Here is a 57,671-nt window from a genome sequence, read left to right on the forward strand (position 1 = left end):
TGCGCATCGACACCCCGTACTATACCAAGGGGACTCTTTTTGTATCAAACCTCAAATACCCTCAAATTTTTTCAATACAGGAATGCTCCTTTTGTAGATTCATTTCGGATAAGAGAAGGCATTTTCTTTTTTGACATCATATGTGTTATAATGACAAAAATATTAATGTAAACGCTAACAAAATGGCCTTATAACACACCGTCGACTGCGTGCCCAATCTCTTATCCGATTGAACAATTAAATCGTAGCATGTTTAAATTAGAAAAAAATCCTATAAAAAATAGCAATTTTTTATTTTTTTAACGTGAAAAATTTTAAAATATTCAAATCGACCGTCCGTTAGTATTGAAAAAAGCTAAAGAGGTGGATGTTCATGGAGATTAAACGGGAGGACACAAAGTTGACTGATATATTTGAATTGCCAAAAGACGAAGCGTTGAAAACGTTTTATGAGCGTATGATTACAATTCCAATTACAGCAATTGAATCTTTAAAACAGGAGCTCACCACAATGGTGGGAGAAGAGCGTTCTAAAGGTATTTTTATTCGTTATGGCTGGCATAATGGCGTGAGTGATGGCCAAACAGCTAAAACGTTTCAATGGGAAAGTGAACGCGATTTGATTAATGCAGGTCCTGAATTGCATATGCTGCATGGCTACCTCGATTACGTGAGGATTGATGATATTGATTATGATGAAGCAGGTGACTTGGCATCAATTGATGTCTCCTGGTTCAATTCATTTGAAGTGGAGAAGTTTTTAAAGAGTGAAAATTACAGTGAAGAGCCAATTTGTCATACACTGTGCGGCTATGCAAGCGGGTATTTGTCAACCGTTCTGGAACGGCCGATTCTTGTAAAAGAAACCAAGTGCAGGGCGATGGGGTATGATCATTGTGAAGTTGTGTGCATCCCAATGGAAAAGTGGGGTGACGAGCTGGAAAATGAATATCACTACTATCAATCCACCAGTATGATTCAGGAATTGGATGAAGTAACCGCCAAATTAAAGGTCGAACGGGACCATTTGAATAAAACATATGAAATACACCGGAGATTAATAAAAGAACTTCTTTCAAAGCAAGGACTTCAACGAATTGTAAATGTGCTTTATCAATCGACGGGGCGTCCGATATTTATTGAAAATGAAGATCACAAGCTTATGGCCAAGTCTGATGAGGTGACGGTTGATTTTGACCTGGAAGACCTTAACACCGACACGACCAACTTTATAAAACTATCAGAAGATACCGGGCTTCTTCGTACACCGATTTATCTTGAACAACAAATCAAAGGTTACTGTACTTTTCTTTTTGAAAATGGCAGCACTCCCAATAATTTGGAGTATATGATTATTGATCAAGCTTCCATAACGTCATCGATTATATTGTTAAATGAAAACATTAAAATTAACACCGAACAAAACATCAGACGTGGTTTTTTAAGTGACATACTGGATGGAAGGATGGATCAGGAAGAATTATATAAAACCGCCTACTACCTTAATTTTAATCCGAATGATTCATATTGGATGCTGACGATTGAGCGTGAAAACGAGAATCCGGATATGAGCCGGAAAATTGAAGTGAATGAAGCATTGATCAACCATATTAACAGTCTTTTAAGAGAAAGATATATTAATGCGATCGTGTCGCAAAAATCAGGAAAAATTATTGTATTAATTGACCACGCGTCGTTCAAAGAAGTTTACGTCAACCAATTACGTTTTATTAAACAACTTATCAAAGACTGTTCACGCCGTTTTTCCAAACAAGCATTTTATGCGGGGGTCAGTTCATGTGTTCAAACGATTGATCAAGTGCCCGCTTTGTATGATGAGACGCTTGCGGCGTTAAAAGCGAGAAATCCGAATGAAAAAGTTCATTATTTCGAAGACTTGGGGATTGAAAGTCTTTTGTTCCAAATACCTGATGAAACATTAATTAATCGTTTTGTGGACAAACAGGTGGGAGAGTTACTCGAAGTTGACAAAAATGATGATTTAATTCAGACGTTTTATGCGTATGTGGAGAATGGGGTCAATATTAACAATACGGCTAAAGCGATTTCGATGTCGATAAGCGGTCTGAGATACCGTTTATCAAAGATCAGTGAAACACTGGATATTGACCTGGATGATACTAAAAGCGTTTTTTCGGTCTATATGGCTTTAAACGTGTTAAAAGCAAAAGGCCGCATTAGCATTTAGCTTATTGATTGCCACACAACAACCTTGGTAAAGCAGTTACGATAACTGTTTCCCAAGGTTGTTTTTTTGTCGATTGAATGATCCGGACACCATGTTATACAAGGTTATTGAAACGCCTTTTCTCACACGTTTTCTGCTGGGGTCAGCAAAATGATTTCACATATAAAATTTGAAAAAAATAAAATTTTGATATTTTTAATAGCTATATTAATTAATTTCAGGCTAATATACTAACAATTAATCAAGCAATTGCTGATTATAATGATAACGTTTTCAACTATGAGGAGGAATCACATTGGCAATTAATTTAGAAGTCGAGCAGGAAACTGTGAATAGAGAACAGTTGCTTGAAAGAGCACGTGAAGTGGGAAGACTGGCAGAAGAACACGCATTGCAGGCAGATGTTGATGCAAAATTACCGGATGTTGTCATTGAAAAAATCAAGGAAGCCGGTTTTCATAAACTTCACCGGCCAAAAGCGTACGGCGGCCAGCATCTGGATTTCTTTACGTTTGGCGATATTGTTCGCACGGTTGCGAATTACAGCGTCCCGGCTGCATGGATTACGTATTTCGCAATTATTCATGAAACATGGCCGGCATTTTTACCTAAACAAGGCCGTGAAGAATTATACAATAGCGGTTCGCTGATGGCCGATGTCTTTGCCCCGGTTGGTAAAGTGACCAATGATTCTGACGGCGAAGGTTATCGGCTTAGCGGACAATGGAATTTCTGCAGTGGTGTACTATGGTGTGACTGGATTGCACTGGGTGCGATTCACCAATTACGCGATGGATCGGAACCGGAACTCAGCTTATTTATCGTCCATAAAAAAGATGCTGAGATTATTGATAATTGGGATCCTATCGGGCTGCGCGGCACAGGCAGTAATGCTGTCAAACTTGATGATGTGTATATACCACCGCACTATGTCTTTCCGGTGAAGCGAGTTGTTGGAGGAGCCACTGCACCGGATGGCAACTATGAAGAAGACTATCAGTTGTTTAATGTACCATATTTGGTTTACTTCTTATCCGGATTTCCTCAGATTGCCATCGGCGGTCTGGAGCGTCTGGTGAATGATTTTGAAGAAAAAACAAAAGGACGCGTCCGCATTTACAACAAAAATGCAAAAGAAAAAGACGGCAGCAGTGCCCAGCGCACGCTCGGCGAATTTAAAATGCAATTAACGTCCTTAAAATCGATCGCAAAAGAATATATGGAGAAATTAAGTAATTACGAGAAAAACGGCACGCGAGTTCTTGATGAAGAAGAGCGTGAGCAGCTGTTCGCGATGCGCGGGCATATTTCGAAAACCGCGGCAGAACTGGGAACTCGAATCTTGACGACACTCGGCGGCAATGCCATCTACCGTGAAGGCCATTCGGAGCGTTTTGTCCGTGACTTGATTGCTGTTTCAGCGCACCCTTCACATTTATATGAAGATGCGATGGTTGGTTACGGTAAAGCAAGTCTTGGGTTGGATGGACACCCAATGTGGTAAATAAAGTGTTTGACTGATTAAAATAATTGGGGGAGGAACCTTATAATGGAAAAAGAACCGATTTTTGATATTGCCCATTTGGCACACATTGAAATTTACAGCCCTAAATTAGAAGAAACAGTGACATTTTTTAAAGACATTTTGGGGATGGATGAAGCAGAACGCCAAGGAAAATCCGTTTATATGCGGGCGTACGAAGATCATTACCATAACACATTGGTTATTACGGAAAATCATGAAGCGGGCCTGGGTCATTTTTCTCTACGAACCACCTCGCCACAGGCACTTGAGCGCCGTGTAGCCGAAATTGAAAAAATGGGTTACGGCATCGGCTGGATTGAGGGTGACATTGGGCATGGTCCTGCTTATCAGTTCAATTCACCGGACGGTCATAAAATGGAAATTTTCTGGGAAGTTGACTATTTTCAGGCACCTGAGGAGCAGAAAACGGCATTGTTAAACCGTCCGCAAAGACGTCCGAATCGTGGTGTCCCGGTCCGCCGTTTAGATCATATTAATCTGCTGGCAAAAGAAACCAATGAAAATGTTGAATTTTTGGAAGAAGCATTGGGCTTTAAGGTTCGCGAGCGGATTTTGGATGACGACGATAAAGATATTGCTGCGTGGCTAAGTGTGACGAACCTGGCGCATGACATTGCGATTATGGGCGATGCATTAGGCGAAGAAGCGCGTCTTCATCACATTTGCTACTGGTATGGCTACCCGCAGCATTTAACAGACGTTGCAGAATTACTTGTGGAAGCTGGTCACGAGATTGAAGTGGCCCCAATCAAACATGGCATCTCCCAGGCGCAGTGTATGTATGTTTACGAACCGGGCGGTAATCGTGTCGAATTATTCGGTGATTCAGGCTATCTCATTTTTGATCCGGATTGGAAAACGGTCGAATGGAAAGGTGAAGATGCGGCCCAGGCTATTCTGTGGCATGGCGGCTCGAATCTACCTGCCGACTTTTTCGAATATGGCACACCGGTAAGGGTTAAGGAGCCAGTTAAAAATTCATAGCTGTAAATGATGGTGGCGCTTACTGTAAAAGTAAGAGGCTGGGACATAAGGGTAAAAGTAAATAAAAAACCGACAAAAATTAGGAAGGGTAGCGGGATATACCGCTCCGGAAATATGCTGCGCTTTCCGCGGGCGGCTGATGAGCCCTCTCGTGTCAAGGCATTTCGAGGTCTCATCCAGGCCTCTGTTCCCGCAGGAGTCTCCGCATATTTCCTCCGCTAACCCTTGTTAAAGTCAGCTTTTTATATTGAAGTTATAAGTAATTTTCCAGCCTCCGTTTTCAGCTGCCTTAATCAAGATTTGCAATGTATTTATTGAGCAATTAAGAGACGTAATCGCCCTGGATAAGAAGGGACTGGAGGGATATGGTTGGAAATCAGTTCGAAGCATATGAAAGTAAACGGGATTAATACACATTATCACGAGGAAGGATCAGGAAATGAAAAAATAGTATTGATACACGGGTCAGGCCCCGGGGTTTCGGCATTTGCAAACTGGCGGTTGGTTATCCCGCGATTAAGTGAGTCGCTTCATGTTTATGCTCCCGATATTGTTGGGTTCGGCAGTACAGATAAAGTTGCCAAAGAGGATTATACCCTCGACCTTTGGGTGAATCATTTGATTGGCTTTATCGAAGAAGTAGCCGATGAACCGGTTTATTTAGTGGGGAATTCGTTCGGAGGCGCTTTGTCAATGCACGTGGCACATCGAAGACCTGACTTGGTAAAGAAATTAATTTTAATGGGGACCGTTGGTATCGAGCATAAGATTTCATACGGCTTGGATCGTGTTTGGGGATATGAACCAAGTCTTGAAACCATGCGTGAATTGATCGGTTTATTCTCATACAGTGATGCGGCTAAGAATAATGAAGAACTGGTGCGTTTGCGGTATGAAGCCAGTATCGAGCCCGAAACACGTGATGCGTTTAAAGAAATGTTTTTTGATAAGCGGCAGGAAAGGCTGGATGAGCTGGCGCTACCGGAATCGGAAATTAAAAACATTAAGATTGAGACATTATTATTTCATGGTTTAGAGGATCAAGTGATTCCATTTGAAGAGACGAGCTATCAACTAATCCAGTTATTGCCGCATGCTGAGCTGCACTTATTTAATGAGTGCGGTCACTGGACACAAATTGAAAAAACAGACGAGTTTATTAACCACATTTTTGCTTATATTAACACCTGAATTTTTTATTTATCATGATGATTTCAGTGATGACGAGGTTGATTTGATAGTTTAAATAACATTTCGGTCCATAAGAGCGTGAGAACATAAATAACTTGCGCTCTTTATTTGTGAAAAAAATCGTTGGAAATTTCGTTTTACTGTTTTGCCAGTGCGTTGAGAAGTCGAAAGGAGAGGTGAAAATATGTCACAGAAAAAAATTAAATGTGCCATTATTGGCTCGGGCAACATTGGAACGGATTTAATGTACAAATTATTGCGGAGCGATAAGCTTGATGTAACGGCATTAATCGGTATTGATCCGGAATCCAAAGGGCTGCAAAGAGCAAAGGAAAACGGGGTAAAAGCGATCGATAACGGAATCGATGGTTTAAAAGAGCAACCGGAACTCGCGGATATCGTCTATGAAGCGACTTCCGCAAAAGCGCATCTGACCAATGCTCCTATTTTAAAAGATATGGGGAAAAAGGTGATTGACTTAACACCAGCTGCAGTCGGGCCATTTCTGGTGCCTTCTGTTAATTTGAAAGAGGACGAAATTCCGTATCTTGAAAATGTAAACATGGTTACTTGCGGTGGCCAGGCAACGATTCCGATGGTCAAAGCGATTTCTGATGTGGCAGCTGTTGATTATGCTGAGATTGTCGCTTCCATTTCCAGTAAGAGTGCAGGACCAGGGACAAGGCAAAATATTGATGAATTTACTGTAACGACGGCTGAAGCCCTATGCGAAGTTGGCGGGGCAAAGGACTCAAAAGCGATTATTACGCTTAACCCGGCAGATCCCCCGATTCTTATGCGGAATACCATTCATGTAAAAACAGCAGAAAATGTGGAGGATAAAGAAGAAGACATTATAAAATCACTCGATGCCATGCTTCACGCTGTTCAAGGCTACGTAAAAGGCTATCGGTATAAAGCAGTTCCCGTTGTAAAAGGGGATGTTGTGACGGTATCAGTTGAAGTGGAAGGGGTCGGTGACTTTTTACCGAAATATGCAGGTAATCTGGATATTATTACGGCCGCTGCCACAAAGACCGGTGAAGTCATAGCGGAAAGTCTGTTGAAAGGGGAGACGGTTTGATGAGCAATGAATATGTAACCATAAATGATGTAACATTGCGGGACGGCATGCATGCAATTCGCCATCAATATACGAAGGAGCAAATTGCTGAAGTGACCAGATTAATTGATGCCTCCGGTGCCGATATTATTGAAGCCACGCATGGGGACGGTCTGGGCGGCAGTTCCATTCAATTTGGTTTCTCAAAGGAAACTGAAAAAGATATCATTACAACTGCCGTGGACAATGCCAAAAACGCAAAAGTCAGTGTTCTTCTGTTACCTGGAATCGGCACGATCGATCATTTGAAACGGGCAAATGAGTGGGGAGCGCAAGTCGTTCGCGTGGCAACGCATTGCACGGAAGCTGATGTGTCTGAGCAGCACATTAAAACAGCAAATGAGCTTGGTATGGAAACCGTCGGATTTTTAATGATGGCACACCGGACATCGCCTGAAAATTTGCTGAACGAAGCCAAAAAGATGGCGTCATATGGTGCAACGACCATCTACGTGGTTGATTCTGCCGGTGCGCTCACGATGGATGATACACGGCGCAGAATTTCTTTATTTAAGGAAAACCTGGACACGGAAATTGGTTTTCATGGTCACAATAATCTATCATTGGGGGTGGCCAATTCAATTGCTGCATATGAAGAAGGTGCCACCCGAATTGATGCAAGTCTTGCAGGAATGGGAGCAGGAGCCGGAAACACGGCAACAGAGCAATTAGTCGCTGTGCTAAACAAGTTGGAAATTGCCAATGGTGTGGATTTATACAAATCCATGGATGCGGCGGAAAATGTTATAAAGCCAATAATGGAGCGTCCTGTACAAATCGATAGTTTAAGCTTAACATTAGGGTATACAGGCGTTTATTCAAGTTTCCTGCTATTTGCCGAACGAGCGGGGAAAGAGTATGGCGTAGATCCACGGGATATCTTAGTGGAAATTGCAAATATGGGAGCAGTCGGTGGTCAGGAAGATTGGATTATCGGCGTTGCACAGGATTTGGCTAAAAAGCAAAAGGTTTATGCCTAATACAACATTAAGAAGGCTCGGTACAGTCCCCGAGCCTTCTTTTTAATGGTAAGTATTCGGGTTATTCTTGTTCCGTTTGTGTTAATTGAAATAACCTTTCCAAAAGGTCTTTTCGAAGTTCACCTTCTGGTGGGGCCAATCCAAACAAATCGCAAAACCACAGACCATCAATTGTAAGTCTCACAATAGTTGCTAAAACCGGATCCAAGCCATCTTCTTCAATCTTGCCTTGCCAATTTTGGTAATGATCTTGTATAGGTTGCAGCAGCTCCGGATTTGTCGAAATCGCAGCCAAAAGACCTGAAGTCAGCTGCTGTGGGTTATTAAGCGACACTTCAGCATAGCTTCTCAAAAAGTGGCCGTTTTGAGTATCTTGAGAATTGAGATTTTCCATTTCTTTTGCATAATTTTCCAGTACGCCCTTTATTCCCCCTTCAATTAGCGCGTTCTTATTTGGGTAGTGATAAAGTAGCCCTCCTTTACTCATTCCTGCTTCTTTTGCTATATTTTCTAAAGTTAAATGCGATACGCCTCTCGAGTTAATAATACGTTGTGCTGCTTCAAACAGCTCCATTTTTTTATCCACGCTCAATACCTCCTGTTACCAATAACATTAACCGTCCAGACGGAATTCTGTCAATAAAAGTCATAAATATTTGTTAAAAGTATTTAAATGACTCTATTAAATTATATCGTCGGACGATAACATTTTGGAATGGATAACCGGTATTAGTCATGAGTTTGGTGGACAAAGTTTATACCAGGAGTATCTTTTTAAGGTGAAAAAGCAAACCTTGAAAATTTCACCATGTTTACTGATTCAGTGCTTTGCACCTATACCGCCATCAATGCGATACTGGCTACCGCTGATAAAGCTGCTTTCATCGGAAGCAAGGAAAAGGACAAGATTTGATATCTCGTGTGTTTCACCATAGCGTCCCAAAGGTATTTCATTCGTGAGGTCTTCCTTTGCTTTAGAGTCATCTTCAGGATTTACGCCTGATTCTATAGAACGCATCATGCGTGTATTCACTGAAGTGGGATGAATAGAGTTTACACGAACATTATTACTAGCAACTTCTAAGGCGGCTGTTTTAGTGAATCCAACAACTGCATGTTTTGATGCTGCATAAGGGGCAATACCAGGATCTCCGGACAACCCTGCATCAGAGGATGTGTTGATAATACTGCCACTTTTTTGCCGGCTCATGACAGGAAGTACATGTTTCAGTCCCAGGAAAACCCCATGTACATTCACTTTTAACACTTTATCTACAACTTCTATTTCCTGATCGACAATAGGAGCAACCTTTCCTTCAATACCAGCGTTGTTAAAGAAGATGTTAATGTGTCCAAATTTTTCCACCGTTTCATTAACATAGTTTTTCACATCATCCTCACTCGTAACATCAGCTTTAATCGCGATCACTTCTCCAAGGTGTTGGAGGTTAGATTTTGCCGTATTAAGTAATTCTTCATTCATATCTACAAGTACAACTTTAGCCCCTTCTTTTAAAAATGTCTCGCTTGTTTTTTGGCCAATACCCCCTGCTCCACCTGTGACAATGGCGACCTTGCCTTCTAATCTTCCCATGTTTGTTTCTCCTTCCATTACTTGAATTTATTTACTGATGTAGGGATAAAAGTATGTAATCAGTTATTCCCCCTTCATTTTGTCAATCTTATCCTGGTTATTATCAATCCATGTCTGTGCAACTTCTTCGGGGTTTTCTCCATTGTCAATTTTAGTGATCATTTCTTCGAGGTCATCAATTGGCATACTCCAATTACTTATAAATTCATAGGCCTCAGGCGCTTCTTTTTCCAATTCCTTATTGGCAACAACATGAACAGCTGAGCTACCTAAAACTTCTGGGATTTTTTCATTTGTTAATAATTTAATATCAAATTTATTAAACATGCTGTGGGGGCGCCATCCAAACAGAACAACTGGTTCTTCATTTTTGATTTTCTCTTCAGTCGCCGCCAGCATTGCCGCCTCTGAGGAATTGATCATCTCCAAGTCCAAATTATATGCATCAACAGCTTTGGGAATATCCTTAACAGCTGGATCACTTTCTTCTATCGCCAACACTTCGTTATTTACCGAATCTTCCTTCCCTTTCAAATCTCCAACATCATTGATGTCTTCCATATATTCAGGAACCGCCATTCCCCAATCCGCATCTCCATAACTTGTGGATACAATCTTTACTGAATCGGAATATTTCTCTAGATACTGTTCGTGTTGAGGTTCCCAGTAATCCATAAAGATGTTCACATCATTTTCTGATAACCCCGTAAACACAACTCCAAGATTGGCCTCTTTTTCATTTACTGTATAACCCATATCTTCCAAAATTATTTTAGCTATTTCTGTTGGGGGAACAGTGCTTGTCCACGGTGTTTTGCCAAAAGTTAACGTTGGTTTTTCCGCTTGGCTATCACCCGACTCGTTCGACGCCTCGCTGTCATCGCTTGCACCTTCTGACTCATTGCTTGACGTGCAACCGTACATAACGACTGCTAATAGAATCGCAGCCAGAAGAAAAAGCATTTTCTTCATTTTATCTCCTCCTATAAATTGGATATTCCTATGATGACTGATCGGTGCTGACTTTAATAAAAGATACCGTACCATAAAGATAAATAATCCACAAATGACAATTTTCGAGTAATTTCGCGGAATATTGACATAAACAAAGATATGGCGTTATAAAGTATGATTTTTATAAAGTGAATGGAGGATTTGAACTGTACAAACATTTTATACAGTTACAAATTTACGATATTTTAGATTATGTGGTTATGTTGGATGAGTGCTGCAAAGGTTGCGGGAACTGGAATTTAATGTAATAGGAGGGGTGAACTAAGCAACAAGTGTAAGCTTGAAAATAATTTTATAAGGAGTGTATGTTTTGAAGGATTTGAATGTAGAACATAAAGTACTATGGCCTGTTTTGCTGATTTTACTGGCAGGGTTAGTTCCTGTTGGGCTAAACCCTTCAGCTGCGGCAGACGTTGTAGGCACCATCCTGAGTTTTATTACTGGTAATTTTGGATGGATTTTCGTGTTGTTCCCGTTTATGATACTTATTTTTTTCTCCTGGTTGGTTTTTGGGAGATTTGGTCAGATCAAATTGGGAGATCCTGACAGCAAGCCTGAATTCTCAAACTTTAGTTGGTTTGCAATGATTTTCACAACGGGGATTGGTGCAGAAATCATGTATCAGTCGGTGATTGAACCAATTACTTATACAACCGGGCCTCCCTTTGGTTTGGAACCAGGAACAATAGGTGCAGCGGAGTGGGCTATACCTTATGGTTTTTTTCATTGGGGTATACTCGCGTGGGCAATCTATGCGCTTCCCAGTATCCCTATGGCATATGCACTCTATGTAAAAAAAGTACCCTATTTCAGGCTTAGTGCCGCCTGTAAACCAATACTGGGTAAACATTCAGAAGGTTTGCCGGGTAAAATTGTCGATGTTGCCATGATGATCGGGTTGATTGGGGTAGTGGGAACAAGTATCGGATTGGTTGCTCCCATGATAGCTGAACTATTGAGTGAAATGTTTAATATTCCCGTTACATTAGGGTTAATGGTCATTGTTATCGCGCTATGGGTGGCGATATTTGGTGGAAGTGTCTACCTGGGGCTTGAGAAAGGGATTAAAAGGTTATCAAACTTCAATATCGTTATTGTAGCTGCAATAACAGCTTTTGTATTCCTTGTTGGTCCAACCATATTTATGTTGAATAATAGTATACAAGGTTTAGGCAGGATGTTTAACGATTTCTTTGAGATGGGCCTGAATCTTGGAACGATCAGTGGTGGAAGTTTTCCGCAAGATTGGACCGTGTTTTATTGGGCATGGTGGATTGGTTATGCGTCTTTAATAGGTTTGTTTACGGCCAGGATTTCGAAAGGACGTACGATCAAGCAAGTCATCATTACTCAATGTTTAATAGGACCGGTGGGGTGCTGGGTGTTTTTTGGCGTTTTCGGAAATTATGCACTAAACATCCAAATGTCCAATTTAATTCCAGTTGATTCAATGATGGCAGAAAGTGGTCAAACGGGCGTTATAATGGCGGTTATTAACACATTGCCGCTCAGTGCGATTATCATTCCACTATTAGTCATCGCCTATCTCATATTCTCTGCAACGACATTTGATACCGCTTCATTGATTTTATCATCTGTCGCGAGTAAAAAACTTGATAAAACGGGACAGCCGCCGCGTCTCTACAGGTTATTCTGGGCGTTAATTCTTGGAGGAGTCGGTATCGTTATATTGGTAATAGGCGGGCTTCAGGCAGTTCAACTGTCGTCAGTTATTGTAGGGGTGCCGATGATTTTGGTTTTTGTGTTAATGACTATTTCGTTTATTAAGTCTGTCAAAGAAGACTTTGGAGAAGAAAAATCAACATTGGTAAGATATTCCGAAATTCCTGCATCGGAAACTCAAGGTAATCAGATGTCTGCAGACAATGAAGATGTTCTTTTAAAAAAGGATGAGACATAGCAAACCGGAAATGTGTCATTGATTAAGAAAGATTGTTAAAAGAATCTATTTGTCAACCCAAATTGAATAGTGTTGCGACTGGTTGCGTGAGTACTTCAAAACCACCAGTTTCAATAGGGCGAAGAACAATTTTGAAAAAAATCATTTTTTTTAGTATTGACAACAAACCGTCTGGACGGTTAAGCTATCTACTAGAAAGAATCACAGGGGTGCAAAATTTTACTCATGGTTTTCGTGCCCTTGAAATCAAGATTAAATCGAAGAAATCATCGAAGGAGGAGCAGTGCCATGAAAAAGACTAAACCACTTGTGCTCGGCATTGATGCTGGCGGCACAATGACTGACACGATTCTCGTGGATCAAGAAGGCAATTTTGCTGTCGGCAAGGCACCGACCACACCTAATTACGAATCGGAAGGGTTTATTGAATCAGCGCGCGACGCGACAAATATCTGGGATCTGGACATCAACCAAACCTTTGAAGAACTGGCGGTAGTTCTTTATTCGGGTACAGGCATGCTGAATACGTTGTTATCAAGGACCGGCAAACGCATCGGTCTGATTGTGACACGAGGCATGGAAGACGCCATCCTCATGGGGAGAGGACTTCAATCATGGGCAGGTTATTCTTATGAGGACCGTTTGCATGCCGTTACACATGCTTTTCCTGAGCCTCTCGTTCCCCTCAGCCGGGTGCGTGGCGTGACTGAGCGGATTGACCAGTTTGGGCAAGTCGTTATCCCAGCGTATGAACACGAGGCAATCAGCAGTGTAGAAGAGCTTTTAGAGCAAGACATTGAGGCGCTGTGTATCTGTACCATGTATTCACACGTTAACCCTGAGCATGAAATAAAAATTGGCGAAGCGGCGAAGAAAGTACTGGCTGAACATAACGTCGACATCCCGATTTACTTCAGTCATCAAGTTCGTCCGATTATCCGCGAACAGTCCCGGTTAAACAGCACGCTTATTGAAGCCTATGCAACAGCCAGAGGCCGCGAACAGCTATTGGGTGTTGAAGCGGCTGCTAAAGAACATGGTTTCCCGCACAGCATGCAAACAATGCTTTCATACGGTGGACTTGCGGATGTACGCTATCCACGTCTGCACGAAACGATGATCTCAGGCCCGGTCGGAGGGCTTTTGGGAGCTAAGCATGTCGGTGAGTTGGTTGGGGCAGATTCAGTAATTGTCAGTGATATGGGTGGTACAAGCTTTGATATTGGAGCAATCACCCGCGGCAAAGTGCCGATTGAAGATGAACCGACATTAGCCCGGTTTAAGCTGAATTTGCCGACGTTGGCTATGGATACCATCGGCGCCGGCGGCGGTACGATTGTTAAAGTGGACCCCTCCACAGGCAAGGTGAGTCTGGGCCCGGAAAGCGCTGGTTCTGTTCCAGGTCCGGTAGCTATGGATATGGGCGGCACAGAGCCGACAATTGCTGACTGTGATGCCATAATGGGTCGCTTGAATCCTGATAACTTCCTCGGTGGCAAGGTCAAACTTAATATCGAGAAGGCAACACAGGTGCTGAAAGAAAAAGTTGCCGATCCTTTGGGCGTTGATGTTTATGAAGCAGCCGAAGGAATGGTGAATATGCTGGAGATGGAAGCTAAGTCTTCCATTGAATCCATTATCTCAACGCGTGGGGTCGATCCAGGGGAGTACCATTTGATGGCTTACGGCGGCTCCGGACCGCTTCACATGGCTGAGTACAGCCGCGGGCTTGGTTTTAAAGGTATTTTGACATTTCCGTTTGCGGCAGCATTTTCAGCCTTTGGTTGTACAACGGCGGATTATTTGCACAGACACAGTCAATCCGTCCATATTATGACCGGCCCTGATTCCTCGGATAAGGACCGGGTAGAAGCACGACGTCAGATTAATGAAATCTGGAGTGAACTTGATAAGAAAGCACGCTCGGAGTTTGTCTCTGAGGGTCATGATGCGGATGCAGTCGTATGTGAGCCATTTGCTATGATGCGCTTCACCGGCCAACTTGAAGATGTTGAAGTGGCAGCGCCAATGGCCAGATTAGAGTCAAATGAAGACTTGGATAAGCTTACACAAGCATTTGAAGAATTGTACGAAACGATTAATCGCAGTGTCTCCGGTTATGGTACAGCCGGTTATACAATTATGGAACTCGGCTTAAACGCCCGTGTGGAAAAAGTGAAGCCGGAGTTGAGCCGCCGTCCTTTGGGGTCCAAGACTCCTGATCCTGAAGCGAGCAAAGGAAAGCGTTCCATGTATTACAATCGTGAATGGCAGGAGGCGCAACTTTGGGAAATGGATATGCTGAAACCTGGAAACGTTCTTGAAGGCCCTGCCATTGTCGAGCACCCTGCTACGACCTTGGTGATCCCCGAGGGGGACCGGGTCCGTGTAGATGAATGGACGATTCTTCACTACGAACACGGCGAAGACACGAAAAATTCAGCTGGAAACGTATTGTAGACGAGGTTGAATCTAAAAAAAGGAGGATCCTTATGAGCAACGTATCTGAAAATATAGCAATAGGAATTAAGGAACAGCTGCTTGAGAATGATCGTAAATTCAAAGAAACAGGCTGTTATGCAGGCATAACGGAATTGAAATCCCGAGAGCAGGATCCACTGCGCTATGAAAGCCTGCACACAAAGCTTCGATCAATGACGATAGCATCACGGGAGATGGCCAGAAGCATTTCGGCTTCTCCTGGTGTGCGCGAGGTAGGAGAAATGGTTGTAGCGTTATACACTCCGGAAGGCGATGCAATTAGCCTTTCCACTGGGATTATGGTTCACGTACATACGATGAGCCGATTTATCAAATGGATGATTCAAAATGGATACGAGGACTCACCTGGTATTTGCCCAGGCGATGTTTTCGCTAATAACGATGCTTTTATCGGCACAGTCCAAGTGCCGGACGTTATGGTTGTTATACCAATTTTTCATAATGATGAGCTGGTCGGCTGGGCCGGCACAGTTGCTCACGAATTGGAGGTCGGCGGTATCACCCCAGGCGGTGACGTCTACTTGGCACAAGAACGTTTTACCGAAGGCTTGTTTGTTTGCGCAGAAAAAGTGGGTGAGAAAGACGAACTGCGCCGGGATTATCTAATCCGGTTGGAGCGGAACCTCCGCATGCCTATCTATTGGATGTTCGACGATAAAGCAAAATTGGCAGCTAACCTGGAATTGCGCGAACAAGTGAAACAGCTTATTGATGAAGTCGGTTTAGACTACTACAAACGGGCTACACGCGAATTCATTGAAGAAGGGCGCCGTGCGCAGCTTTCCAAAGTTCAACAGCTTATGGTGCCAGGTCGCTACAGAGGGCACACGTTTTATGGCCACCTCACTGAGGGTAAACCCGGGATCCTGCCTTTAGGCGATGAAAACTTACTGTATTCGATCCCGCTTGAACTGGATGTGGGCAGCGATGGACAAATGCATTTGGATTTTGAAGGAACCGGTTCCTGGGGTTACCACTCGATGAACTGTACACCAGCTGGTATGGACGGCGGATTATTTGTTACCTTGACTCAGTCAATGAACTTTGAAGGTAAAGTGAATGACGGAGCCTGGCTTGCTACAGATATGAATTTACCATCGGGAACTTGGACGAACCCGGACCGGCACACTGTGGCAACGGCCACGTCCTGGGCACTGCTGTTACCGGCCTTTGGCATTTTTCAGCGATTGCTCAGCCGGGGTTTTGTCAGCCGGGGATTCAAAGAAGAAGCGTTTGTCGGCCAGGTAAACAGTCCAATGGTGGAAATGGGCGGCCAAAGCCAGTACGGCAGCCAGTTTGGGATGGCTATGTTTGAGTGTTCCGCAGCCGGCAGTGGCGCTCTTGGTATAAAAGACGGGATCGATAACGGTTATGTCGGCTGGAATCCTGAATCTGACATGGGCAACATGGAGGTTTGGGAGCAGGGCATACCAATGCTCTACTTGGGGCGAAGTATCGCGACTGATTCGGGCGGTGCAGGCCGCAACCGTGGCGGGACAGCTTTCACGTCACTTTGGCTTGTCCACAATACAGACGAAGTGACGATTGCGACGTCCGAACATTCAAGTCGTGTGTTTGATAACGCCGGCATGTGCGGAGGCTATCCGGCGCCAACAGCCCATAGACACTTTACTGTGCGGGACAGCAATATCCAGGAAAGGATTAAAGAGCAGAAGCCTTTACCACACTCGTTGGGTAAAGACCCGTATACGACCGACTTGGAGCGGTTGGTTGAAGGCGAGAAAAAAGAGATTGAAGGACCGCATATAGACAAACCACTGCAATCCGGAGATCTGTTTGCGCACTCATATAATGGGGGCGGCGGTTATGGCGACCCCATCGAACGTGACCCGCTGGATGTTGTCCGGGATGTGGAGAATGGCTATGTGACGCCGGAAATCGCTCAAAGAACCCATGCTGTCGTGCTTGAATATGACGAGGAACGTAACGCATGGCGTGTCAACTCAGAAGCAACTGAAGCTCGACGCACTGAAACCCGAAATGCCCGGTTAAAGAAGGCCATGCCTGTTAAAAATTGGATTGCCTCTGAACGTGAGCGCGTGTTGGAAAAAGACTTTGTTACCGAAGTGTATAAAATGTATCAGGATACAATGGGCATTTCCAGCCAGTTTGCCAAAGAGTTCCGTGAATTCTGGCAGCTGCCGGAAAACTTTACAATGTAAGGAGTGATCATGATGGCAAGTTATGATAAGGAAGTAATTCGTGATTTAATTGACGGTAAACTGCCTTGGCAGACAACGAAATCAATTATGAGTCAGTATAAAGACGATGATCGGTTTTTCAAATATATTGATATCCTTCAAGATCAGGTAAAATTTAACGACCAGATACTGCTGCCGATTGGAGAGCATTTGTATATCGTTGCCAGGAATAGTGAGCCTCAAGGCGAGCGGGTTGTTAAATGTGGCTGTGGTCATGAGTTTGGTCATTACACCAACAACTGGAAGTTAAATGCTGTTATTAATGTTCGAAATGAAGAAGAAGAGATTGCTGAAATCTATCCTGGACGTCATAGCTATGATCCGGACTGGATGGAAATCCGCGAGTTTATTTGTCCAGGTTGTGCCACCCTGTTGGAAGTGGAAGCGGCTGCACCGGGTTACCCGATCGTATTTGATTTCTTGCCGTATTTAGAGACTTTTTACCGTGATTGGCTCGGTCGGGAGTTACCGCCTGAGATTGGGAGAAGTTAATTAAAACGTAATTGGGCCGTGTCAGCGGCCCTTTTTCTTTTCAGCTATGTTTTTTTCGCGTCCTTCATTAACAACCTTACTATAGATTGCTTTGATACTGTATGATTTCATTCCATACGTTAATAATACGGCTTAGGATTAAATTTTAATGAGTAAACCTGGCTGAACATGCATTTATTGAAGTAATTAGACAGGTGATAAGTTAATGGAAGGGGCGATATCAAATGAATGAGCAGGAATTGAGAGAGACCGTTGAACAGATTGTTGATACGCACGCTGTCGGTACGATGGCGACGGTTAAACAAAACAAACCGCACTCACGCTATATGACGTTTATTCGAAAAGAATTAACACTCTATACGGCAACAAGCAGCGAAACACATAAAGCAGAAGAAATAGAAGAAAATCCAAGCACCCATATTTTGTTAGGTTATGAAGGAGAAGGGTTTGGTGATGAATATGTGGAATATGAAGGAAAAGCTGAAATTAACAGCAGCCCTGAACTTAAACAAGAACTATGGACGTCGTATATGGAGAACTGGTTTAATGGACCGGATGATCCCAACTTTATTGTGCTGAAAGTGTCGCCGGTCACAATACGGGTTATGAACAAAAAAGGTGCTGCGCCAAAAACGTTAGAATTATAGCCAGTTGTTATGTACCAAACAGTTAAAAATGAATGTGATTTACCGAATAAAACCGGCTCATTGAGGCCGGCTTTATTTTTACATATTTTCAATGCTTTCTCCTCAATACATAGATGGTATTTCCTGATACAATCATATTATATATATGAAAAGCTTAATCCCAACTGTTCAGGAGGGCGCATATGACTCAGAAAATCGGTATTATTATTCTGCATGGTGCCGGCTCGCCCGATGAAAATTTTGCCGATGGTTTTATTCAAAAGTTGTCAGAAGGTTTCGGTAAGCAGCTGAAAAACTATAACCCGAAAAAGGAACTCGTCTTTCAATCGGTCTTCTGGTCATCGGTATTTGAAGATAAGGCGAAAGCGTTATGGGAAAGAATGGAGACAGGAGCGGATTTGGATTACAATTTCTTGCGGCGATTTGCTGTTAATTTCCTGGCCGATGCTGTTGCATATCAACCGACACCGGACTCTGACCACAACTATGACAACGTCCATGCGCTTTTAGCACAGTGCTTGAACCGACTCCAAACAAAAGCAGGCGCACGGGCACCTTTATGTGTTATTAGCCATAGTCTTGGTTCGGTCGTAGCGAGTAATTATTTTCTTGATTTACAGGTGAAACAGCGCAATATTGGTATAAACACAAAACGGCACACAAGCAATACGCCTTTGGAAAAGGGTGAAACACTTTCTTTATTTTACACGTTGGGAAGTCCGCTTGCTTTATGGTCGTTAAGGTATACTGATTTTGGCGTGCCGGTAAGTGTTCCGTCACCATCATTGCATCGTTATCACACCAACGTAACCGGCGAATGGCTAAACTTTTACGATAAAGATGATATTCTTGCCTATCCGCTTAAAAACCTCAACAAAAACTATCAAAATGCTGTGACCGAGGATGTACAAGTGAACGTTGGCGGTCTCCTGACGAAATGGAATCCTTTATCACATTCCAAGTATGACAACGATAATGCAGTGATTGCTCGAATTGTGGAAGGGCTGGTTCGTACATGGAGGGCCGTTAATCATTAGTCAATTGTAACGCAGGCAGATTTAAAAAGGCGAAAACATTACGATTAAATTCAAAGGAAGAGACGAACGATAATAGGAAGGGTCCGGGACAGGCCGCTCTGGAAATATGCGTCGCCTTTTTCTGCAGTGGTTTTCGCATATTCCCTTCGCCAGCCAAACTTGTCGTTCGTTTTTTTGTATATTAAAATCAAATGTTATGTCCCGGACTTTTCATTAATTTTTTACAATATCAGCGTTTTTCAAGCTCGAAAGCCATGTTTCAAACGTATAAGACATTTCCCAGAATGCCAGTTCATATTCTTTTGCGATTACAAACTGCTCTTTCATCTTTTCCTTTTCGTTTTCGCTTGCTTCGTCAGCTAATTTATTAAGCAGATCGATCATTTCTTGAGTGGCGTTTTGAAACCAATCACTCGCATACATTTGAATCCAATTGGCATATAATTTTTCCGCGGGTTTTGCATCTTGATAAGTGATACCAATGTCGGCGTACAGCCAATAGCATGGCAGCATTGCTGCTACAATTTGTCCCAGGCTGCCGGACAACGAAGCCCTGTACAAATGAGACGTATAGCCATACGCAGTAGGTGCCGGTTTAAAGTTGTTTATTTCTTCATCGGTAATATTTAAAATTTGAGCATGCTCTTTATGCACTGTGAGCTCTGCTTCGGCCGTGTTTTTCGCTTTGTCTGCAAGCGTTGCGGAGACGCTGAAATCATCTGCATGAGCCGCTGCGAACGCATGCACTTTGCCGTAATGCTTTAAATAGTAGATATCCTGCATAATATAGTTTTTAAATGTTTCAAGCGGTAAATCGCCTCGGGCAATCTCTTTAACAAACGGATGGTTTAAACTCAACTCCCAGCTTTGTTTTGTTGCTTCTTTCAACTCGTCTGTGAAACGCATGAAAATCTCTCCTTATTGTTAAGCTTACAGTTCCCAATTTATATCAATCGTTTAACCGATGTACCGGTGATAAAGTGACTTCGCCTGGGCGGTATCATTGGTCCCATGAACAAGCACACGACCGTCCTGAAAAAGAACCAGGCGATTGGAGTCAATGGCAACCGATAACAGAAAAGGGTTTTGTTCGACTGTACCTACTTGAGCTAACTGGTCAGCCACTTTGGGCAAATCCGGTTTTTCAGTCGTTTCAGGACGGATTTGAACGGTATCCCGGCCGCACAAAACAGCGGTCTTCGTTTGATTCTCGTAATTCAGAAAAGGATATGACGGTGATTTGCCGCAAGAAGAACAGTTGTCGCTTTTTAACGGGTCAACTTTAATTGATGATTGATTGTTCGTCCAAATATCGAATGAGACGAGTGTGTTTCTCAGTGCGTCCCGGTTTTCTGTCAATATCTTTAATGCTTCCGCGGTCTGGTGTGCTGTTACCAGTTGAACGATGGGGCTTATAACCCCGGCTGTATCACACGTTAACCCGCCAATCGGTACTTGTTCCATCAAGCAATGCAGACAAGGTGTTTCATTCGGTATAATCGTGTAGCTGATGCCATAACTGCTGACAATAGCACCGTATATCCAGGGAATGTTGAATTTCTGAGCCGTATCATTCATTATCATGCGAATGTCAAAATTGTCTGTGGCGTCGAGCATAAGGTCAACGCCATCCACCAGCTGCTCCATTTTCTCCGGCGTAACATCAGTCACCTCAGCTTCAAGTACGACGTCCCGATTGATGGCCTGCAGTTTTCTCTTTGCAACAATCGCTTTAGGCATCCGGTTGATCGCATCTTCCTCGGTATAGAGCTGTTGGCGCTGGAGATTGCTCCATTCAACATAATCACGATCTGCAATGGTTATTTTGCCTGTTCCGGCACGTGTGAGCATTTCAGCAATGCTCGTTCCCAGTGCTCCGGCACCGATGATTAAAACGTGTTTACGGCGCAAGTGGCGCTGGCCTTCACTGCCAATTGGCGAAAATAATATTTGTCTGGAATAACGTTCTTCCATCAGATACTTATCCCTTCTTGCGGGCTGCTCGCTGTCGCGTATGATTTTTTTGGAATACGGCCCGCTTCATAACCAAGTCTGCCTGCTTCAACAGCACGTTTCATAGCTTCAGCCATTTTGACAGGGTCATTTGCGCCAGATACAGCGGTGTTTAATAGAATCCCGTCCGCGCCTAGTTCCATCGCATAAGCAGCATCTTTCGGTGAACCGATTCCCGCATCGACAATAACGGGGACGTTTGATTGTTCAATAATAAAGCTTAAATTAATCGGGTTGATAATGCCTTGTCCTGACCCGATCGGTGATGCACCAGGCATAATGGCATGCGCGCCCATTTCTTCCAATTTTCTTGCCAGTACGACATCATCTGATGTGTATGGAAGCACGATGAAACCTTCTTTCAGCAGCTCTTCTGTTGCATTCAGTGTTTCAACAGGGTCGGGCAGCAGTGTTTTTTTATCCCCGATCACTTCGACTTTGATCATGTCACATAGGCCGGATGCGCTTGCGAGTTTAGCCGTTCGTACAGCTTCTTTTGCCGTGTATGCACCTGCTGTGTTTGGTAATAAGTCATAGTTATGGATATCAATTTTTTCCAATAGATTGGGCTGGGATGATTCGAAAATATCCATTCGGCGTACAGAAAAAGTTAAAATATCCGTTTCCGATACATCGACCGCTTTTTTTTGTATGTCAACATTCGGGTATTTCCCGGTCCCTAACAGTAATCGGGACTGGAAAGTCTTTTCGCCAATTGTCAGCATATCAGCCACCTCCTACAAAATGTACAAATTCCAGTTTATCACCATCCGCCACTTCTCTTGTGGAATGGGACGTCTTATCGATGATGTCACCGTTATGCTCGACGATGACAACCGGCGGATCATCAAAAAAATGAAGAATGACATCAGAAACCGTGGTTACATGCGCTGGTAAATCAATCGTTGATCCATTGATATAAAGACTCATAAATGTACCTCCTTGTGTGTTCGGCGCTGAAAGCCAAAAGCTTTATCAACAGGCTTGCCTTCGATATAATCAGCCATCAGCAAACCGGTAAGCGGCGCTAATAAAATCCCGTTTCGAAAATGCCCGGAAGCCAGCCACAATCCTTGTATCTCAGGGTGCTCATCCATATATGGCAGGCTGTCCGCGGTTTGTGGGCGATGACCGCTCCATGCTGTTTCCCATTTGGCATGTTTGAGTTCAGGGACAAGCTGAAGGGCGCTTGTCATCAATGAATGGAGCCCCTCGAGTGGTACGGATTGATCCATATTATGGGGCCTTTGCGTTGCGCCAACAATAACTCTTCCACCTGCTTTCGGTACGAGGTAGCATGATTCTGAAAAAATACTCGACGTTATCAGATGTTCATTCCCACGGATGGAAAAGCATTCGCCTTTTACCGGGTAAAGATCCAGTGGAACACTGGTTTTCTCCCAAAGCCAATTGCTCCACGCACCACCCGCTGTTATCACGGTATCGGCAAGAAATGTCCCGTTGGTTGTATTGACGCCGGTAATGTGATTATTTTCAGTCAAAAACTCCTGTACTTCGGTATATTCAAGAATATCTGCCCCTAAACTGACTGCTGACTGGGCAAGTGCTTTTGTGAAGAGCGGTGCATTGACTTGCCCGTCGTTTGCCATATAAAGACCGCCTGTTATGGCATTGTTAATGGCTGGTTCTTTTTCTTTCACTTGTTCGCCGGACAGCCATAATGCTTCTTCTCCGGATTCCTGTTGGTGTGCAAAAGCCTGCTTTAATCGGGTGGATTCCGATTTGGTTTGGGCAATCCTGAGAATCCCGCTTTGAAGCAGTTCGATATCTATCCCGCTGAGTGATTTGAGTTCTTCTGCTAAGGCTGGAAACATCGCTCTGCTTTGAAGTGATAGGGATGAAAGCGGGCTGTCACTTTTCAATTCATTTTGCGCTCCTAACATCCCCGCTGCTGCCCGGGACGCCTTTTGGCCAATTTCGTCTTTTTCAATAATAAGCACCTGATAATCGCGCTTGCTCAATTGAAAGGCAATGGAGCTGCCAATGACACCGCCGCCGACTATAATGACATCATACACGTCGTTCACCACCTTTCCGTAATGCGTTGTTATAAGCTGCTGCTTTTTGCAAAGGGTTCTCTGCCAGTAATACACCGGATAATACAGCAATTCCGCTGGCGCCCGTTTCCATGACATCCGTTGTGTTTTCCGGTGTAATCCCGCCTATCGCCAACACAGGTATGTCTACCTGCTGAACGACGTTTTTGAGTGCTGTGAGTCCTTTAGGTTCCAAATCGGGTTTTGACCGCGTTTCAAATACATGACCGAAGATTAAATAATCGGCACCTTTTTTGCAGGCGTTTATGGCTTCTTCGGTCGAATGCACAGAAGCGCCGATATGCAGTTCTGGATATGCATGACGGGTAGTCGCTATATCTTTGCTGGCATGCGTTAATTGCACGCCTTTTGCTCCAACGTTATGAGCAACTGCTGCCCGGTGGTTAATCATTATTTTTTCAAGTGGCACGCCTTTGGCCTGAAGCTTACTGACGGTTTGGGTTAATTGTTTATCGGTCCATGATTTTTCCCGCAGATGAATCGCGTCAGCATAGTGTATAATTTGTTCGGAAATGGCTGCCAGTTGTTCCGGCGTCTGCTGTCCGGTTGAGATGACATGAAATGCGTCTGAATCTGGAGAAGTCATCTTAGCACGGTCCATTGCTAACTACCTCCCGGGCTTGGCATCTTAACAACATAAAAAACCACTTCCCTAATGTAAGGAAAGTGGTTGTGAACGTTACGTTTATAGATTGGCATTATTCGTTCGTCACTTCCCTTCGCCGGTATGAGCCGTGTCAGGTTCAAAGGGTCTCAAAGTACATTGCTTTGATCTCAGCCTTCTATAAAGGCACCCCTAGTGCTGTCGTTATTTAATTGTTATGTTAATTATAACATCGATTAAATTATTGTCAATCGTTTAATTTTTCTTTCATTTTAAAATACCCGGTAGCCGCTAAGGCAGAAGGAACTTGTTTATAGTGATACCCGTATAAGCAGTTCATTACGACTCGATTAAGGATACATGATATGTTAAGCAGAATATGTTTTAATTGGCAGTATGCCGAGCCGAATGAGTGAAAGGAGAGCAAGCGAATGACTTCGACGAATGATTTATCACGTTTACATCGACGCCTAATTGTGGCAACCACATTATCTGCTTCTTTTTTATCTGTTCTGACGCAGTTTTTGCTCATTACGGCTTTTCCAAAAATAATGACTGAATTTAATATTGATTCAAGTGAGGTTCAATGGCTGACAACAAGCTTTATGTTAACAGTTGCCGTGCTTATCCCGATTACGGGTTATTTCATCGACAGGTTTAAAACAAGGACATTAATGACGAGCGCGATGACCTTGTTTTTTATAGGGACGTTGATTGGCTTAATTGCGCCTTCTTTTTCCATTTTAATTGTTGGTCGTATTGTTCAAGGCATCGGTTCCGGCATTATGATACCGTTAATGCAAACAATCATGTTCTTAAGCTATCCGAGAGAAAAACGGGGGTTTGCCATGGGGCTGGCCGCGCTCGTCATTAACGTTGCCCCTGCGGTGGGTCCGCCGATATCCGGTTTGTTGATTGAGTATTTCGAGTGGCGCGGGTTGTTTCTTTTAACGCTTCCGGTTGCTGCAATTATTCTGCTTTTAGTTTATCTGTTCATGCGTAATATTACCGAGCAACGGAAAACAGCAATTGACTACTTATCAATCATTTTTTCCACCGTCGGTTTTGGCGGCATCCTTTATGGTTTCAACAGAATAGAGGAGGCTGGCTTAACTGATGCAGGGGCCCTCGTGAGTTTGACTGGAGGCATTATAGCGCTAGGTTTATTTGTATTTCGGCAGTTGCGGCTGGAGACGCCAATTCTTGAATTGCGTGTGCTAAAAGTACCTGTTTTTGCACTTGTGGCCTTTATTTCAATTCTTTCGTTCAGTTTATTGATTTCAATCGAAACCATTTTGCCGATGTATGTTCAAAATGCGCAGCAGCTTTCTGCTTATTACGGCGGATTGATTGTCATGCCCGGCGCACTGACACTTGCTGTTATGTCCCTTTTTGCAGGAAGATTGTTTGATAAATACGGCGGGAAAACGATTGCGATAATCGGTTTTGTTTTGCTCTGTTTAAGCACCCTTGGTTTTTATTTTGTGATTGACCTTGATACACCTTTCTTTGTAGCGATGGTTTTATTCATGGTGCCAATGGCAGGTGTTGCTCTGATTAACATGCCGATTATGACGGCTGGCATTAATGCGTTGCCGGATGCTTTAATTCCTCATGGGACGGCAGTCATTAATACGGCTCGTCAATTTGGAGGATCGTTAGGGTTAACGTTTATTATTTCCTTTATCAGCAGGGCAGCGGGTGACTCCGGCCCCGTGAACCCGATTAATTATCTGAGCGGGGTGAAAACAGCTTTTTTCGTTGCTTTCCTATTTGCAATTACTGGACTGGTTCTCTCATGCTTTTTGAAAAAGAGTAATTCAATGGAGGAAGCATTTTAATGGGTTGACGGCAAGGTGTTTGTGCTGATAAGCTATCTGGATAGAAAAGTCATTCTATCTAGTTGAAGGAGAAATGATTACATGAGTCGATCCTTAAAACGAGACACATTACTTGAAGTAGCTGAACGATTATTTTATGAACATGGCTTCCGCGGGGTAGGCTTAAAGCAAATAATCAGTGAAGCGAATGTAGCTACGATGACGCTTTATAATCATTTCCCGTCCAAGGATAATCTCGTGGAAGAAGTACTTAAGCTGCGCGAAGAACGCTACTGGTCTTATTTGGACTCCCATGTAGAAATGGATTCGGATTCCCCGTTTATTTTGGCTGTGGAAGCCCATGGTCGCTGGTTAAAGGAACAATCTTACCAGGGTGATATGTTTTTAAGAGCAATAGAAGATTACAGTGGAACAGATAATGATATTGAAAATATTGCAAGGGGCCATAAATCCAAATTACTTCGATATTTTCAGCGATTGGCTCAAAGGAAAGGGAAAGATAATGAACGTGATTTAGCACATCAATTCACATTGCTGCTGGAAGGAACCACTTCCATGACGACATTAATTGGTGCAGAGAAAGCAACCGAACATTCAATTGCGATGGCGAGGACAATTGTCCGGCAAACATCGTAATTTTTTTAATCAGAAGTAGAAAGGTCGTTCTATATAATTTTAGGCGGTTAGGGTGATACCATGAAATTTTCAAGGTTAGTGCTGCCCGGAGTGACGATGGTCGCTGTTACCTATGGTTTGGCGAGGTTTAGCTATGGGTTGCTTCTGCCGGATATTAATGCCTCGCTTAATATGTCTGAGTTTTTGTCAGGAGCAACATCGTCGCTGTTTTATTTAGCTTACTGTGTCACGATTGTTCTTTCAACTGTGATAACAACACAAGAAGGCCCAAGAAGAATGATCCTCCTGGCTGGACTGTCGGCGTTTGTGGGAATGTTGATGATGGCAGTCACGCCGAATGCATGGGTCCTCGCGTTTGGTGTGTTGTTGGCCGGAGGGAGCACAGGGTTGGTTTCTCCTCCATACGGTGCGGCGATATCACTATGGATCCAAGAAGAGAAGCAAGGCAAGGCAAATACGTGGATTAACTCAGGAACAAGCTTGGGCATCGTCCTTTCAGGAGCGGGTGCTTATTTTTTAACACCAAATTGGAGGCTGACATATTTAATTTATGCGGTTCTGACTTTACTGATATTGGTGTGGAATTACAAAGCGATTCCAAAAGGCAGAATGGGTTCAAGATTGAGGTTTAAGAAAGGAAACTATTCAATACGAGGTGTGAAAGAAGCTAAGCCTTTAATTGCGGCATCTCTTATTCTTGGAATTTCCACCGCGGCGTTCTGGACGTTTTCCAGATCTTTTGTTGAAGTGGCTGGTGATTATAGTGATTGGCAGCTTTCCGGCTTTTGGGTTGTGATTGGACTGTTTGGTGTGCTGGGGGGGTTTTCCGGGTCGTTAATCGAAAAGGGAGGCTTGCCATTCGCTTATAAATTAGGCAGTTTATCCATTGCCTCAGCTTCAATTATTCTGGCTGTTGCACCAGGGAATTGGTTGATGTCTTACTTATCGGCTGGAATCTTTGGTTGTTCCTATATTTTCCTGACGGGTGTTCTGCTTGTCTGGGGAATTCGCGTGTTTATTGCGAATGCGTCGCTGGGCATTGGCGTTCCGTTTTTACTTCTGGCGGTCGGGCAAGTAATCGGTTCAATACTTGCCGGATGGCTCGTTGGGTCATGGGGCTATGCTGCGTCGTTTATGATACATGGTGTATTGGGCTTGACAGCTCTCCTTATGGGTCCCGGAAAGCGTCAAAATGAGATGGCGAATATTACCTCAGATTAAATTAAGCAGTTGAATAATTGACGCTTAAAGTGCTATGTTTAAACATGGCTGGAAACTTATATAAAAAGATAAAATCAAAAAGGGAGAGAAGCATTGATTTGGGAAGTGCTTAACGTTGTCGGCACCATCGCATTTGCAGTCAGTGGTGCCATTATTGCGACACAAGAGGACTATGATATTTTAGGGGTATATGTGTTAGGGTTCGTAACAGCATTTGGGGGAAGTACAATCCGTAACTTACTAATTGGTATACCGATTGAAAACATTTGGACTCAAGGTAATTTATTCATCGTCGTCTTCTCGGTGATTACGGTTGTTTTTCTATTGCCAAACCCCTGGCTTCAATATTGGAATAAATGGGGAATTCTTTTCGATGCGATTGGTTTGGCGTCATTTGCCATTCAAGGAGCTTTAAGTGCTGTACAGGTCGATGCACCGCTGAGTGCAGTTCTTGTTGCGGCAACCTTGACCGGATCAGGCGGCGGTATGCTTAGGGATGTGCTTGCAGGACGCAAGCCGATGATTTTCCGCGAGGAGATTTATGCACTTTGGGCCACATTGGGAGGCTTAGCCATAGGACTCGGTGTGATCAGCGGTCCCTGGACAACAGGTATTCTGTTTGTCGCAATCGTGACGTTGAGGATGTGTTCGGTGCGTTTTAATTGGCGCCTTCCTCGGCACCCAATATGGTGAGATACTAAAGAAAAAGAGAACAGGTTTATCCGCTTGCCCCTGTTCTCTTACACGATCATCGGTCGCTTGCTTTACTATAATGCAATGGCGGTGACACTAACCAGCCTTTCTCTTTGGTAAGCCTGAGAACTTTAGCTCCGAGTTGTGCCTTTTGTGTATGGAATTGGCCATACATCATTGCAATATCTTCTCGTACTGATTCACCAATCATCTTACTGCATGAAACTAATCCTGCTGCAATTTCTGTGGATAGGGCCGCTGCTATTTCCGCATCCTGAAAACGTGCTCCCGCTGGAATATCCTCCGGAGAGGCGTTCGGACGTTCCGGTGGTGTTGGCGGCAGACCAATCCCGTGCTCCTTCAAGAGCTTTTCAACCTGCTGACTTTCCTGTTGAGCAGCTTGAATCGCTTCCTCAAGCAATTTCCGTAAATCTTCATCACCTGCATGATTAAGTTGTGTCTGATTACCGGCAATAACTGCTTTTGCACCGCTCAAATACATCCATGCGCCATATACTTCACCATAGTGCATTGGTTCATCTTTGGGATTTCCGCTTAGTATGCCCATTCGAATCCTCCTTAAAAATTCATTTAATGGTATCATCTTTCCAATTATTAAACTGCCCTGGGGACATCAAATTATTCAACTTAGCAGAGAACTCGTTCAAGCAAATCGTTAAGTTTGGTTCCATTCAGGTGAGCAGCGCGCCCATCAAGGACAGCTGTTCAACGTGCAGACAATAATGTAAAGAAAAGGGATGGAAATAATACATAGCAGTGTCGTTAGAAGCACCCCGATTGATGGAAAAACCGTATCCCCTCCGTATTTTTGTGAATAAAGTGAAATCGTTGGAGCAGAAGGCATTCCCGAAACTAATACAGCAATCAGAACTGCGTGAGACGGCGCAGGCAAGGCAATAAATGGAAGTAGGAGACATGGGATGATGATTAGCCTGGCGAGTGCTGCTTTCCATATATAAGTATTTTTAATAAATGACGCAAAATTCTTGTATGCCACGTTTGCGATTAGAATTCCTATCATCATCATGGAAAGCGGAATCGTCATTTTACCGACTGTTTCAAGTCCTGTCGATAACATTGCGGGCCATCCGATGGGAAGTAAAAAAACTGCCAGCCCGATAATGGTGGACAGAAAACCAGGGTTTAAGAAGATATTTTTCCATGTAATGGTTGCTGTATTTTTTCCAAACAGATAAATTCCGTACGTCCATATGAGTATGAGGTAACATAAATTAAAAATGGTCAAATAAATGATCCCTTGCTCTCCCAGCAGAATAAAACTGACAGCATAGCCGATAAACCCTTGATTGCCGAAAATAATGAGCCCTTCATAGGGGCTTTTTTGTTTCTCCGGAAGCTTGGCATGCTGACGCATCCAGTATGCCAGAAAACATGCAAAGATAAGGATGTATACAGACATAACAAAAAGCCATACAAATTCTTTTAACAAACTTAAGGAAAACGAAATATCAAGCGAATATAAAATGAGAGCTGGCAATGTAATATAAAGAACGAGCTGTGTTAAAACGTCATTTGCATTTTCATTTAAGATACTTGCCTTTCTGGCCGCAAACCCTATACCGGCTATTCCATAAAGTATTAGCATTTCTTGTATAAACGCACTTGCGGACCCCATAATTATCCCTCCGCTTTACTGTATGAGAGGAGGAATTGAGTGGTTAATATCATAAGTTCAGAAAGCAGTTCCAAATGAAAAGCGGCAGTCCCTCTGACTTATTGGAGAGACTGCCGTTTTATTTGAACATCAGATTGTCTCATACAGTGCGGAAAGCTATGATGGTATTTGTTCAGTGGTTATTACCGCTATTATTTATCGCGTTTTTCAGTATCCGACAGGTCTGTTTCTTCACCAAATTCGGTTCCATACTTTAACCTGCCGGACTCCATTCCGTCACGGTTTTTTTCTCTATATTCCTCGTGGTCAGGCTCGAACAAAAGTGTTAAACAATATAAACTGCTTAAACCGACTAAAGCATAAACAATTCTGGCAAGCATGCCATCCTGGCCGCCAAAAATTGCCGCAACCAAATCAAACTGAAAGAATCCAATCAGACCCCAGTTTATCCCGCCTATAATTGTTAACAGAAGCGCGAAACGTTTAAGTCCATCCATAAATATTCACCTCCTCATTCAATTAAGAAACCCTGGCAATTTTATTTTTTGTAACAACTTATCATTTATGCGTATGCTTTTTTATATACTGATTAATGTTGCAATGTTTCTTTTTTGGAGAAAGAAGTGCTTCAGCTTAAATTGGATAATTGATGGGCAAAATTCAGTAAGCAGGATTTTTAAAAAGGCAAAAAAAATCGCCCCTGAGACAAAGGGGCAATTTTAAGGTATAAATTAAGAGGCTTGGGGATAATTAATCGTTTATGTGGGGGAAGAAAGAAAACTCCCCTATTATATTACGCAGCCATTTCACGGCAAACTTTCGCACAGCGGTGGCATGCTTCTGCACAATCCTGGCAATGTTGATGCTCATGTTTCGCACACTCATCACCACATGCCTGGCAAATTTCAGCGCATAGACCGCAGATTTGCTGTGCAAATGGGCTGTTGCTTTGCATTGCCTTGGCAGCAAACGCGCACATATCGGCACATTCACGGTCCAGCCTGATACACTCGGTCATCATTTTCACGTTGTCCTCGTTTAAACAGTCATTGTAACATTTGTTGCATTGCTCCATGCAGTTCAGGCATTCTTTAATACATTCTTCATAAGTCATGCTATTCACCCTTTCTGTATTTAGTGGCTGCATATTCATAAATAGTCTACCCAACAAAGACAAACGAAAAACTTCTCATATCATATGCCTGTCTTCAATCTGGGTTATATGTACATATTCAGGGTTACGTGCATAGACTATGGCGACTATGCTTGAAAGGGATGAGCAAATGAATTATAAGCCGTTTATGTATCCAAACTGTCCTTGCTTTGATGGCTGGTCAATGTACCCATCCGGTCATCAGCCTGCACACCCTGGTAATCCATACGGGATGAGTTATGACATGCAACAGCCGTATATGGAGTGTCGGGACTATGGCCGTCAACCCTTCACGGTTAATATTAAACAGAGAGCTGAAGCAAATCGAACCTACCGGACAGCCATATGGACTGGTAAATATCTTCAGGTTACAGTAATGAGCATTAATCCTGGGGAAGATATTGGCCTCGAAGTACATCCATCCACTGATCAGTTTCTGCGTGTTGAAGCAGGACGCGGATTAGTCAGGATGGGCGAAAATCAGTACAATCTGGATTATGAAATGCACGTCCAGGAAAATGATGCGATTATGGTTCCTGCCGGTAAATGGCACAACCTGATTAACATCGGCCATACGCCATTGAAACTTTATACAATTTATGCGCCGCCTGAGCACCCATTCGGTACTGTTCACATGACGAAACATGAGGCAATGGAAGACGAATAGAGGTACTGTCGGAAAAGGGGCTTGGACATAACTCAAAAGAGCATTTTGAAAGATGAACAAAGCGTATGTCAGCGGAAGAAATATACGGAGACTTCTGCGGGACTAGAGGCATAGGTGAGACCCCGCAGGGCGCAGCCCGAGGAGGCTCACCAGCCGCCCGCGAAAAGCGACGAGCAAAGCTTCCACCGAGTCAGCTGCGAGTTGCGAGGAGTGCTGCTGCACCGAGTTCACTGGCAACACGACGAGCACCCAAGTATATTTCTGGAGCGGGTCATTTGCACCCCCGTTTACTTGGTTAGTTCATTTTCCTTCAACTAAAGCTCTTTTGTCCCAGCCGATCTTTCCGGCGTTTTATGCATTTTGGGGCATTGTTTCGAATTGTTAATACAGGGTAAGTTGACATGTGGATCGTTTTGCGAAATACTAAAAAATAAAGGGTATACTGTTTTGTTAAAACGCTTTACGAAGGGGGCTACATACATGAATCGACCATTGCAGTCAATCACTGATCGTGTTTCAACCAGGAAAGGGATGTGGCTTACACTGACCATTTGGCTGGCTGGAACATTGATGCTTGCACTTTTTGCACCGAGCGCTCAAGACTATCAGGTGACCAGCATCGATTCAATACCGGAGGATGCTCAATCGTCCGTCGCTCAGTCTAAAATAGATCATTATTTCGGCGATAATGATGGCATTTCGGCGATTATGGTGTTTCAGGCTGATAATAAAGAGGCCGGGCTGGCGGAAATCCCGGCTTTTTTGGAGGCCATTAAAGAAGAAAATATCTCGGGTATCAAGAATATTGTACCACTGGGGGAAATGCCGCCTCAGGCTGCAGCGCAGTTCTATTCTGAGGATGAAACAACCACGATGGTGCCGATGACACTTGATGCGTCTTTGGATTCTGATGAGATAAAATCCACAATCGATAAAGTTTATGAATTGCAACAGGATGCTCGTGTCACGATGAAGATTACCGGTCCGGCTGCTATCGGGGCTGATACCACAGAGTTGTTTTCAAGAGCGGATATCGTTTTGATCCTGTCGACTGTAGGCATTATTCTTGTACTTCTTGTTGTGATATACCGTTCACCGTTTTTGGCGTTGATTCCACTACTGGGTGCCGCGTTCGTTTATGAAGTGGTGAATCAAATACTGGGTCTGATGGGGATGGCAGGACTGGATATCGGACAGCAGTCGTTTTCAATTATGACGATTTTATTGTTTGCTGCACTTATTGATTATTCACTTTTTGTATTTTCGCGGTATAATGAAGAACTGAAGCAGCATGAAAGTAAGCATGAAGCGATGAAGCTTGCCATGAGAGGCACGGGTGTTCCGATCTTTTACTCGGGGGGGACCGTGTTTGCTGCGATGCTTGTGTTGTTCTTTGCTGAGTTTGCTGAATACCGCAATTTTGCCCCGATTTTTGGTACAGCTGTTATTGTCGTTTTAATTGCTTCACTGACATTAGTGCCGGCAATGTTTACCTTGTTCGGGCGGAAGGCTTTTTGGCCGAAAGTGCCGCATGTCGGTGACAAACAAGTTAAAAAAAGCTCATTCTGGGCAAAAGTCGGACGGCTTGTAACACAATCACCGGTTAATTCAGTGGCCATTATTGTGATAATTTTATTAGGCTCGGCTTTCAATATCGTCAATCTTGAGTATGAGTTCAATACGATGAAATCCTTCCCTGAGGATATGCCATCCAGAGAAGGGTATGAAATGCTGGAAGAAAAGTTTGAACCGGGCGATTTGGCACCTGCTTCTGTACTGCTTGAAGCAGATGGTTCGGTCAATGAAGAAAAGCGTCAGGAACTTGCGGCTGACCTTTCTGATCAGCCGCTTGTTGAAAGCGTCCGTGTGCAGAATATGACCGATGATCAGGAGGCGATCTCCTATCAAATGACGTTTGGGGCAAACCCTTATTCAAAGGAAACAATGGATGCACTTGAGGGTATAATAAATGACTCGGAAAGTATCTTGGCTGACAGTAATCTTAATGGTGACTTATACTTTGCAGGGGAGACGGCTGTATCTGTTGATGACCGCTCATTGAATAACCGGGACTTAATTGTAATTGTCACACTGGAGACGCTGCTGATTTTCGGTATGCTTATCTTTTTAACCAGATCGTTCAAAATGCCATTGTACATGATGGGGACGATTCTTGTTTCGTTTGTGGCAGCACTCGGACTGGGCACATTAATGACAGATCTTTTCTTTGGTATAGATACCGTGAGCAACCGTGTGCCGCTTTATGCTTTTGTTTTCCTTGTTGCATTGGGCATCGACTATAATATCATGCTCGTTTCACGCTTTATGGAGGAGCGGGAGATGTATCCGGTAAGAGAAGCAGTGGAAAAAGCTGTAGCGAATACAGGCGGTGTTATTTCCTCTGCAGGTATCATTCTTGCAGCGACATTCAGTGTGCTCATGACTCAGCCCATACAACTTTTGTTTGTATTTGGGTTTATTGTCGCAGTGGGGATTCTGATGGATACATTCCTGATCAGGGGCGTTTTGCTGCCGGGATTGCTTGTTTTATTTGAGAAAGATAAGAAACGAAACCAGTAAACCCAGTAGAAGTTTAAATTGGTATGAACTCAGGAAAACATAAACCATACTTAAAATTGAGGTGAGATGAAATGGAATTGAAGAATAAGACCGTTGTCATCACCGGGGCAAGCAGCGGAATTGGTGAATCGACCGCTGAACGGTTTGTCAAAGAAGGTGCCAATGTCGTTCTTGCCGCAAGACGACAAGAGCGCCTGGAGGAAATCAAAAAACGGCTGGATGCGTACGAAGGCAAAATTGCCATCAAAACGACCGATGTCACATCGCGTCAAGAAGTGGAAGACCTTATTCAGTATGCCATTGGTGAATTCAATCAAGTGGACGTATTGTTCAATAATGCCGGTTTAATGCCGCTCAGTTACATGAAAAATACGAAAGTGGACGAATGGGAGCGCATGGTTGATGTTAATGTGAAAGGCGTACTTTATGGTATTGGAGCAGTTCTGCCGCATATGATTGAACGGAATGAAGGGCATATTTTAACAACATCATCTGTTGCCGGACATGAAGTTTTTCCAACGGGGGCTGTCTATAGCGGAACGAAATTTGCAGCACGCGTCATTATGGAAGGCCTTGCGAAAGAAGTGAAAAATACCGACGTCCGTACCACGTCGATTTCCCCGGGTGTCGTCGATACGGAATTGATGACGACCATTACCGACGAAGAAGTATTGAATAAACAGAAAGGCGGCATGCCGTTCACCCCGCTTAAAGGAACCGATATTGCCGAAGCCGTTTACTACGCTGTCAGCCAGCCGAAAAATGTTGATATTAATGAAGTCATCGTCCGTCCAAATAATCAATAAATTGCCTGTTACAGCTCCTTTCCAATCAAATGGGAAGGAGCTTTTAAGTTAAGTCAGTAAAATTACTTAATTCTGCCACATTTCCACCAACCCCGTGCCAATATTTATTTGTAACATAAAAAATACTCCCCCTTAAGATAGAGGAGTTAAGAGATTTACCCATCCATCCATTCAAAAACCATACGAAGGGAGAGATGCAATGTTTAAACCGGACCAAAAAAAGGCCAAGCCTGGTGACATCATTGAGTTTGAACAAAATGGTATCTTGGTGCAGGGGGAAGTCCTGCCATCACGAACACAGAATTGTTCAGTGGTTGATATCACTCGCACAAAAAACTATGCCGCATTAAACCATGGATACCCGAACACCGTGGTTGACCACAAAAGTTACAGAATTATTCAATGATCAGCAACATGCGTTTACTGCCGAATGAGTTAAAAAAGTGCTTAGAATGATCCCATTTGTAAAATAACCCTTCCTTTATAATAGAACGAAAAAAAGAGGCAGGATCCGAGGAAAATATTTTCTTGGATCATGCCTCTTTTTGTTTGTGACAGTTTTTGAAAGGTAATGTTACAGAAAATCCATAAACTGTGATTTATTTCAATCCTGATTGTTAAAAAAGTGCAAAATGTCGAACATGGTCGAAAACCGGAGAAATATACAGGAATTCTAAGATGGATCCCTTATGAAATCTATACAATAAAAATTGTATAGATTTTTGAAATTGTACAGACTTAAATGCTTGTTTGTTTAAACACTTCTATCCTCTATACTTAGAAAAGTGTTCAAACGGAAAGCAATAATGGAGGTGCAAACATTGTTAGAGTTTAAAAATGTTACGAAAAAATACTCAGACGGCACAACTGCTGTCAAAGATTTAAATTTAAAAGTTGATACAGGAGAATTCGTTTGCTTCATCGGTCCCAGTGGATGTGGGAAAACCACAACAATGAAAATGGTGAACCGTTTAATTGACATAACGGAAGGGTCGATTCTTGTCGACGATAAAGATATTAAAGAACAGGATGCGGTTGAATTGCGACGGTCGATGGGCTATGTCATCCAGCAAATCGGTCTGATGCCGCATATGACGATAAAAGAAAATATTGTCCTTGTCGGGACATTATTACAGTGGCCAAAAGAGAGAAAAGATGAACGTGCACGTGAACTGCTGAAGCTTGTAAACATGCCCGAGGATTACTTGGACAAATACCCGCATGAACTTAGCGGCGGCCAGCAGCAGCGTATTGGTGTTTTGCGGGCACTTGCTGTTAACCCGCCACTTATTTTGATGGATGAGCCTTTCGGAGCTCTTGATCCGATTACTAGGGACTCACTCCAGGAAGAATTTAAAAAGCTTCAGAAAGAACTTAATAAAACAATTATTTTTGTAACACACGACATGGATGAGGCACTTAAGCTGGCAGATAGAGTGGTAATCATGCGCGATGGTGAAATTGTGCAGGCAGATACGCCTGAAAATATTGTTCGGCATCCTGCGAATGAATTCGTTGAAGAATTTCTCGGTAAAGATCGATTGATTCAGGGACGACCTGACGTGACGACTGTTGAACAGATCATGGAAGGTTTTCCGGTTACAGTGACAACAAAAACCACATTGAAATCAGCCATCTCAACCATGCGTGACAAACATGTGGATTCATTGCTTGTGGTTGATTCAGACAATGTGCTAAAGGGTTATATCGATATCGAAGCGATTAACCTTAACTATAAAAAAGCGAATAACGTAGATGACGTTATGGAAACTGAAGTATTTTCAGTGCTTGGTGACAGTTTGTTGCGTGATACCGTTCATAAAATTTTGCGTCGGGGTGCCAAATACGTGCCTGTGGTCGATGAAGGTAACCATCTGGCAGGGATTGTTACGCGGGCAACTCTGGCAAACCTTGTTTATGACACGATTTGGGGCGACGGAATGGAACTTGAAGATACTGCGGCGGCAGGAGAATAGGAGGCAGATAACATGATGGAATTTTTTGCAGAAAATGGGAATGAGCTGCTTTTTAAAACATGGGAGCATTTTTACATTTCACTGGTAGCTATTGTACTCGGTGTGATTGTTGCTGTACCGCTTGGTGTACTGCTGTCGAGGGTGCCCAAATTCGCCGACCGGTTTATTTCGTTTATCGGTGTTCTACAGACTATCCCAAGTCTGGCTATCCTTGCTTTCTTTATTCCAATTGTTGGCATTGGTAAAATACCGGCTATTTTGGCTTTGTTTTTCTACTCACTGCTTCCAATATTACGTAACACGTATATTGGCGTTCGTGATGTTGACCGTGGTGTTGTCGAAGCCGGAAGAGGTATGGGGATGAGTAATTGGCAGTCAATTATCAGCATGGAACTTCCGTTGTCAATCCCGGTAATTATGGCAGGCATCCGGCTCTCTACGGTTTATTTGATCGGATGGGCAGCACTTGCTGCATTTATCGGCGGTGGCGGTCTTGGTGATTTCATTTTCGACGGATTGAATTTGTATCAGCCATCACTGATTCTCGCAGGAACGATACCGGCCACAATTTTAGCAGTCATAGCCGATCGTTCATTGGCACTATTGGAAAATAAACTTACGCCTGAAGGATTAAAAGATAGTTATGAAACAGCGTAATGGTGGAGGTGAAAAGGATGTTAAGACGAGGAGTTAAAAGCATGCTGGCTTGTTTCCTGATTTTAATGCTTGCAGGCTGTTCATTGCCGGGTCTCGCTGGCACGTCTCAGCACACAATCAAGATTGGATCACTGACGCAATCTGAATCAGAAACGATGGCGCAGATGCTGGCTATTATGATTGAGAGGGAGACCGATGCGAAAACGGAACTTGTGACGAAACTTGGATCATCAATTGTGCAGCATCAGGGGATGCAACGTGGGGATATCGATATATCCAGCACACGCTACACTGGAACTGATATCGCAGGGGCTCTCGGCATGGAACCTATTAAAGATCCGGAAGAAGCTCTTCAAACGGTAAAGCATGAATTCCAGCAGCGCTATAATCAGACGTGGGCAGAGACATACGGCTTTGAAAATAGTTATTCAATTGCTGTTACGCAGGAATTTGCCAAGGAAAACAATATTGAAACAATCTCTGATCTCGAACCTTATGCAGAAGATTTAGATTTTGGAGTTGATAATGCCTGGGTTAATCGGAAAGGTGATGGCTATGATGGATTTAAAGAGGCTTATTTCGCGTTTGGGGAAGTATTTCCAATGAATCTTGGACTTGTCTATCAAGCTGCGGCAACGGGAAACATGGATGTTGTTCTTGCTTATTCATCTGATGGACGAATTCAGGAATTCGATTTAAAAGTGTTGGAGGATGATCAGCAATTCTTCCCGCCATATGATGCATCACCGGTTATTAATAATGAACTTCTGGAAAAATACCCGGAGATCAAAGAAATTACGCAGCGTCTCAGTAACGAGATCTCGACAGAAGAGATGCAGCAATTGAATTACATGGCGGATGTTGAGCGTATCAACCCGCGAAAAGTAGCCAAGCAATTCCTGGAAGCGAACAACTACTTTGAGGATGGAGGAGGGGATTGATATGGAAACAATACAGCAATTCACCGATTATGTCAGTGCCAATGGCGGTTATATCTGGACCGAGTTTTACAGACATTTTCTGATGTCAGTTTATGGTGTCCTGTTTGCGGCAGTCATATCAGTCCCGCTGGGCATTCTGATAGCAAAATACAGTAAATTGAGCGGCTGGGTGCTCGCTGCAGGCAGTATCATTCAAACGATACCGGCATTGGGAGCTATGGCTGTTATCATGCTTGTCATGGGTCTTGGGACGAATACAGCAATTGTGACTTTAATGCTTTATTCAATTTTACCGATTACCCAAAACACTTACGTTGGCATGAAGAATGTTGATCAGACGGTTATTGAAGCGGGCCATGCTTCCGGTATGACCAGATTTCAGTTATTAAGAATGGTTGAACTTCCGCTTGCAGTCAGTGTGATTATGGCAGGAATCAGAACTGCCCTGGTGATCGGGATTGGAATTGTAGCTATTGGAGCTTTTATCGGGGCTGGCGGTCTTGGTGCGATTATCGTGACAGGAACCAATGCGACCGATGGAACTGCTATTATTCTTGCCGGTGCTATTCCAACCGCCATTATGGCCATTATTGCTGATGTAGTTATGGGCTGGATTGAACGCAGGCTTCAGCCGGGTCAATCGGCTTAAGCATCCGTGGAGAAGGCCCGGCAAAACCTTTTAATAGTACGCCCTGATATGATAAAGTTCAGTAAACACTTCATGCAAAGGGGTTTGAAATGAGTCACACAGAAAAAATTGAAGATATTAAAACACAATTTGTTGAAAAAATAACCGATAATATGAATGCTTTTGGAGCCCCGACAAGCGTCGGCCGCGTGCTGGGGATTATTCACATGAATCGTGAACCAATGACTTTGGATGAGCTGGCAGACGAAACTGGGATGAGCAAAACCCGTATGAGCCAGCTCGTCCGGGAAATGATAGATATGAATATTGCTGAACGTGTATTTAAAAAGGGTGTCCGGAAAGACTTGTATCAAGTGGAAGAAGATTATTACCAGACGTTTATTTCACTTTTTACATCGACATGGCAAAGAGCCATTAGTCGCAGCCGGCACTTTGAACAGCGGCTTATGAAAAAAATTAATGACTTAAAGCAGGAGCCGGCATTGACTGAAGACAATGAACAGGCTATTAATGAATTGCTGGCTGAACTTCACGAATGGATGGAATACTATGACTGGATTCGCCGGCTAAACGACTTTTTCGAAAGCGGCGAAATTTTTGAGCATGTACCTAAACAACCTACAGGAGGCGGTAAAGATGAATAAAAAAGTAATATTATCTTGTGCAGTAACAGGGGCAGGAGACACAACGTCGAAAAGCCCGCACGTACCTATTACCCCGAAAGAAATTGCAGATTCAGCAATTGAAGCAGCTAAAGCCGGTGCGACGATTGCTCATATCCATGCGCGCGATCCGGAGACAGGTGGATTAAGCCATGATGTAAATTTGTTTCAAGAAACCGTGGAGCGCATCCGTGAGTCAGAAACAGATGTCATAATTAATATTACGTCCGGTGGCGGCGGTGATTGGGTTCCAAGTGAAGACGATCCGACACGAGGCGGGGAAGGCACTGACATCCAAACACCCGAGGAGCGTCATGAACCAGTTGGTAAGCTGTTGCCGGAGATGTGTACACTTGATTGCGGCAGCACCAACTTTGGCAACATGTTGTATGTCAGCCCGACTGACTGGCTTCGCAGACAGGCCAAATTGGTGCAGGAAAGCGGTGTGAAACCTGAACTTGAATGCTTTGATACAGGCCATGTCCGTTTTGCCAATCAATTAATCAACGAAGGTTTGATTGACGGCGATCCACTGTATCAGTTCTGTCTTGGTATTCCGTGGGGAGCGGCAGCCGATGCTGAAACACTGTCTTATATGAAGAGCCGTATCCCGGAAAACGGCAGATGGGCGGCATTTGGAATTGGACGGATGCAAATGCCGATTGTTGCCGAGTCCGTGTTGCAAGGCGGGAATATTCGAGTTGGTCTGGAAGATAATCTATATCTTAAAAAAGGACAGCTGGCAACAAATGCACAGCTTGTTGATAAAGCAGCCGGGATTGTTGAATCGCTCGGGTCTGATATTATGACACCGGCTGAAGCACGTAAAGAATTAAATCTGTTGAACCCATAGGGAAAGGACGACTAGCATGACAACACCAAATGAAGCAATCAAGCATATAACCGTTGTCGGAACAGGTGTGATCGGCAACGGTTGGATTACACGTTTTTTGGCAAACGGCTATCGTGTGACAGCTTCTGATTTAGACCCGGAAGCTGAAGAACGAACGCGTGAAGCGGTTAAAAGGGCATGGCCAAAAATGGAAGAAATGGGGCTGGCGGAAGGTGCTTCCCAACAGAATCTTTCGTTTGAAACCGATTTGGCCACAGCTTTGGAAAATGCGGACTTTATCCAGGAAAACGTTCCAGAACGAGAAGAACTAAAACGCAGTGTGATCGCTAATATTGATAAACATGCACCAAAGGAAGCGGTTATTGCATCAAGCACTTCCGGGATATTACCGAGCACGCTGCAGGCGGATTGTGAGCACCATCCTGAGCGGGTAATCGTTGCACATCCATTTAACCCGGTTTATCTGATGCCGCTCGTTGAACTTGTCGGCGGTGATAAAACCGAAGACCACTATATTGAAAAAGCGAAGAATTTCTATGACAGCTTGGAAATGAAGCCACTTGTTGTGCGTCATGAAATCGAAGGGCATATCGCTGACCGCCTGATGGAAGCTGTTTGGCGTGAATCGTTGCACATTGTTAATGATGGTGTGGCAACAACCGAAGAAGTCGATGCCTCGATTATTTATGGCCCCGGACTTCGATGGGCATTAATGGGACCATTTATGACACTTCACATGGGTGGCGGCAAAGCAGGGATGCGTCATTTGCTGACACAATTTGGCCCTGCTCTCAAATTGCCATGGACAAAGCTTGAGGCACCTGAGCTGACAGACGAACTGGCGGAAAAGGTGGTTACCGGGAGTGAAACACAAACCGGAGACGCCGAAATGGAAAAACTTGAAGAACGACGTGACCAATTTTTGATCGAGCTGCAGCAACTGTTGGAAAAGTATTGGCCCGGAGCCAACCTGGAAGGCAGATTATAATAAATTGTTGAGGAGGAATACGCTTGGGTGAGCCAAAAGTAATTCTTCAGCATAAGGTCCCTGAAGAATGGATTGATTATAATGGTCATATGAATGATGCCGAATATTTTCGCGCATTCAGCTGGGGTGTTGACAGCTTCATGAAGCTGATCGGCTTAACAGATGAATTTCGTGAATCACAGCAGTACACGATCTATACGATGGAGACGCACGTATGCTATTTGGATGAGATGAAACTCGGTGAGCCATTTGAGGTAAACATGCAAATTCTTGATTATGATGCCAAACGTGCTCATGTGTTTTTTGAATTGTTCGGTGCGAATGGCAAACGCTCAGCAACAAGTGAGCAAATGCTGATGGGCATTGACCAATCAGCCGGCAAAGCTGCCCCATTTCCGGAAGCTGTTTCTGCACGCCTGCAAGAGCTTGCGGAAAATCACACACCGGCTGAGAAGCCAAAAGAAGCCGGACGTGTCATCGGCATCAGACGCAAATAAACCACGTCCATTCTATAAACGAAAAAGCCGCTGATGGTGAGAGAACATCAGCGGCTTTTTTTGATGTGAGGGGATGGGGTGTATCAGTGAAGCATCAGCATATGTTCCTGAGCGGCGAAATATGTTCCGGAAAAGCAGCGTATGTTCCGGAGCGACTATATATGTGCCGGAAAAGCAGCGTATGTTCCGGAACGGCGGAATATGCGCCGGCAAAGCAGAGTATGTTCCGGAACGGCAAAATATGTGCCGCAAGTCCAGAATATGTTCCGGAACGGCAAAATATGTGCCGCAAATCCAGAACATGTACCGGAACGAGCCAGAAGCTCTCCGCCGGCACATCTAATCCTGGTCTGAAACGCCCACGAGCTGCATGCGTTCGTTAAACAGGGTCGGGTACGACAAATACCCGAGCATAATGCTGGTGACGACAGCGGTAGTCAGCAAAAGGAAAAGAATGAGCAATTGTAACAGAACCGCTTGTACCGGATCTGCGCCGGCAATAATTTGACCGCTCATCATTCCCGGGAGTTGCACAAGTCCGATTGTTTTCTGACTTTCAATGGTCGGGATCGTACTCGCCTGGATCGACTTTATAAGCTGAGAATGAATCGCCTGTTTGGGGGTGCCGCCCAGTGACAGGATCAGTTCAGTTTCGTTATGATGATCCTCAAGCTCAGAGGTGAAGCGATTCAGAAACAGAATGGCCAGGACCATCGAGTTACCGACCACCATGCCGCTGATTGGAATAATAAATTGTGCAGTAGCCGGTGTTATATTCAGTCCCAGCAAAATGGCTTGCGTGAGAACTTCCACGAAAATAAATGTTACAATAAGTTTCCAGATGATGCCTTTAATTGCAGCGCCTTTCCGCTGGGCATTGTGGGTTGCGGCAGCGATCATAAGCACAATCATCAACACAATGTAGATCATATTTTCCGAATCAAAGACAAACTGAAGGACATAGCCGACAGCAAGCAACTGGATGATCGAGCGAACAGCGGCGATAATCGTATCTTTTTCGAGTCCCAAGTTAAGTGTTTTTGATAAAACGATCGGAATAATTACGAATAATAGCGAGATTGCTAATGCCAGAAAGCTCACTCAATTTCACCTCGCACAAATTGTTTGACTCTCTCGTGTTGTGGGTCCTTCAAAAAGCTGCTTTCTCCTTCTTCTACAAGTTCACCGTCCATCATGACCCATGTCTGATGTCCGATTTCCATCGCCTGCTGGAGACTGTGTGTAATCCATAAAATGGTTGTGCCGTATTCCTGATTAATGCGGCTGATAAGCTTTTCGATATCCTGGCGGGACACGCTGTCCAAAGAAGATGTAATCTCATCAAGCAGGAGAATATCCGGCTGATTCACGAGTGTTCGGGCTATGGATAACTTTTGCTGCTGCCCCCCGGATAAATCCTTTGTTTTTTTATCGAGAGCGATATCGTTTAAGCTAACAAGGCTGAGCAATTCTATTGCACGTTTATCTGATAATGACTCTCCACGCAGTTTTAACGGAAGGTCAAGGTTTTCCCGGACGGTTCCACTGACCATGGTCGCATTTTGAAGTGCAATGCCAACTTTTCGGCGCAATTGAACGGGTTCATAGCTGTCGATTGGGTTTCCGTGGACTTTAATACTGCCGGAGTCGGGTGATTGAAGCCCGTTGCACAACTTAAAGAGCGTTGTTTTCCCGGCACCTGATGGACCGACAACGGTAGTGATTTTCCCTTCCAGAACCTCGCCTGAAACATTCTTTAAGATATGTACACCGTCAGTTGTATAGTTTACATTGTTGAGCGTTATAGCGCTTGTTGCATCCTTCATCCGTGTCACATCCTTTAGTATGTCCTGGATAATTCCTTCCCTATTATATCTAATCCATAACGGTTTTGCTTATATAAAATAAACATGGAAGGCCAATGCAGCTGCTGAAGCACGTTCAGGCAAAGTTTTCTTCATTATTATTAAATTTTTTTAACAGCAACAATCGGATGATATTGCCGATAATCAGCCCTGCCGGCAGTCCCCCGGCCATAGGAAGCCACATAGGGCCAATCAGCTGGCCGAAAAGGGTAAAAGTTGGTGAGAAGATTAGTCCAACGGTCACAAAATAGGCAGAAAATACAAAAGGCACGTACGCATAGGGCTTGCTTTCGCCTCTCCCATCCTTATACGCATCCCACATTGCAAAGAAATAAAGACATGGATAGAACATCAGCCATCCATAGTTCGTCTGGTTGACAGCTTCTTGAATTTGACCGTTAAAACTTAATAAAATGATGGTGTTGAAATTTCCCATAACATTTACAATAAATTCGAGTGTAATAAACAGAATGCCCTTAATATACCGCTCATTCAGTAGCTGACCAAACCCGGGCAGTGCGATACTCCATAGCAGCAATTCAAGTTTGCCTCTGTCTTTTCCTCTAAATTTTTCCATTTGTCTACCTCTCGGAGCAAAAATTTTTCCGGATAAAAAGTATAAATCCGGGTGACGTTGATACATACGAAGAGTGTCTGATTTAGCATATTAAGGAGGGCAAAACTGAGGAATCATTATGTATTCTCCTTTCATACGATGGCGCCATTCAGACAGTTGTACCGATCATTTAAAAATGTTTCTGCACGATTAGTTTGGCATTAATGACAACTCCTATACTAATTAGACGAGCAAAACATTGGATTGGGATATGACAACATCGGCAATACCGGGACAGCATGATACAATAAACAGAAGGAATGAAAATAGATGAATTTGAAAACATATATGACAATGGACGCAACCGATATCGCGGAACTTATTCGGATGAAAGAAGTCACACCAGGGGAATTTCTTAAACTTGCTTTCCGGCGGCTTGAGGAGGTCAATCCCGAATTGAATGCTGTCGTTCATGGCCGCAGAGAGAGGGTTATGATTGAGTCTGAAAGGTATAGGGAAAATCAGCCTTTTTCAGGTGTCCCGATGCTCCTGAAAAATCTTTCGCAGGGCGTTGCGGGGGAATATATGACGTCTTCCTCGAAATTAATGAAAAATGTGATCAGTCAGCACGATTCGAACTTTGTCAGAAAATTGCGTGATGCCGGATTTTTGTTTATGGGGCATACGAATACACCCGAATTCGGCTTAAAAAATATAACAGAGCCTGAAGTTTACGGTCCGACACACAATCCGTGGAACACGGCTCATTCACCGGGAGGATCCAGCGGTGGTGCAGCCGCCGCAATTGCGTCAAGTGTTGTGCCGGTTGCCGGTGCAAGTGATGGAGGCGGCTCAATTCGCATACCTGCTTCATTTACCGGTTTGTTCGGCCTGAAACCAACGCGCGGAAGAACACCTGTAGGGCCTGGTTCAGGCCGGCAATGGCAAGGTGCGGCTATTGGATTCGTGCTGAGCCGGAGCGTCCGTGACAGTGCAGCACTGCTTGATATTTTGCAGACAGTACAGCCTGAAGCAGCATTCCAGACACCGCTATTTCCAGGGAAGTATACAACGCATGCTCAACTCCCATTTGATAAACCTGTCAGAATTGCTTATACGACAAAATCCCCCGTCGGCACGCCGGTTTCAAATGACGCGCGTGAAGCGGTTCTTAAAACAGTAAACTGGCTGGAAAAAGAGGGTTATAACGTGGAAGAAAAAGAGCACGATGTTGACGGGGTAACGCTAATGAAAGATTATTACATGATGAACAGTGGCGAGATTTCGGCCCTCACAGCACAGTTGGAACACTCACTCGACAGAACTCTGACCCCTGATGATGTCGAACTGGAAACGTGGCTGCTTCACAAAGCGGGTAAGTCCGTGTCGGCAGCCGACTTTTCACGAAGTCTTGCCTCATGGGATGCTGCAGCGGCAAAAATGGAAGCATTTCACCGTACATATGACTTTTTTATCACGCCTGCTTCGGCATACACAGCACCGAAAGTAGGTGAGCTCACGTATTCACAGTCTGAACAGGCTGAGTGGCGAGATAAAATGGAGCGAGCGGATAAAGACAAACAGCAAACTATTATCTGGGATCTCTTTTTGCCGAGTCTCACGTATACACCATATACACAGCTTGCTAATCTAACAGGTCAGCCGGCAATGTCTGTTCCTGTACATAAAGCTTCCAATGGCCTGCCGTTAGGCGTCCAGGTGGTAGCGTCGAAAGGGAAAGAGGACATGCTGTTAAAGCTTGCCCGCCAAATGGAACAATCTGATTTATGGGAAGGCTTAAAAGGGCTTCTGCCTTATTAATTAAGAATCCTGACAGTCCCCCGTCCGGCCCGATTCGATTGGGACACACACTACGCTTTGTTTGCGCGTAGTGTCTTTTTGTTTTATTAAGCGTTTAATGTGATACACATCCACTAAGGAGGATGTGAGCGAAATGACAGCAGAAGTAGCTATATTGAATAAGTCAGGTCTCGCACTTGCAGCGGACAGCGCAATCACAAGTGGAAAAGACGGCGTACGAAAAATATATAATTCAGCTAATAAATTATTTTCGCTTTCCAGAAACCATTCTGTTGGTGTTATGGTTTACGGCGCCGCCTCCTTTATGGAAGTGCCCTGGGGCGTGATTATTAAAGCGTACCGGGATTATTTAGGAGAGCGGACATTCGATTATCTGCCACACTATGTGGATGATTTTTTGGATTTTCTCCGTAAAGATGATAGATTCAGAAAACCCGAGATTGAAGAGATTATCGTTTATCGATCTTTCTCTGACTTATTAAAACGGATTGTTAGAGAAACGGAAGAAGAATTGGCTCCGGACGAAGAACCGGTTCGATCAACGCAGCTGTTGATGAAGAAGGTCCAGCATCAGCTTGATACCTTTAAGCAGCAACAGGATTGGCTGGACCTGGAATTTCCGTCGTTTCGAGAATCATTTATGTCGGTCATCAGGGAAGTAAGGGAAGAGGTCATCCTGCATGAAACGGCTGATGATTTTGACGAGATGTTGTGTGAACTTGCCTTTGAAACGGTTAAATCGGATTATTTCAGTCTTGGAAGTACAGGGCTCGTTTTTACTGGTTATGGAGAGCAAGAGATTTTCCCTCATTTGGTGAATTACCGTCTGGAGGGATTTATAAATGGCCAATTAAAGTATAAAGAATTAAACGATAAAGAAATCAGTTATACGTCAGATGATAAGGCCGGCACTGCTGCTGTATTACCGTTTGGCCAGCGTGAAATGGTGGATTCTTTTATGTATGGAATTGAGCCGGCTATAGCGGATACTATTTTTAGTATTGTCAGAGAGGTGCTGGATGATTATCCGCAGCAAATGAAACGCTATCTTAATATTGATTTAACAGATGAGCAAGTTAATGCCCAAAAAGAATTGGGTAAAGACATATATGATTCGATTCAGACAGCCGTATCTGAATATCAGCAGGCCAACTATATAGAACCTTTATTGGGGATTGTACGGTCTTTGCCCAAAGAGGAACTGGCCGAAATGGCTGAAGCCCTTATCAATCTTACGTCTTTCAAGCGGCGTCTGAGCAGGGTTACCGAATCTGTCGGCCCTCCTATTGATGTAGCAGTCATAACGAAAGGAGATGGTTTCATTTGGATGAAACGAAAACATTATATCGATGCTGAAATCAATGCATATGATTAAATAGCGCTATTAGCGAAGGGAGGCGGGAAGGCATGGCGAAAAAGGAGAGACCGGATAAGCAGACGTTCTTCAATCTGACAGGACAAGACCGTTTGGAATTTGATCTGGAGGACGAGCCCAAGCACAAAAAGGATGAAGCGATTGACAGGGTGTTTCGGAAATTGCACGAAAAGTTTGAGGAAACCAGGGATAAGGATGTTTAAAAATTAAATACCGTGGTATCCCACCTGCAGGATGGTTTCATCCAAGCCAATTATAAAGGGGTTTTTCTATTAGCTGGAAATAGAATCGGGAGTTTAAAAAGAGCTTAGAAGTGAAATTAGTCTACTGCAGGCCGAAAGAAAAGAACTCTGAAAGGAGATGTTAAAGATGGCTAAGAAGAACAATAATAAAAACAACAACAAAATGTCTCTGGAAGAAGCAGGACAAAAAGGCGGCAACACAACAGCTCGCAACCACGATCAGGAATTTTATGAAGAGATTGGCCAAAAAGGCGGGAAAACAACATCCCGCAATCATGACCAGGAATTCTATGAAGAGATTGGCCAAAAGGGCGGCAATGAACGTGCCCGACAAAATAACAACAACAATTCCAAATAACATGTTTAAAACACTCGATAGATTTGGAATGGTTAAGTAGAAATTGAATTGAAAGGAGCGATTAAAGATGGCTAAGAACAATGAGAAGAATAACAGAATGAGTCGTGAAGAAGCAGGTCAAAAGGGCGGAAACACAACAGCTCGCAACCACGATCAGGAATTTTATGAAGAGATCGGTCAAAAAGGCGGGAAAACAACGTCCCGCAACCATGATCAGGAATTCTATGAAGAGATTGGCCAAAAAGGCGGAAACACAACATCCCGCGAACATGATCAGGAATTCTATGAAGAGATTGGCCAAAAAGGCGGAAACACAACATCCCGCGAACATGACCAGGAATTCTATGAAGAAATTGGTCAAAAAGGCGGAAACACAACATCCCGCAATCATGACCAGGAATTCTATGAAGAGATCGGTCAAAAAGGCGGGGAAACAACATCCCGCGAACATGACCAGGAATTCTATGAGGAAATTGGTCAAAAAGGTGGGGAAAGAAGGTCCCGCCAATCAAAGAGTAATAGAAACTCCTAATATCTAGAAAGTAACAGAAGATTAATATTAAGTCAAGAAGGAAGGGGATTTTCTCTCCTTCCTTTTTTGTATTGTATAAACGTTTGGGAGCCGGGTATAATTGATAAGAATAGGTTATAAAAACATTAAGGATGTTTTTACTTCACACACTATTTCTAGTATAGTTAAAAATGAATAGTTCATTGGGAGGAGCAGACTGGATATGCAGGATACTGCCATAAATAATGAAAAGATTAAAAGAGTTCTGGATAATATAAATAAAGTCATGATTGGCAAAGAGGAAGAAGCGATGCTCAGTCTTGTAGCATTGCTGGCTCAAGGGCATGTTCTGCTTGAAGATGTGCCGGGTGTCGGTAAAACGATGCTCGTCCGGACACTGGCTAAATCATTAGACTGTGATTTTAGAAGAATACAATTCACCCCCGATTTACTCCCGGCGGATGTAACGGGAGTATCGATTTATAATCCCAAAGAGATGGAATTCGAGTTTCGCTCAGGTCCGATTCTCGGCAATATTGTACTGGCGGATGAAATTAACCGGACTTCCCCAAAAACACAATCAGCATTGCTTGAAGGCATGGAGGAGAATAATGTCACGGTTGATGGCAATACGATTCCCCTGAAAAAGCCTTTCTTTGTTATGGCAACACAAAATCCGATTGAATATGAAGGAACATACCCGCTGCCGGAAGCTCAACTTGATCGATTTATTTTAAAAATGAAAATGGGGTATCCGACAGCTGAACAGGAAATGAATATGCTTGAGCGGACATCCAAAAGCCATCCAATAGACAGCATATCGGCAGTAATGGACCGTGAGGAGTTAATAGCGGTTCAGGAAGCAATCAAAGATGTTTATATCGATTGGAGCGTCCAGCGTTATATTATTAATCTAGTAACTGCCACAAGAGAAGATAGTGCGGTCTATTTAGGTGTCAGTCCACGTGGTTCAATCGCATTGATGAAAACAGCAAAAGCCTATGCCTATGTCCAGGGCCGTGATTATGTGTTGCCGGATGACGTTAAATATTTAGCGCCATACGTGTTGGCACACCGGCTTATTTTAAATGCTGAGGCTAAATATGATGGTCTGACACCTGATTCAGTCATTGAAAATATCATCCAACTGACACATATCCCAATTCGAAGGGAATTTAATTCATGAACGGCACCATTCGATTCATTGGTAAACTGAGCTTTGTCGTATTTATGCTGCTGCTGTTATTTTCATTTGCGATGTTTCAGGGCGGCTTTGTCAGCTGGTTTCTTTTTTATGGTTCACTGCCAATTTTTTTATATCATATCGGCCTGTTGCTTTACCCGGTCAAAAAGTGGCATGTGAGCCGTACGCTCTCCCGCTATGTTGTGCGATCGGGTGACCGCGTACAGGTAACCCTTCGAATCAAACGCACCTTTCCATTCCCGTTATATTATTGTGTTATTGAAGAAATATTGCCTGATACATTACAACGAACTGATCACCCCGATGAAAGGTACCGTTATTTGGGCCGGCCTGAAAGAATGCATACAACCCGTCGTGTTAAAAAGATTACCTTCCCGGGATTTCGCCGAATGATTGAAATACCGTACGAAATAGAGGGCATCCCGAGAGGCGAACATCAACTGCGGGCAGTCCGGATGCGGACCGGGGACGTATTCGGGATAGTGGCCAAAGAACATATTTTTCAAGTGGAAGATCAGATTGCAGCGTTTCCTAACGAGCGTCCAGTTTCGATTTCAGAGCGGATTAACAGCTATGATCAAGGAGCCGCCTCTTCAAGGGCCATGAATTTAAAAAACACAAATGTTGCTTCCGGGATACGGGAATATACACCAGGCGATAAATTTTCCTGGATAGACTGGAAGCAGACTGCAAAGAAAAATACGGTCATCACGAAGGAATTTGAACAGGAAAAAAGCACGGATACATTAGTAGTGCTGGATGCCTGTTATAATGAAAGAATTAATGAACTGGCGTTTGAAAGCAGTGTTGAATTGACAATGTCACTTTTAGAATCGATTCAACGACAGACTTCGCAGGCAAGCTTTTTGTCAATCGGGAGGGAGACCATTTATTTTCCACTCGATCATGACCCTGCCAAGAAAGATTGGATCAGAAGGCATTTAACTCGAATACAGCCGGGCGGTGAGGTTCCTTTTTCGGTTAAATTGCGCGAAGAAATCATGAAAATCGGTACAGGCGCCAATATGCTGCTTATAACAACACAGATGGATCATGAATTTCCGAGGACAGTTAAACAGGTCAAGCTGCGGACGAAACAATTGGTTGTTATTTTTATTCAGGCACGCGAACTAATATCACGAGACGAACAGGCTATGATTCGGCAGTTGCGGGGTGAGGGTACGGTTGTCAATGTGCTGTCTGAGGACGAATTGGCCCGTAAACTAATTGAGGTGAACATTGTATGAATACTAAAACACCAATTTTTCACACCTCACTTTTATATATTTGTGCCTTTATATTATTTATGGAGTGGCTTTATCCGGTCAATCAGATAGGTGAAGTCACAAACATGACGGTGTTTATTTTATATACCATTTATTGCTTCTTTATTTCATTGCTGGGTATTAAATGGTGGCTTTCAATCCCTTTGAAAGGGCTGGGCCTCCTTTTTATAATTGACAGCCTGTATATGGCGCCGGCAATCTTAAGTGTAACATGGCTGACACAGTTTATGGCCGAAGTTGGTTTTAATATTAATGCTTTATTTTCGCAGCAATGGTATGCACTGACACCGTTGTTCCGAAGCATGCTGTTTTTAGTTCTGATTTGGATGCTGAGTTACTTATTGTATTACTGGTTTATTGTGATGAAGCGCGTCTTTATTTTTTCGCTTCTGACCTTCATTTATTTAAGCTTGCTTGATACATTTACACCCTATGAAGCAAATGCGGCCATTGTCCGGACGTTTATCGTTTCATTTGCTGCCTTAGGTCTGTCGAACTTTTCCAAAGAGATTGGTAAGGAAGCTATCCATTTTTCGTGGGCAAAAAGAGCGCCTATGTGGGCGATACCACTTGTCTCTGTTGTGTTATTTTCAACGTTGATTGGTTACGCCGCACCTAAATTGGAGCCGCAGTGGCCTGACCCGGTCCCGTTCATCCAAAGCGCTGCCGAGAATGCCGGCGGTCCCGGAAACGGCGGAGGCATTCAAAAGGTCGGGTATGGCGAAAATGACAGTCAATTGGGCGGTTCGTTCGTGCAGGATTATACGCCTGTTTTTCAAGCAGCTGCCAAAGATGAGCATTATTGGCGTGTTGAAACAAAAGATGTCTATACCGGAAAAGGCTGGGAAAAATCGAGGGATCCACAGTTTGAGCCGCAGTACGATGGCAATATCACGTTAAGTACATTTGCTAATGACGTTGAAACGGAAGAACTGGAGACCATGCTTGATTTTCAGGAAAATAGTCAAATGGAAAAGCTTGTTTACCCTTATGGGATTGACCGTGTTGAAGTTGACCAAAGTGAACGTGTTGATTTGCAGCTCGACCCGGAATATGGCGAAATTCAAACGCAGCGTAATGGGAACAGCATGCGGCTTGATCAGTATACCATTCATTATAATAAACCGTCATTTGCAATTGATGAGCTGCGTGAGGTTAAACCTGGAGACGATCCGCAAGAGCTGAAGGACCACTATACTCAGCTGCCTGAAACACTGCCCGAACGCGTTTCTGAACTGGCGGAAGACATTACGGAAGATGAAGAAAACCGCTACGATAAGGCGCGTTCGATAGAATCGTATTTTGGCAGAAACGGATTTACGTACCAGATTAGCAATGTCCCTGTACCTGAAGAAGAACAGGATTATGTTGATCAGTTTTTGTTTGAATCACAAGCAGGCTATTGTGATAATTACTCGACTTCGATGGTCGTTATGCTGCGTTCACTGGATATCCCGGCACGCTGGGCCAAGGGGTTCACTAGCGGAGAAGTTATCCAAAGCGGTGATACACCGGATGATTACGATATTTATGAAGTGACGAACGCCAACGCCCATTCCTGGGTGGAAGTGTATTTTCCAGGCGAGGGCTGGGTCCCGTTCGAACCAACGCAAGGCTTTTCGAATCTGACAGATTTCCATATGAATATGGATGAAACTGATGAGGAAGGTGCACTTGAACCTGAAGAAGATGACGCAGCACAGGGTCAGCAGGAAGAAGTTCCGGAAGAGGAAGAAAATGAAGCAGCGGCAGCCCAAAATGACGGGAATTCAGGAAGTTTTGAAATAAATTGGTGGTATGTGTTAATAGGTGCTTTGGCGGCTGGCTTACTGGTGTGGCTTATTTACCGGACGAGGTTCCGCTGGCGTACAGCTTATATATCCCGCAAGCTGCAGCGGAGGCAAGATGCGAAAACTTTTCAGGAAGCTTATCATTGGCTCCTGTCACTGTTGAAGCAGAAAGAATTTGGCAAAGCACCGGGTCAGACTTTGCGGGAATATGCGAAACAAGTGGACTTCCACTATGATACCTATACAATGAATCACCTGACAAATTATTATGAACGCATGTTGTATAACAATGAAACGAACACCATGGATATCAACCAAGTGAACGAATCGTGGAAAAATTTAATAAAGAAAATCATGGCTTGACCGCAGTTGTATTGCTTTGTAGAATAAAGTGATCGACTCTAAATGTGGTAAATTAAATGATGAGAACGCCATTCATATATCCTCGATAATATGGATTGAGAGTTTCTACCGGAGTGCCGAAAACACTCTGACTATGAAGGCGGATTTCAATAGGTTTTGTGACGTATAACCTGGATTTCTGCCTTCGTACAGCTTTTGTCTGTGTACGGGCAGGGTCCAGGTTTTTTTACAGGTGGGAGCGACGGGTTGAGTTTGAGCAGGAAAGAGATGGACTCGAGTGAGCATCCCCTGAACTTGAGCGGAAATGTGCAGATCTTGAGCGGGAATTACCTAAACTTGAGCGAGAATGCAGCAGACTTGAGCGAAAAATGCCCGTACTTGAGCGTGGTATTCATAAACGCGTGCAGGAGACCATCGAACTAGAGCGAGATGCCCACATGAATTAAACGTAATACGTAAAAGAGGAGCGTGAACTAATGGAGCAGAGCGAAATGATTTTAGTGCTTGATTTTGGCAGCCAGTATAACCAACTGATTACACGTCGTATCAGAGAACATGGTGTTTACAGTGAACTGCACTCACACAGGATAACCGTCGAAAAGGTAAAGGAAATGAACCCAAAAGGTATTATTCTCTCGGGTGGTCCGCACAGCGTCTATGATGCGACGAGTTTTCGCTGTGACCCGGCTATTTTTGAGTTAGGAGTACCTGTTCTCGGGATTTGTTATGGCATGCAGCTGATGGCGCTTCATTATGGCGGGGAAGTCTCAGGCACGACTAATCGTGAATATGGCAAAGCGGAAATAAATTTGAACCAGATAAGCGATGTGTTTGCAGGTACGCCTGAAAGCCAGACCGTCTGGATGAGCCATGGAGATAAAGTGATCCAGCCGCCTGAAAATTTCACAACAGATGCCACGAGTCCTTCAACACCGATTGCTGCTATGAGTGATGCGAACCGCGGGTTGTATGGTGTCCAATTTCATCCTGAAGTCCGTCACTCAGAATATGGCCATAGAGTGCTGAGAAACTTTGTTTACGATGTGTGTGGCTGTGAAGGCGATTGGACGATTGAGAATTTCATCGAGATGGAAGTTGCTAATATCCGTCAGCAGGTCGGGGACCGGAAAGTGCTTTGCGCGTTAAGCGGCGGTGTTGATTCATCCGTTGTCGCTGCACTCATTCATAAAGCTATCGGTAAGCAGTTGACATGTATATTTGTTGATCACGGTCTGCTCAGGAAAAATGAAGCAGAGGAAGTGACGGCAACTTTTCAGGATGATTTTGACATGAATTTTATAAAAATCGACGCAGCTGACCGGTTTTTGTCAAAATTAAAAGGTGTCGATGATCCCGAACAGAAACGGAAGATTATCGGCAACGAATTCATTTATGTTTTTGATGATGAAGCAGATAAAATAAAAGATATCGATTTTTTGGCACAGGGAACGCTTTACACCGACGTCATCGAAAGCGGAACCGAAACGGCCCAGACGATTAAGTCACATCATAATGTCGGCGGACTGCCGGAGGATATGCAATTTGACTTGATTGAACCGCTGAACACATTGTTTAAAGATGAAGTGAGAGAGCTTGGGCTGCAGCTTGGATTGCGGGAAAATATTGTATGGCGGCAGCCGTTTCCGGGTCCGGGACTTGCTATCCGGGTTCTTGGTGAAGTAACTGAAGAGAAACTTAAAATTGTTCGTGAATCGGATGCGATTTTACGCGAAGAAATTGCAGCTGCCGGGCTGGAGCGGGACATCTGGCAATACTTCACGGTTCTTCCTGACATTCGCAGCGTCGGCGTCATGGGAGATGCACGCACATACGATTACACAATTGGCATCAGAGCAGTGACATCCATTGATGGCATGACATCAGACTGGGCGCGCATTCCGTGGGATGTTTTGGAAAAAATATCAACGCGCCTTGTAAATGATGTCGAGCATATTAACCGTGTCGTGTATGATGTGACGAGCAAACCGCCGGCAACAATCGAGTGGGAATAACGAATGATATGTATAAAAACATAAATAATGTTCGTTTTTTCGTTGACGATGTCGAATTTTTGTAGTACAGTGACACTATAATTAAATAAATGCGTATAATTTGGGGAATATGGCCCAAGAGTTTCTACCGGACCACCGTAAATGGTCTGACTACGCAGGATCGAGCCATGAAGTTGAGTGTTTTATACCTCTTCTGATTGCTTTTTCTTGCTTGTTTTTACAATACTCTTGCCCCTGGCAGGAGTATTTTTTATTTTGAGGAAAAAAGCTTTTGAAGCGGCGTCCAGAAAGAACAACATTTAAAGAAAAGCTTGAAAAGGTTTGGAGGAGACATAATGAAAAATTATTTTCGCTTTCAGGAATTAGGCACGAATTACAGACAGGAATTCATGGCGGGAATGACAACGTTTTTGGCGATGGCTTATATCTTATTTGTGAACCCGTCAACACTTGCATTAGTCGGTGTCGAGGAACTGCCTGAAGGTGTCACGCGTATTGATCAGGGGGCAGTGTTTACGGCTACTGCAATTGCTGCTGCTGTCGGGACATTAATTATGGGGGTTTTTGCTAAATATCCGATTGCGCTTGCACCCGGGATGGGTTTGAACGCATTTTTCTCCTATACCGTGATACTCGGATTTGGTATTCCTTGGGAAACTGCACTGGCCGGTGTTTTAGCTTCAGGACTTATTTTTATTGTATTAACATTGACCGGCTTGCGACAGAAAGTGATTGACGCTATTCCGGGGAATCTGAAAATGGCAGTAGGTGCCGGGATTGGTGTCTACATTGCTTTTATCGGTTTTCAGAATGCCGGCATTATTGTAGGGGACGATGCAACGTTAGTCGCTTTGGGTAATTTAACGTCACCGACTGTGCTATTGGCCATTTTTGGCATTTTTGTCTCCGTTATTTTACTGAGCCTGAATATTAAAGGCGGCATTTTTTACGGCATGATCATTACAGCCATTGCCGGTATGGTCACGGGGTTGATTGAACCGCCGTCAGGTATTGGCGGAATCGTAGGCGAGGTGCCAAGTGTGGCGCCAACATTCGGTCAGGCATTCATCCATTTTGGTGATATTTTTACCATTGAGATGCTCGTCGTTATTTTGACATTTCTATTCGTTGACTTCTTTGATACGGCAGGAACACTTGTGGCCGTGGCTAACCAAGCTGGTCTGATGAAAGATAATAAATTGCCGCGGGCCGGAAAAGCGTTGTTCGCGGATTCAGCTGCTACAGTGGCGGGAGCGGCAATCGGTACCTCAACAACAACGTCATATATCGAATCAACGGCAGGCGTTGGCGCGGGTGGACGTACCGGATTTGCTTCGGTTGTGACGGCAGGATTTTTCATTTTGGCCTTGTTCTTCTCCCCGCTGTTAAGCGTTGTTACTGCAGAAGTGACGGCGCCTGCGTTAATTATCGTAGGGGTCATGATGGCGGCTTCGTTGAAAGATATTGACTGGGATCAGTTTGAAATTGCTGTACCCGCATTTTTGACGGTTATCACAATGCCGCTCGCATACAGTATTGCAACCGGTATCGCCCTAGGTTTCATTTTCTACCCGATTACGATGATTTTAAAGGGGCGCATTAAAGAAGTCAATCCGATCATGTACCTTCTGTTTGTCATATTTATACTGTACTT

Annotated in this window: 55 protein-coding genes and 3 riboswitches (1 of these 58 running past the window's edge); of the genes, 39 read left to right on the forward strand and 16 right to left on the reverse strand. The window is 43.8% G+C overall.

From position 1 onward, the window contains the following. Positions 1 to 373 precede the first annotated feature (373 nt). The 6 genes from BMZ22_RS13500 to dmpG all read left to right on the forward strand — a co-directional run bounded on the left by BMZ22_RS13500 (position 374) and on the right by dmpG (position 8,033). Positions 374 to 2,209, forward strand: coding sequence for a XylR N-terminal domain-containing protein (locus BMZ22_RS13500; protein WP_090086513.1), 1,836 nt, complete (start codon positions 374 to 376; stop codon positions 2,207 to 2,209). Between the two features lie 295 nt (positions 2,210 to 2,504). Then, entirely contained in the window at positions 2,505 to 3,713 is a 1,209-nt protein-coding gene (locus BMZ22_RS13505; protein ID WP_090086515.1) for an acyl-CoA dehydrogenase family protein, read from the forward strand. 45 nt (positions 3,714 to 3,758) lie between these two features. After that, positions 3,759 to 4,739 (forward strand): catechol 2,3-dioxygenase, encoded by a 981-nt coding sequence (locus BMZ22_RS13510; RefSeq protein ID WP_090086517.1) that lies wholly within the window; start codon positions 3,759 to 3,761, stop codon positions 4,737 to 4,739. Between the two features lie 369 nt (positions 4,740 to 5,108). Then, on the forward strand, positions 5,109 to 5,930 hold the full coding sequence (locus BMZ22_RS13520) for an alpha/beta fold hydrolase (RefSeq protein WP_090086521.1): 822 nt from the start codon (positions 5,109 to 5,111) through the stop codon (positions 5,928 to 5,930). A 184-nt stretch (positions 5,931 to 6,114) separates the two neighbouring features. After that, positions 6,115 to 7,014 (forward strand): acetaldehyde dehydrogenase (acetylating), encoded by a 900-nt coding sequence (locus BMZ22_RS13525; RefSeq protein WP_090086524.1) that lies wholly within the window; start codon positions 6,115 to 6,117, stop codon positions 7,012 to 7,014. Further along, a complete protein-coding gene (dmpG, locus tag BMZ22_RS13530) occupies positions 7,014 to 8,033 on the forward strand; it encodes a 4-hydroxy-2-oxovalerate aldolase (protein ID WP_090086526.1) in 1,020 nt (339 codons plus the stop codon). The genes BMZ22_RS13525 and dmpG overlap by 1 nt, the downstream gene beginning before the upstream one ends. A 61-nt stretch (positions 8,034 to 8,094) precedes the next feature. Here dmpG and BMZ22_RS13535 read toward each other — a convergent pair whose 3' ends face one another. From BMZ22_RS13535 to BMZ22_RS13545, 3 genes are all read right to left on the reverse strand, one after another. Then, positions 8,095 to 8,619, reverse strand: coding sequence for a TetR/AcrR family transcriptional regulator (locus BMZ22_RS13535; RefSeq protein WP_090086528.1), 525 nt, complete (start codon positions 8,617 to 8,619; stop codon positions 8,095 to 8,097). Positions 8,620 to 8,853: 234 nt separating this feature from the next. Then, positions 8,854 to 9,627: an SDR family NAD(P)-dependent oxidoreductase gene (locus BMZ22_RS13540; protein ID WP_090086530.1), complete on the reverse strand. Its 774-nt coding sequence runs from the start codon at positions 9,625 to 9,627 to the stop codon at positions 8,854 to 8,856. Positions 9,628 to 9,690: 63 nt separating this feature from the next. Next, positions 9,691 to 10,599 carry a glycine betaine ABC transporter substrate-binding protein gene (locus tag BMZ22_RS13545; RefSeq protein ID WP_090086532.1) on the reverse strand — a complete coding sequence of 303 codons (909 nt, stop codon included), beginning with the start codon at positions 10,597 to 10,599 and terminating at the stop codon, positions 9,691 to 9,693. Positions 10,600 to 10,951: 352 nt separating this feature from the next. On the opposite strand from BMZ22_RS13545, the gene BMZ22_RS13550 reads away from it, so the two are divergent. The 6 genes from BMZ22_RS13550 to BMZ22_RS13575 all read left to right on the forward strand — a co-directional run bounded on the left by BMZ22_RS13550 (position 10,952) and on the right by BMZ22_RS13575 (position 19,462). After that, positions 10,952 to 12,562 (forward strand): BCCT family transporter, encoded by a 1,611-nt coding sequence (locus BMZ22_RS13550; protein WP_177183448.1) that lies wholly within the window; start codon positions 10,952 to 10,954, stop codon positions 12,560 to 12,562. A gap of 288 nt (positions 12,563 to 12,850) precedes the next feature. After that, entirely contained in the window at positions 12,851 to 15,022 is a 2,172-nt protein-coding gene (locus BMZ22_RS13555; RefSeq protein WP_090086536.1) for a hydantoinase/oxoprolinase family protein, read from the forward strand. A 32-nt stretch (positions 15,023 to 15,054) separates the two neighbouring features. Beyond that, the gene (locus BMZ22_RS13560) at positions 15,055 to 17,247 is read left to right on the forward strand and encodes a hydantoinase B/oxoprolinase family protein (protein WP_090086538.1); all 2,193 of its coding nucleotides are present in this window, start codon (positions 15,055 to 15,057) and stop codon (positions 17,245 to 17,247) included. A gap of 12 nt (positions 17,248 to 17,259) precedes the next feature. Continuing rightward, complete coding sequence (locus BMZ22_RS13565) at positions 17,260 to 17,778, forward strand: acetone carboxylase subunit gamma (RefSeq protein ID WP_090086540.1); 519 nt, start codon at positions 17,260 to 17,262, stop codon at positions 17,776 to 17,778. A gap of 224 nt (positions 17,779 to 18,002) precedes the next feature. Beyond that, positions 18,003 to 18,425, forward strand: coding sequence for a pyridoxamine 5'-phosphate oxidase family protein (locus tag BMZ22_RS13570; RefSeq protein WP_090086542.1), 423 nt, complete (start codon positions 18,003 to 18,005; stop codon positions 18,423 to 18,425). Positions 18,426 to 18,607: 182 nt separating this feature from the next. Further along, a complete protein-coding gene (locus tag BMZ22_RS13575) occupies positions 18,608 to 19,462 on the forward strand; it encodes a chemotaxis protein (RefSeq protein WP_090086543.1) in 855 nt (284 codons plus the stop codon). A 213-nt stretch (positions 19,463 to 19,675) separates the two neighbouring features. Here BMZ22_RS13575 and tenA read toward each other — a convergent pair whose 3' ends face one another. The 6 genes from tenA to BMZ22_RS13605 are packed head-to-tail and all read right to left on the reverse strand — an operon-like array spanning position 19,676 to position 24,154. After that, positions 19,676 to 20,368, reverse strand: coding sequence for a thiaminase II (gene tenA / locus BMZ22_RS13580; protein WP_090086544.1), 693 nt, complete (start codon positions 20,366 to 20,368; stop codon positions 19,676 to 19,678). A 51-nt stretch (positions 20,369 to 20,419) separates the two neighbouring features. After that, positions 20,420 to 21,436, reverse strand: a complete 1,017-nt coding sequence (locus BMZ22_RS13585) for a thiazole biosynthesis adenylyltransferase ThiF (protein ID WP_090086546.1) — start codon at positions 21,434 to 21,436, stop codon at positions 20,420 to 20,422. Beyond that, positions 21,436 to 22,200 (reverse strand): thiazole synthase, encoded by a 765-nt coding sequence (locus BMZ22_RS13590; RefSeq protein ID WP_090086548.1) that lies wholly within the window; start codon positions 22,198 to 22,200, stop codon positions 21,436 to 21,438. Before BMZ22_RS13590 ends, BMZ22_RS13585 begins: the two co-directional genes overlap by 1 nt. 1 nt (position 22,201) lies before the next feature. After that, complete coding sequence (gene thiS, locus BMZ22_RS13595; RefSeq protein WP_090086550.1) at positions 22,202 to 22,405, reverse strand: sulfur carrier protein ThiS; 204 nt, start codon at positions 22,403 to 22,405, stop codon at positions 22,202 to 22,204. Next, positions 22,402 to 23,526: a glycine oxidase ThiO gene (thiO, locus tag BMZ22_RS13600; RefSeq protein ID WP_245745438.1), complete on the reverse strand. Its 1,125-nt coding sequence runs from the start codon at positions 23,524 to 23,526 to the stop codon at positions 22,402 to 22,404. Before thiO ends, thiS begins: the two co-directional genes overlap by 4 nt. Continuing rightward, a complete protein-coding gene (locus BMZ22_RS13605; RefSeq protein ID WP_090086554.1) occupies positions 23,507 to 24,154 on the reverse strand; it encodes a thiamine phosphate synthase in 648 nt (215 codons plus the stop codon). Before BMZ22_RS13605 ends, thiO begins: the two co-directional genes overlap by 20 nt. A gap of 96 nt (positions 24,155 to 24,250) precedes the next feature. Continuing rightward, a riboswitch (TPP riboswitch) is annotated at positions 24,251 to 24,361 on the reverse strand. A gap of 227 nt (positions 24,362 to 24,588) precedes the next feature. Between BMZ22_RS13605 and BMZ22_RS13610 the strand changes: the two genes are divergently transcribed. The 4 genes from BMZ22_RS13610 to BMZ22_RS13625 all read left to right on the forward strand — a co-directional run bounded on the left by BMZ22_RS13610 (position 24,589) and on the right by BMZ22_RS13625 (position 28,548). Next, on the forward strand, positions 24,589 to 25,998 hold the full coding sequence (locus BMZ22_RS13610) for an MDR family MFS transporter (RefSeq protein ID WP_090086556.1): 1,410 nt from the start codon (positions 24,589 to 24,591) through the stop codon (positions 25,996 to 25,998). A gap of 81 nt (positions 25,999 to 26,079) precedes the next feature. Further along, positions 26,080 to 26,634 carry a TetR/AcrR family transcriptional regulator gene (locus BMZ22_RS13615; protein WP_090086558.1) on the forward strand — a complete coding sequence of 185 codons (555 nt, stop codon included), beginning with the start codon at positions 26,080 to 26,082 and terminating at the stop codon, positions 26,632 to 26,634. 60 nt (positions 26,635 to 26,694) lie between these two features. Beyond that, on the forward strand, positions 26,695 to 27,855 hold the full coding sequence (locus BMZ22_RS13620; RefSeq protein WP_090086560.1) for an MFS transporter: 1,161 nt from the start codon (positions 26,695 to 26,697) through the stop codon (positions 27,853 to 27,855). Positions 27,856 to 27,948: 93 nt separating this feature from the next. Beyond that, entirely contained in the window at positions 27,949 to 28,548 is a 600-nt protein-coding gene (locus BMZ22_RS13625; RefSeq protein WP_090086562.1) for a trimeric intracellular cation channel family protein, read from the forward strand. A gap of 55 nt (positions 28,549 to 28,603) precedes the next feature. On the opposite strand, the gene BMZ22_RS13630 is transcribed toward BMZ22_RS13625, so the two are convergent. From BMZ22_RS13630 to BMZ22_RS13645, 4 genes are all read right to left on the reverse strand, one after another. Continuing rightward, entirely contained in the window at positions 28,604 to 29,116 is a 513-nt protein-coding gene (locus tag BMZ22_RS13630) for a DUF3231 family protein (RefSeq protein WP_090086564.1), read from the reverse strand. Between the two features lie 144 nt (positions 29,117 to 29,260). Next, positions 29,261 to 30,205, reverse strand: a complete 945-nt coding sequence (locus BMZ22_RS13635) for an AEC family transporter (RefSeq protein WP_090086566.1) — start codon at positions 30,203 to 30,205, stop codon at positions 29,261 to 29,263. Positions 30,206 to 30,396: 191 nt separating this feature from the next. Further along, positions 30,397 to 30,702, reverse strand: a complete 306-nt coding sequence (locus tag BMZ22_RS13640; protein WP_090086569.1) for a DUF378 domain-containing protein — start codon at positions 30,700 to 30,702, stop codon at positions 30,397 to 30,399. A 296-nt stretch (positions 30,703 to 30,998) separates the two neighbouring features. After that, entirely contained in the window at positions 30,999 to 31,319 is a 321-nt protein-coding gene (locus BMZ22_RS13645) for a four-helix bundle copper-binding protein (RefSeq protein WP_090086571.1), read from the reverse strand. 169 nt (positions 31,320 to 31,488) lie between these two features. On the opposite strand from BMZ22_RS13645, the gene BMZ22_RS13650 reads away from it, so the two are divergent. The 13 genes from BMZ22_RS13650 (at position 31,489) to BMZ22_RS13710 (ending at position 42,977) form a co-directional block, all read left to right on the forward strand. Then, positions 31,489 to 32,025, forward strand: coding sequence for a cupin domain-containing protein (locus tag BMZ22_RS13650; protein WP_090086573.1), 537 nt, complete (start codon positions 31,489 to 31,491; stop codon positions 32,023 to 32,025). Between the two features lie 480 nt (positions 32,026 to 32,505). Continuing rightward, positions 32,506 to 34,605 carry an MMPL family transporter gene (locus BMZ22_RS13655; protein ID WP_090086574.1) on the forward strand — a complete coding sequence of 700 codons (2,100 nt, stop codon included), beginning with the start codon at positions 32,506 to 32,508 and terminating at the stop codon, positions 34,603 to 34,605. Positions 34,606 to 34,676: 71 nt separating this feature from the next. Next, positions 34,677 to 35,411: an SDR family oxidoreductase gene (locus BMZ22_RS13660; RefSeq protein WP_090086576.1), complete on the forward strand. Its 735-nt coding sequence runs from the start codon at positions 34,677 to 34,679 to the stop codon at positions 35,409 to 35,411. A 199-nt stretch (positions 35,412 to 35,610) separates the two neighbouring features. Then, positions 35,611 to 35,817, forward strand: coding sequence for a YkvS family protein (locus BMZ22_RS13665; protein WP_090086578.1), 207 nt, complete (start codon positions 35,611 to 35,613; stop codon positions 35,815 to 35,817). Positions 35,818 to 36,232: 415 nt separating this feature from the next. Then, a complete protein-coding gene (locus BMZ22_RS13670; protein ID WP_090086580.1) occupies positions 36,233 to 37,387 on the forward strand; it encodes a betaine/proline/choline family ABC transporter ATP-binding protein in 1,155 nt (384 codons plus the stop codon). Positions 37,388 to 37,399: 12 nt separating this feature from the next. Next, positions 37,400 to 38,044 (forward strand): ABC transporter permease, encoded by a 645-nt coding sequence (locus BMZ22_RS13675; RefSeq protein ID WP_090086582.1) that lies wholly within the window; start codon positions 37,400 to 37,402, stop codon positions 38,042 to 38,044. 17 nt (positions 38,045 to 38,061) lie between these two features. After that, on the forward strand, positions 38,062 to 38,985 hold the full coding sequence (locus BMZ22_RS13680) for an osmoprotectant ABC transporter substrate-binding protein (protein WP_090086584.1): 924 nt from the start codon (positions 38,062 to 38,064) through the stop codon (positions 38,983 to 38,985). 1 nt (position 38,986) lies between these two features. Beyond that, on the forward strand, positions 38,987 to 39,634 hold the full coding sequence (locus BMZ22_RS13685) for an ABC transporter permease (protein ID WP_090086586.1): 648 nt from the start codon (positions 38,987 to 38,989) through the stop codon (positions 39,632 to 39,634). Between the two features lie 89 nt (positions 39,635 to 39,723). Next, positions 39,724 to 40,278 (forward strand): GbsR/MarR family transcriptional regulator, encoded by a 555-nt coding sequence (locus tag BMZ22_RS13690; protein ID WP_090086588.1) that lies wholly within the window; start codon positions 39,724 to 39,726, stop codon positions 40,276 to 40,278. After that, complete coding sequence (locus BMZ22_RS13695; RefSeq protein WP_090086590.1) at positions 40,271 to 41,149, forward strand: beta-keto acid cleavage family enzyme; 879 nt, start codon at positions 40,271 to 40,273, stop codon at positions 41,147 to 41,149. Before BMZ22_RS13690 ends, BMZ22_RS13695 begins: the two co-directional genes overlap by 8 nt. Before the next feature lie 16 nt (positions 41,150 to 41,165). Next, positions 41,166 to 42,137, forward strand: coding sequence for a 3-hydroxyacyl-CoA dehydrogenase NAD-binding domain-containing protein (locus BMZ22_RS13700; RefSeq protein ID WP_090086592.1), 972 nt, complete (start codon positions 41,166 to 41,168; stop codon positions 42,135 to 42,137). Positions 42,138 to 42,160: 23 nt separating this feature from the next. Further along, the gene (locus tag BMZ22_RS13705; protein ID WP_090086594.1) at positions 42,161 to 42,634 is read left to right on the forward strand and encodes a thioesterase family protein; all 474 of its coding nucleotides are present in this window, start codon (positions 42,161 to 42,163) and stop codon (positions 42,632 to 42,634) included. Between the two features lie 73 nt (positions 42,635 to 42,707). Then, complete coding sequence (locus BMZ22_RS13710; RefSeq protein ID WP_090086597.1) at positions 42,708 to 42,977, forward strand: hypothetical protein; 270 nt, start codon at positions 42,708 to 42,710, stop codon at positions 42,975 to 42,977. Here the strand turns inward: BMZ22_RS13710 and BMZ22_RS13715 are convergent. From BMZ22_RS13715 to BMZ22_RS13725, 3 genes are all read right to left on the reverse strand, one after another. Next, a complete protein-coding gene (locus tag BMZ22_RS13715; protein WP_090086599.1) occupies positions 42,974 to 43,735 on the reverse strand; it encodes an ABC transporter permease in 762 nt (253 codons plus the stop codon). The two genes, BMZ22_RS13710 and BMZ22_RS13715, sit on opposite strands and share 4 nt — an antisense overlap. Beyond that, positions 43,732 to 44,460 carry an ABC transporter ATP-binding protein gene (locus BMZ22_RS13720; RefSeq protein WP_090086601.1) on the reverse strand — a complete coding sequence of 243 codons (729 nt, stop codon included), beginning with the start codon at positions 44,458 to 44,460 and terminating at the stop codon, positions 43,732 to 43,734. Before BMZ22_RS13720 ends, BMZ22_RS13715 begins: the two co-directional genes overlap by 4 nt. 115 nt (positions 44,461 to 44,575) lie before the next feature. Beyond that, a complete protein-coding gene (locus tag BMZ22_RS13725; RefSeq protein WP_090086603.1) occupies positions 44,576 to 45,076 on the reverse strand; it encodes a hypothetical protein in 501 nt (166 codons plus the stop codon). A 309-nt stretch (positions 45,077 to 45,385) separates the two neighbouring features. Between BMZ22_RS13725 and BMZ22_RS13730 the strand changes: the two genes are divergently transcribed. The 10 genes from BMZ22_RS13730 to BMZ22_RS13770 all read left to right on the forward strand — a co-directional run. Continuing rightward, the gene (locus BMZ22_RS13730) at positions 45,386 to 46,876 is read left to right on the forward strand and encodes an amidase (RefSeq protein ID WP_090086605.1); all 1,491 of its coding nucleotides are present in this window, start codon (positions 45,386 to 45,388) and stop codon (positions 46,874 to 46,876) included. A 133-nt stretch (positions 46,877 to 47,009) separates the two neighbouring features. After that, the gene (locus tag BMZ22_RS13735) at positions 47,010 to 48,251 is read left to right on the forward strand and encodes a hypothetical protein (RefSeq protein WP_090086607.1); all 1,242 of its coding nucleotides are present in this window, start codon (positions 47,010 to 47,012) and stop codon (positions 48,249 to 48,251) included. A gap of 32 nt (positions 48,252 to 48,283) precedes the next feature. Next, positions 48,284 to 48,454 (forward strand): hypothetical protein, encoded by a 171-nt coding sequence (locus BMZ22_RS16990; RefSeq protein ID WP_177183449.1) that lies wholly within the window; start codon positions 48,284 to 48,286, stop codon positions 48,452 to 48,454. Between the two features lie 166 nt (positions 48,455 to 48,620). Further along, positions 48,621 to 48,851 carry a KGG domain-containing protein gene (locus BMZ22_RS13740; protein ID WP_090086609.1) on the forward strand — a complete coding sequence of 77 codons (231 nt, stop codon included), beginning with the start codon at positions 48,621 to 48,623 and terminating at the stop codon, positions 48,849 to 48,851. Positions 48,852 to 48,918: 67 nt separating this feature from the next. Continuing rightward, positions 48,919 to 49,383: a general stress protein gene (locus tag BMZ22_RS13745; RefSeq protein WP_090086611.1), complete on the forward strand. Its 465-nt coding sequence runs from the start codon at positions 48,919 to 48,921 to the stop codon at positions 49,381 to 49,383. A 202-nt stretch (positions 49,384 to 49,585) separates the two neighbouring features. After that, a complete protein-coding gene (locus tag BMZ22_RS13750) occupies positions 49,586 to 50,548 on the forward strand; it encodes an AAA family ATPase (RefSeq protein ID WP_090086614.1) in 963 nt (320 codons plus the stop codon). Next, positions 50,545 to 51,813: a DUF58 domain-containing protein gene (locus tag BMZ22_RS13755; protein ID WP_090086616.1), complete on the forward strand. Its 1,269-nt coding sequence runs from the start codon at positions 50,545 to 50,547 to the stop codon at positions 51,811 to 51,813. The genes BMZ22_RS13750 and BMZ22_RS13755 overlap by 4 nt, the downstream gene beginning before the upstream one ends. Next, positions 51,810 to 54,005 carry a transglutaminase domain-containing protein gene (locus tag BMZ22_RS13760; RefSeq protein WP_090086618.1) on the forward strand — a complete coding sequence of 732 codons (2,196 nt, stop codon included), beginning with the start codon at positions 51,810 to 51,812 and terminating at the stop codon, positions 54,003 to 54,005. Before BMZ22_RS13755 ends, BMZ22_RS13760 begins: the two co-directional genes overlap by 4 nt. Positions 54,006 to 54,057: 52 nt before the next feature. Next, positions 54,058 to 54,159, forward strand: a riboswitch (purine riboswitch). Between the two features lie 322 nt (positions 54,160 to 54,481). Then, on the forward strand, positions 54,482 to 56,017 hold the full coding sequence (gene guaA, locus BMZ22_RS13765) for a glutamine-hydrolyzing GMP synthase (protein ID WP_090086620.1): 1,536 nt from the start codon (positions 54,482 to 54,484) through the stop codon (positions 56,015 to 56,017). Positions 56,018 to 56,088: 71 nt separating this feature from the next. After that, positions 56,089 to 56,190, forward strand: a riboswitch (purine riboswitch). A gap of 162 nt (positions 56,191 to 56,352) precedes the next feature. Continuing rightward, on the forward strand, positions 56,353 to 57,671 hold the 5' portion of the coding sequence (locus BMZ22_RS13770) for an NCS2 family permease (RefSeq protein ID WP_090086622.1). Its footprint extends 16 nt past the window's final position; only the first 1,319 of its 1,335 coding nucleotides appear in the window; it begins with the start codon at positions 56,353 to 56,355; its stop codon lies beyond the right edge, outside the window.

Origin of the sequence: Lentibacillus persicus, from assembly GCF_900112705.1 — a bacterium.
Classification (GTDB): Bacteria; Bacillota; Bacilli; order Bacillales; family Amphibacillaceae; genus Lentibacillus; species Lentibacillus persicus.

What these genes read in the sequence shown, in the direction of transcription:
- BMZ22_RS13665 (WP_090086578.1), top strand. Translation starts at nt 35,611, where the DNA reads ATGTTTAAACCGGACCAAAAAAAGGCCAAGCCTGGTGACATCATTGAG.
- BMZ22_RS13630 (WP_090086564.1), bottom strand. Translation starts at nt 29,116, where the DNA reads ATGGGCATACTAAGCGGAAATCCCAAAGATGAACCAATGCACTATGGT.
- BMZ22_RS13605 (WP_090086554.1), bottom strand. Translation starts at nt 24,154, where the DNA reads ATGGACCGTGCTAAGATGACTTCTCCAGATTCAGACGCATTTCATGTC.
- BMZ22_RS13590 (WP_090086548.1), bottom strand. Translation starts at nt 22,200, where the DNA reads ATGCTGACAATTGGCGAAAAGACTTTCCAGTCCCGATTACTGTTAGGG.
- BMZ22_RS13750 (WP_090086614.1), top strand. Translation starts at nt 49,586, where the DNA reads ATGCAGGATACTGCCATAAATAATGAAAAGATTAAAAGAGTTCTGGAT.
- BMZ22_RS13735 (WP_090086607.1), top strand. Translation starts at nt 47,010, where the DNA reads ATGACAGCAGAAGTAGCTATATTGAATAAGTCAGGTCTCGCACTTGCA.
- BMZ22_RS13620 (WP_090086560.1), top strand. Translation starts at nt 26,695, where the DNA reads ATGAAATTTTCAAGGTTAGTGCTGCCCGGAGTGACGATGGTCGCTGTT.
- dmpG (WP_090086526.1), top strand. Translation starts at nt 7,014, where the DNA reads ATGAGCAATGAATATGTAACCATAAATGATGTAACATTGCGGGACGGC.
- BMZ22_RS13720 (WP_090086601.1), bottom strand. Translation starts at nt 44,460, where the DNA reads ATGAAGGATGCAACAAGCGCTATAACGCTCAACAATGTAAACTATACA.
- BMZ22_RS13655 (WP_090086574.1), top strand. Translation starts at nt 32,506, where the DNA reads ATGAATCGACCATTGCAGTCAATCACTGATCGTGTTTCAACCAGGAAA.
- BMZ22_RS13745 (WP_090086611.1), top strand. Translation starts at nt 48,919, where the DNA reads ATGGCTAAGAACAATGAGAAGAATAACAGAATGAGTCGTGAAGAAGCA.
- BMZ22_RS13700 (WP_090086592.1), top strand. Translation starts at nt 41,166, where the DNA reads ATGACAACACCAAATGAAGCAATCAAGCATATAACCGTTGTCGGAACA.
- BMZ22_RS13685 (WP_090086586.1), top strand. Translation starts at nt 38,987, where the DNA reads ATGGAAACAATACAGCAATTCACCGATTATGTCAGTGCCAATGGCGGT.
- BMZ22_RS13560 (WP_090086538.1), top strand. Translation starts at nt 15,055, where the DNA reads ATGAGCAACGTATCTGAAAATATAGCAATAGGAATTAAGGAACAGCTG.
- BMZ22_RS13755 (WP_090086616.1), top strand. Translation starts at nt 50,545, where the DNA reads ATGAACGGCACCATTCGATTCATTGGTAAACTGAGCTTTGTCGTATTT.
- BMZ22_RS13635 (WP_090086566.1), bottom strand. Translation starts at nt 30,205, where the DNA reads ATGGGGTCCGCAAGTGCGTTTATACAAGAAATGCTAATACTTTATGGA.
- BMZ22_RS13645 (WP_090086571.1), bottom strand. Translation starts at nt 31,319, where the DNA reads ATGACTTATGAAGAATGTATTAAAGAATGCCTGAACTGCATGGAGCAA.
- BMZ22_RS13730 (WP_090086605.1), top strand. Translation starts at nt 45,386, where the DNA reads ATGAATTTGAAAACATATATGACAATGGACGCAACCGATATCGCGGAA.
- BMZ22_RS13545 (WP_090086532.1), bottom strand. Translation starts at nt 10,599, where the DNA reads ATGAAGAAAATGCTTTTTCTTCTGGCTGCGATTCTATTAGCAGTCGTT.
- BMZ22_RS13510 (WP_090086517.1), top strand. Translation starts at nt 3,759, where the DNA reads ATGGAAAAAGAACCGATTTTTGATATTGCCCATTTGGCACACATTGAA.
- BMZ22_RS13610 (WP_090086556.1), top strand. Translation starts at nt 24,589, where the DNA reads ATGACTTCGACGAATGATTTATCACGTTTACATCGACGCCTAATTGTG.
- thiS (WP_090086550.1), bottom strand. Translation starts at nt 22,405, where the DNA reads ATGAGTCTTTATATCAATGGATCAACGATTGATTTACCAGCGCATGTA.
- BMZ22_RS13615 (WP_090086558.1), top strand. Translation starts at nt 26,080, where the DNA reads ATGAGTCGATCCTTAAAACGAGACACATTACTTGAAGTAGCTGAACGA.
- BMZ22_RS13675 (WP_090086582.1), top strand. Translation starts at nt 37,400, where the DNA reads ATGATGGAATTTTTTGCAGAAAATGGGAATGAGCTGCTTTTTAAAACA.
- guaA (WP_090086620.1), top strand. Translation starts at nt 54,482, where the DNA reads ATGGAGCAGAGCGAAATGATTTTAGTGCTTGATTTTGGCAGCCAGTAT.
- BMZ22_RS13570 (WP_090086542.1), top strand. Translation starts at nt 18,003, where the DNA reads ATGAATGAGCAGGAATTGAGAGAGACCGTTGAACAGATTGTTGATACG.
- BMZ22_RS13690 (WP_090086588.1), top strand. Translation starts at nt 39,724, where the DNA reads ATGAGTCACACAGAAAAAATTGAAGATATTAAAACACAATTTGTTGAA.
- BMZ22_RS13500 (WP_090086513.1), top strand. Translation starts at nt 374, where the DNA reads ATGGAGATTAAACGGGAGGACACAAAGTTGACTGATATATTTGAATTG.
- BMZ22_RS13575 (WP_090086543.1), top strand. Translation starts at nt 18,608, where the DNA reads ATGACTCAGAAAATCGGTATTATTATTCTGCATGGTGCCGGCTCGCCC.
- BMZ22_RS13565 (WP_090086540.1), top strand. Translation starts at nt 17,260, where the DNA reads ATGGCAAGTTATGATAAGGAAGTAATTCGTGATTTAATTGACGGTAAA.
- tenA (WP_090086544.1), bottom strand. Translation starts at nt 20,368, where the DNA reads ATGCGTTTCACAGACGAGTTGAAAGAAGCAACAAAACAAAGCTGGGAG.
- BMZ22_RS13710 (WP_090086597.1), top strand. Translation starts at nt 42,708, where the DNA reads ATGGGGTGTATCAGTGAAGCATCAGCATATGTTCCTGAGCGGCGAAAT.
- BMZ22_RS13585 (WP_090086546.1), bottom strand. Translation starts at nt 21,436, where the DNA reads ATGGAAGAACGTTATTCCAGACAAATATTATTTTCGCCAATTGGCAGT.
- BMZ22_RS13640 (WP_090086569.1), bottom strand. Translation starts at nt 30,702, where the DNA reads ATGGATGGACTTAAACGTTTCGCGCTTCTGTTAACAATTATAGGCGGG.
- BMZ22_RS13695 (WP_090086590.1), top strand. Translation starts at nt 40,271, where the DNA reads ATGAATAAAAAAGTAATATTATCTTGTGCAGTAACAGGGGCAGGAGAC.
- BMZ22_RS13540 (WP_090086530.1), bottom strand. Translation starts at nt 9,627, where the DNA reads ATGGGAAGATTAGAAGGCAAGGTCGCCATTGTCACAGGTGGAGCAGGG.
- BMZ22_RS13650 (WP_090086573.1), top strand. Translation starts at nt 31,489, where the DNA reads ATGAATTATAAGCCGTTTATGTATCCAAACTGTCCTTGCTTTGATGGC.
- BMZ22_RS13725 (WP_090086603.1), bottom strand. Translation starts at nt 45,076, where the DNA reads ATGGAAAAATTTAGAGGAAAAGACAGAGGCAAACTTGAATTGCTGCTA.
- BMZ22_RS13660 (WP_090086576.1), top strand. Translation starts at nt 34,677, where the DNA reads ATGGAATTGAAGAATAAGACCGTTGTCATCACCGGGGCAAGCAGCGGA.
- BMZ22_RS13760 (WP_090086618.1), top strand. Translation starts at nt 51,810, where the DNA reads ATGAATACTAAAACACCAATTTTTCACACCTCACTTTTATATATTTGT.
- BMZ22_RS13525 (WP_090086524.1), top strand. Translation starts at nt 6,115, where the DNA reads ATGTCACAGAAAAAAATTAAATGTGCCATTATTGGCTCGGGCAACATT.
- BMZ22_RS13680 (WP_090086584.1), top strand. Translation starts at nt 38,062, where the DNA reads ATGTTAAGACGAGGAGTTAAAAGCATGCTGGCTTGTTTCCTGATTTTA.
- BMZ22_RS16990 (WP_177183449.1), top strand. Translation starts at nt 48,284, where the DNA reads ATGGCGAAAAAGGAGAGACCGGATAAGCAGACGTTCTTCAATCTGACA.
- BMZ22_RS13555 (WP_090086536.1), top strand. Translation starts at nt 12,851, where the DNA reads ATGAAAAAGACTAAACCACTTGTGCTCGGCATTGATGCTGGCGGCACA.
- BMZ22_RS13740 (WP_090086609.1), top strand. Translation starts at nt 48,621, where the DNA reads ATGGCTAAGAAGAACAATAATAAAAACAACAACAAAATGTCTCTGGAA.